Annotated in this window: 50 protein-coding genes, 2 tRNA genes and 1 pseudogene; 40 read left to right on the top strand and 13 right to left on the bottom strand. The window is 74.0% G+C overall.

Annotated elements, in window-relative coordinates:
* Positions 1-160 precede the first annotated feature (160 nt).
* Both C892_RS0121735 and C892_RS0121740 read right to left on the bottom strand, forming a co-directional pair.
* A complete protein-coding gene (locus tag C892_RS0121735; protein WP_017558905.1) occupies positions 161-694 on the bottom strand; it encodes an NUDIX domain-containing protein in 534 nt (177 codons plus the stop codon).
* A 321-nt stretch (positions 695-1,015) separates the two neighbouring features.
* On the bottom strand, positions 1,016-1,366 hold the full coding sequence (locus C892_RS0121740) for a hypothetical protein (RefSeq protein WP_152513447.1): 351 nt from the start codon (positions 1,364-1,366) through the stop codon (positions 1,016-1,018).
* A gap of 429 nt (positions 1,367-1,795) precedes the next feature.
* Between C892_RS0121740 and C892_RS0121745 the strand changes: the two genes are divergently transcribed.
* The 16 genes from C892_RS0121745 to C892_RS0121825 all read left to right on the top strand — a co-directional run bounded on the left by C892_RS0121745 (position 1,796) and on the right by C892_RS0121825 (position 17,655).
* The gene (locus C892_RS0121745; protein ID WP_017558907.1) at positions 1,796-2,536 is read left to right on the top strand and encodes a helix-turn-helix domain-containing protein; all 741 of its coding nucleotides are present in this window, start codon (positions 1,796-1,798) and stop codon (positions 2,534-2,536) included.
* Positions 2,533-3,027, top strand: a complete 495-nt coding sequence (locus C892_RS0121750) for an NUDIX domain-containing protein (protein ID WP_026124547.1) — start codon at positions 2,533-2,535, stop codon at positions 3,025-3,027. Before C892_RS0121745 ends, C892_RS0121750 begins: the two co-directional genes overlap by 4 nt.
* Before the next feature lie 461 nt (positions 3,028-3,488).
* Complete coding sequence (locus C892_RS0121755; RefSeq protein ID WP_017540526.1) at positions 3,489-4,484, top strand: GNAT family N-acetyltransferase; 996 nt, start codon at positions 3,489-3,491, stop codon at positions 4,482-4,484.
* Positions 4,485-4,730: 246 nt separating this feature from the next.
* A complete protein-coding gene (locus C892_RS0121760) occupies positions 4,731-6,377 on the top strand; it encodes a CTP synthase (protein ID WP_017558909.1) in 1,647 nt (548 codons plus the stop codon).
* Complete coding sequence (locus C892_RS0121765; protein WP_017540528.1) at positions 6,377-7,003, top strand: NUDIX domain-containing protein; 627 nt, start codon at positions 6,377-6,379, stop codon at positions 7,001-7,003. Before C892_RS0121760 ends, C892_RS0121765 begins: the two co-directional genes overlap by 1 nt.
* A 148-nt stretch (positions 7,004-7,151) precedes the next feature.
* Positions 7,152-8,129 (top strand): site-specific tyrosine recombinase XerD, encoded by a 978-nt coding sequence (locus tag C892_RS0121770; RefSeq protein ID WP_017540529.1) that lies wholly within the window; start codon positions 7,152-7,154, stop codon positions 8,127-8,129.
* Between the two features lie 198 nt (positions 8,130-8,327).
* Positions 8,328-9,287 (top strand): ParA family protein, encoded by a 960-nt coding sequence (locus C892_RS0121775; protein ID WP_017540530.1) that lies wholly within the window; start codon positions 8,328-8,330, stop codon positions 9,285-9,287.
* Positions 9,284-9,811 (top strand): hypothetical protein, encoded by a 528-nt coding sequence (locus C892_RS0121780; RefSeq protein WP_040685545.1) that lies wholly within the window; start codon positions 9,284-9,286, stop codon positions 9,809-9,811. The genes C892_RS0121775 and C892_RS0121780 overlap by 4 nt, the downstream gene beginning before the upstream one ends.
* Before the next feature lie 40 nt (positions 9,812-9,851).
* On the top strand, positions 9,852-10,703 hold the full coding sequence (locus C892_RS0121785) for a segregation and condensation protein A (protein ID WP_017558911.1): 852 nt from the start codon (positions 9,852-9,854) through the stop codon (positions 10,701-10,703).
* Complete coding sequence (scpB, locus tag C892_RS0121790; RefSeq protein WP_017558912.1) at positions 10,700-11,335, top strand: SMC-Scp complex subunit ScpB; 636 nt, start codon at positions 10,700-10,702, stop codon at positions 11,333-11,335. Before C892_RS0121785 ends, scpB begins: the two co-directional genes overlap by 4 nt.
* A gap of 799 nt (positions 11,336-12,134) precedes the next feature.
* Complete coding sequence (locus tag C892_RS32760; RefSeq protein ID WP_017540535.1) at positions 12,135-12,863, top strand: pseudouridine synthase; 729 nt, start codon at positions 12,135-12,137, stop codon at positions 12,861-12,863.
* Positions 12,864-13,095: 232 nt separating this feature from the next.
* Positions 13,096-13,458 (top strand): chorismate mutase, encoded by a 363-nt coding sequence (gene aroH / locus C892_RS0121805; protein ID WP_026124549.1) that lies wholly within the window; start codon positions 13,096-13,098, stop codon positions 13,456-13,458.
* A 107-nt stretch (positions 13,459-13,565) separates the two neighbouring features.
* The gene (locus C892_RS0121810; RefSeq protein ID WP_017558915.1) at positions 13,566-14,648 is read left to right on the top strand and encodes a prephenate dehydrogenase; all 1,083 of its coding nucleotides are present in this window, start codon (positions 13,566-13,568) and stop codon (positions 14,646-14,648) included.
* Between the two features lie 124 nt (positions 14,649-14,772).
* Positions 14,773-15,519 carry a (d)CMP kinase gene (gene cmk, locus C892_RS0121815; protein WP_017558916.1) on the top strand — a complete coding sequence of 249 codons (747 nt, stop codon included), beginning with the start codon at positions 14,773-14,775 and terminating at the stop codon, positions 15,517-15,519.
* Positions 15,520-15,627: 108 nt separating this feature from the next.
* Positions 15,628-17,052 (top strand): ribosome biogenesis GTPase Der, encoded by a 1,425-nt coding sequence (gene der, locus C892_RS0121820; protein ID WP_017558917.1) that lies wholly within the window; start codon positions 15,628-15,630, stop codon positions 17,050-17,052.
* Between the two features lie 84 nt (positions 17,053-17,136).
* Positions 17,137-17,655: a 2-thiouracil desulfurase family protein gene (locus tag C892_RS0121825; protein WP_017558918.1), complete on the top strand. Its 519-nt coding sequence runs from the start codon at positions 17,137-17,139 to the stop codon at positions 17,653-17,655.
* Positions 17,656-17,776: 121 nt separating this feature from the next.
* On the opposite strand, the gene C892_RS0121830 is transcribed toward C892_RS0121825, so the two are convergent.
* Positions 17,777-18,346, bottom strand: coding sequence for a Rossmann-fold NAD(P)-binding domain-containing protein (locus C892_RS0121830; protein ID WP_017558919.1), 570 nt, complete (start codon positions 18,344-18,346; stop codon positions 17,777-17,779).
* Between the two features lie 939 nt (positions 18,347-19,285).
* Between C892_RS0121830 and C892_RS0121835 the strand changes: the two genes are divergently transcribed.
* From C892_RS0121835 to C892_RS0121845, 3 genes and pseudogenes are all read left to right on the top strand, one after another.
* Positions 19,286-20,773 carry a SulP family inorganic anion transporter gene (locus C892_RS0121835; RefSeq protein ID WP_017558920.1) on the top strand — a complete coding sequence of 496 codons (1,488 nt, stop codon included), beginning with the start codon at positions 19,286-19,288 and terminating at the stop codon, positions 20,771-20,773.
* 134 nt (positions 20,774-20,907) lie between these two features.
* A pseudogene (locus C892_RS29385) lies at positions 20,908-21,726 on the top strand (SAM-dependent methyltransferase).
* A gap of 161 nt (positions 21,727-21,887) precedes the next feature.
* Positions 21,888-23,147, top strand: coding sequence for an NAD(P)/FAD-dependent oxidoreductase (locus C892_RS0121845; RefSeq protein WP_239647479.1), 1,260 nt, complete (start codon positions 21,888-21,890; stop codon positions 23,145-23,147).
* A gap of 232 nt (positions 23,148-23,379) precedes the next feature.
* Here C892_RS0121845 and C892_RS0121850 read toward each other — a convergent pair whose 3' ends face one another.
* Both C892_RS0121850 and C892_RS0121855 read right to left on the bottom strand, forming a co-directional pair.
* Positions 23,380-24,060 carry an MOSC domain-containing protein gene (locus C892_RS0121850; protein WP_017558924.1) on the bottom strand — a complete coding sequence of 227 codons (681 nt, stop codon included), beginning with the start codon at positions 24,058-24,060 and terminating at the stop codon, positions 23,380-23,382.
* A 1,184-nt stretch (positions 24,061-25,244) separates the two neighbouring features.
* Complete coding sequence (locus C892_RS0121855) at positions 25,245-25,640, bottom strand: nuclear transport factor 2 family protein (RefSeq protein WP_017558925.1); 396 nt, start codon at positions 25,638-25,640, stop codon at positions 25,245-25,247.
* A 272-nt stretch (positions 25,641-25,912) separates the two neighbouring features.
* Here C892_RS0121855 and C892_RS0121860 point away from each other — a divergent pair, with 272 nt between their 5' ends.
* The 4 genes from C892_RS0121860 (at position 25,913) to C892_RS0121875 (ending at position 29,742) form a co-directional block, all read left to right on the top strand.
* Positions 25,913-26,959, top strand: a complete 1,047-nt coding sequence (locus tag C892_RS0121860) for a LacI family DNA-binding transcriptional regulator (protein WP_017558926.1) — start codon at positions 25,913-25,915, stop codon at positions 26,957-26,959.
* Between the two features lie 654 nt (positions 26,960-27,613).
* Positions 27,614-28,345: a GntR family transcriptional regulator gene (locus C892_RS0121865; protein WP_017558927.1), complete on the top strand. Its 732-nt coding sequence runs from the start codon at positions 27,614-27,616 to the stop codon at positions 28,343-28,345.
* A gap of 217 nt (positions 28,346-28,562) precedes the next feature.
* Positions 28,563-29,591 carry a glutathione S-transferase family protein gene (locus C892_RS0121870; protein WP_017558928.1) on the top strand — a complete coding sequence of 343 codons (1,029 nt, stop codon included), beginning with the start codon at positions 28,563-28,565 and terminating at the stop codon, positions 29,589-29,591.
* Positions 29,592-29,668: 77 nt separating this feature from the next.
* A tRNA-Pro gene (locus C892_RS0121875) sits at positions 29,669-29,742 on the top strand.
* 251 nt (positions 29,743-29,993) lie between these two features.
* On the opposite strand, the gene C892_RS0121880 is transcribed toward C892_RS0121875, so the two are convergent.
* Positions 29,994-30,266, bottom strand: coding sequence for an antibiotic biosynthesis monooxygenase (locus C892_RS0121880; RefSeq protein ID WP_017558929.1), 273 nt, complete (start codon positions 30,264-30,266; stop codon positions 29,994-29,996).
* A 458-nt stretch (positions 30,267-30,724) separates the two neighbouring features.
* Between C892_RS0121880 and C892_RS0121890 the strand changes: the two genes are divergently transcribed.
* Both C892_RS0121890 and C892_RS0121895 read left to right on the top strand, forming a co-directional pair.
* Positions 30,725-31,105 (top strand): guanyl-specific ribonuclease, encoded by a 381-nt coding sequence (locus C892_RS0121890; protein ID WP_239647480.1) that lies wholly within the window; start codon positions 30,725-30,727, stop codon positions 31,103-31,105.
* A gap of 79 nt (positions 31,106-31,184) precedes the next feature.
* The gene (locus tag C892_RS0121895; RefSeq protein ID WP_017558931.1) at positions 31,185-31,571 is read left to right on the top strand and encodes a barstar family protein; all 387 of its coding nucleotides are present in this window, start codon (positions 31,185-31,187) and stop codon (positions 31,569-31,571) included.
* Positions 31,572-31,599: 28 nt separating this feature from the next.
* Here the strand turns inward: C892_RS0121895 and C892_RS0121900 are convergent, their stop codons facing one another.
* Positions 31,600-32,373, bottom strand: coding sequence for a helical backbone metal receptor (locus C892_RS0121900; protein WP_017558932.1), 774 nt, complete (start codon positions 32,371-32,373; stop codon positions 31,600-31,602).
* A 242-nt stretch (positions 32,374-32,615) separates the two neighbouring features.
* Here C892_RS0121900 and C892_RS0121905 point away from each other — a divergent pair, with 242 nt between their 5' ends.
* Positions 32,616-33,620, top strand: coding sequence for a CobW family GTP-binding protein (locus C892_RS0121905; protein WP_017558933.1), 1,005 nt, complete (start codon positions 32,616-32,618; stop codon positions 33,618-33,620).
* A gap of 143 nt (positions 33,621-33,763) precedes the next feature.
* Here C892_RS0121905 and C892_RS0121910 read toward each other — a convergent pair.
* Positions 33,764-33,837: transfer RNA gene (locus C892_RS0121910), tRNA-Pro, on the bottom strand.
* Between the two features lie 236 nt (positions 33,838-34,073).
* Here C892_RS0121910 and C892_RS0121915 point away from each other — a divergent pair.
* Positions 34,074-34,349: a hypothetical protein gene (locus C892_RS0121915; protein ID WP_239647481.1), complete on the top strand. Its 276-nt coding sequence runs from the start codon at positions 34,074-34,076 to the stop codon at positions 34,347-34,349.
* Positions 34,350-34,661: 312 nt separating this feature from the next.
* A complete protein-coding gene (locus C892_RS0121920) occupies positions 34,662-35,495 on the top strand; it encodes an aldo/keto reductase (protein ID WP_017541666.1) in 834 nt (277 codons plus the stop codon).
* A 256-nt stretch (positions 35,496-35,751) separates the two neighbouring features.
* Here C892_RS0121920 and C892_RS31905 read toward each other — a convergent pair whose 3' ends face one another.
* A complete protein-coding gene (locus C892_RS31905; RefSeq protein WP_017558934.1) occupies positions 35,752-35,910 on the bottom strand; it encodes a hypothetical protein in 159 nt (52 codons plus the stop codon).
* Positions 35,911-36,763: 853 nt separating this feature from the next.
* Between C892_RS31905 and C892_RS0121930 the strand changes: the two genes are divergently transcribed.
* Genes C892_RS0121930 through C892_RS0121940 form a run of 3 tightly spaced genes read left to right on the top strand, consistent with a single transcriptional unit; the run spans position 36,764 to position 38,827 of the window.
* Positions 36,764-37,516, top strand: a complete 753-nt coding sequence (locus tag C892_RS0121930; RefSeq protein ID WP_017558935.1) for an SDR family NAD(P)-dependent oxidoreductase — start codon at positions 36,764-36,766, stop codon at positions 37,514-37,516.
* The gene (locus tag C892_RS0121935) at positions 37,513-38,340 is read left to right on the top strand and encodes an enoyl-CoA hydratase family protein (RefSeq protein WP_017541669.1); all 828 of its coding nucleotides are present in this window, start codon (positions 37,513-37,515) and stop codon (positions 38,338-38,340) included. The genes C892_RS0121930 and C892_RS0121935 overlap by 4 nt, the downstream gene beginning before the upstream one ends.
* 4 nt (positions 38,341-38,344) lie before the next feature.
* Entirely contained in the window at positions 38,345-38,827 is a 483-nt protein-coding gene (locus tag C892_RS0121940) for a RidA family protein (protein ID WP_017558936.1), read from the top strand.
* Here the strand turns inward: C892_RS0121940 and C892_RS29395 are convergent.
* Positions 38,716-39,843: a PaaX family transcriptional regulator gene (locus C892_RS29395; protein ID WP_017558937.1), complete on the bottom strand. Its 1,128-nt coding sequence runs from the start codon at positions 39,841-39,843 to the stop codon at positions 38,716-38,718. The two genes, C892_RS0121940 and C892_RS29395, sit on opposite strands and share 112 nt — an antisense overlap.
* A gap of 102 nt (positions 39,844-39,945) precedes the next feature.
* Here C892_RS29395 and C892_RS0121950 point away from each other — a divergent pair, with 102 nt between their 5' ends.
* Genes C892_RS0121950 through C892_RS0121965 form a run of 4 tightly spaced genes read left to right on the top strand, consistent with a single transcriptional unit; the run spans position 39,946 to position 46,055 of the window.
* Positions 39,946-41,199 carry an acyl-CoA dehydrogenase family protein gene (locus C892_RS0121950; RefSeq protein WP_017558938.1) on the top strand — a complete coding sequence of 418 codons (1,254 nt, stop codon included), beginning with the start codon at positions 39,946-39,948 and terminating at the stop codon, positions 41,197-41,199.
* Between the two features lie 36 nt (positions 41,200-41,235).
* Positions 41,236-42,906: an AMP-binding protein gene (locus C892_RS0121955; protein WP_017558939.1), complete on the top strand. Its 1,671-nt coding sequence runs from the start codon at positions 41,236-41,238 to the stop codon at positions 42,904-42,906.
* 8 nt (positions 42,907-42,914) lie between these two features.
* Entirely contained in the window at positions 42,915-45,284 is a 2,370-nt protein-coding gene (locus C892_RS0121960) for a bifunctional salicylyl-CoA 5-hydroxylase/oxidoreductase (protein WP_017558940.1), read from the top strand.
* 30 nt (positions 45,285-45,314) lie between these two features.
* Entirely contained in the window at positions 45,315-46,055 is a 741-nt protein-coding gene (locus C892_RS0121965) for an alpha/beta hydrolase family protein (RefSeq protein ID WP_017558941.1), read from the top strand.
* 176 nt (positions 46,056-46,231) lie between these two features.
* On the opposite strand, the gene C892_RS0121970 is transcribed toward C892_RS0121965, so the two are convergent.
* From C892_RS0121970 to C892_RS0121980, 3 genes are all read right to left on the bottom strand, one after another.
* Positions 46,232-47,134, bottom strand: coding sequence for a sulfotransferase family protein (locus C892_RS0121970; RefSeq protein WP_017558942.1), 903 nt, complete (start codon positions 47,132-47,134; stop codon positions 46,232-46,234).
* An 82-nt stretch (positions 47,135-47,216) separates the two neighbouring features.
* Complete coding sequence (locus C892_RS0121975; RefSeq protein WP_026124551.1) at positions 47,217-48,581, bottom strand: MFS transporter; 1,365 nt, start codon at positions 48,579-48,581, stop codon at positions 47,217-47,219.
* A 120-nt stretch (positions 48,582-48,701) separates the two neighbouring features.
* A complete protein-coding gene (locus C892_RS0121980; RefSeq protein WP_017541678.1) occupies positions 48,702-49,493 on the bottom strand; it encodes a DeoR/GlpR family DNA-binding transcription regulator in 792 nt (263 codons plus the stop codon).
* A 116-nt stretch (positions 49,494-49,609) separates the two neighbouring features.
* On the opposite strand from C892_RS0121980, the gene C892_RS0121985 reads away from it, so the two are divergent.
* The 5 genes from C892_RS0121985 to C892_RS0122005 all read left to right on the top strand — a co-directional run bounded on the left by C892_RS0121985 (position 49,610) and on the right by C892_RS0122005 (position 55,655).
* The gene (locus C892_RS0121985; protein WP_017558944.1) at positions 49,610-50,299 is read left to right on the top strand and encodes an HAD family hydrolase; all 690 of its coding nucleotides are present in this window, start codon (positions 49,610-49,612) and stop codon (positions 50,297-50,299) included.
* Positions 50,296-52,071, top strand: a complete 1,776-nt coding sequence (locus C892_RS0121990; RefSeq protein WP_017558945.1) for a dihydroxyacetone kinase family protein — start codon at positions 50,296-50,298, stop codon at positions 52,069-52,071. The genes C892_RS0121985 and C892_RS0121990 overlap by 4 nt, the downstream gene beginning before the upstream one ends.
* 526 nt (positions 52,072-52,597) lie before the next feature.
* Entirely contained in the window at positions 52,598-53,122 is a 525-nt protein-coding gene (locus C892_RS0121995; RefSeq protein WP_017558946.1) for an RpiB/LacA/LacB family sugar-phosphate isomerase, read from the top strand.
* Positions 53,123-53,151: 29 nt separating this feature from the next.
* Positions 53,152-54,210 carry a 2-hydroxyacid dehydrogenase gene (locus C892_RS0122000; RefSeq protein WP_017558947.1) on the top strand — a complete coding sequence of 353 codons (1,059 nt, stop codon included), beginning with the start codon at positions 53,152-53,154 and terminating at the stop codon, positions 54,208-54,210.
* Entirely contained in the window at positions 54,207-55,655 is a 1,449-nt protein-coding gene (locus C892_RS0122005; protein ID WP_017558948.1) for an FGGY-family carbohydrate kinase, read from the top strand. Before C892_RS0122000 ends, C892_RS0122005 begins: the two co-directional genes overlap by 4 nt.
* Positions 55,656-56,107: the final 452 nt, after the last annotated feature.

Genomic DNA, 56,107 nt, shown 5'->3' on the forward strand with positions numbered 1-56,107 from the left:
AGGATAACCCCTGGTCAGAGAGACTCTACGCAACCAAGGACAGCTCACGAGAGCCCCACGCACGTGGGGATGGGCCGGAGGTCACGGATGCCCGGAGGATCACCCGCATGCGAGCCCCAGGCCCGTGGGGCTGGACCGCGTCGACACTGCGCCGCCGCGGTCACCGCAGGGTGAGCGCCCGGTAGAGGGCGACGACGGTGGAGGCGCCCACGATCTCGCCGCGGTCGATCATCGCTATCGCATCGTCCAGAGCGAACCAGGCAACGCGCTGGGCTTCGTTGATGTCGGGGGCGGTGTCGGTATGCACGGGTTCCCGGCCGAGGTAGATGATCTGGGGCTGGTCGACCGACCCGATGGCGGGCTGGAACGTCACCAGGTGCTCCATGCCGCGGGGGAGCCACCCGGTCTCCTCCTCGACCTCCCGGGCGGCCGCGGCGGCGATGTCCTCGGCGTGGTCGACGTAGCCGCCGGGCAGCTCCCACACCCACCGGTCCACGATGAACCGGTGCCGCCACATCAGCAGGACCTGGCTGCGCTCGTTCATGACCAGGGTCATCGCAGCGGGCGGGAGCTTGGCGACGTACTGGGTGAACTTCACGCCGTCGGGGAGTTCGACGTCGACCGTCGTGAGGCGGATGTGGCGATTCTCGTCGACGAGCTTCTCGCCGTGGATGGTCCATCGGGTGTCAGTCACAGCGACACCCTAGGAGGCGCGGCCCGGCCCGGCCGCACGACGAAGGCCCCCGCACGGGCGGGGGCCTGGTGTCCTGGGGGCCTCAACTGCCTCTCGGGCGGGAGGATTCGTTTCCATGGTTCCGGCTTGTCCCAGCGTAAGCCCCACGCCCGTGGGGATGGACCGCGCTGGGAATCCCGGCGCGTGCATCCTGACCTGCGAGCCCCACGCCCGTGAGGATGGATCACTGGATGGGACGCGCACCGCTCTCCCCGGCCGGGCGGTCACTGGGGGTGGGGGTGCCTGCGCCGGTGCGCAGTAGGTGCGGCGTGTAGGCCGGGTTCACGGGGCCGCCTCCTCCCGTGCGGTTCGGGCGGCCAGCAGTGCCTCCAGCTCGGCCGGGGTGTCCACCGGCGGTGGGGCGGGTGCTCCCGGCGCGCGGGGCTGGGCCCAGACCCAGCGGATGCGCCAGGTGGGCATGACCTCGTCCGCGCCGATCACCCACGCGTGCCCGTGCTTCTCGCGGAGTCGGTCGAGGTGGTCGTGGACGGCCAAGGCGGCCTCCAGCTCGCCGACGGTGCGTCCGACGACCTCCTGGGTGTGCCCGGGGGCCTCGGGGTGGGAGCGTCGGGCGCGCTTCCAGACCGCGCCGCCGGAGGGGCTGCGCAACTGCCCGAGGCGCCACTCGCTCACTGGGGGCCTGCCTGCAGGGGCACGGGCCGCCCGTACCGGGGGCCTGGGGCGGCCATCTGCGCGCGGAGCCCGTCGGCGGTCTCGGCCATGAGGGTGGGCGTCAGATCGGTGCGCTCGGGCGGGGGGGGGGTTGGCCATCCACATTCCCGGGGTCCCGTCGGGGCGCTCCGCCCGCCACACCCGCCAGCGGGGGAAGTCGCGCCGCAGCCTCTCGTCTTCATCCGAGGAGAGGGCGGGGGCAGTCTGCTTCATGTCGTCAGCTTCCGTAGAGCTGGGGGCCGCGCCCCGGGGCCCGTGCAGGCCGCCGGGGCCTTTGCACGCCATGATCCGGACCAGGCCACGGACACCGCACCGACACTGCGAGACATCTACCGACATCTAGCGGCCAAGCCTCTGACGCAAGAAGTCCGAAAGTGCCACGATGGGCCCATGCCGGTGAACGAAAGACTGCGCCGAGCGTTCCACCGGTCCGGCCTCGACATCGGAGGGCTCGCCGAAGCGTCGGGCGTCTCCACCAAATCGGTGGAGCGGTGGATCGCCGGATCGACCCCCCACCCGCGCACCCGCTACCGGGTCGCCGCGATCCTGCAGGAGGACGAGTCCTACCTGTGGCCCGGCGCCGTTGACGGCGCCTCCCTGGCCGGGGCCGAGCTGGTCGCCACCTACCCCCGCCGCTCGGACGTGCCGCGCCATCTGTGGACCGAGCTGCTGCGCGCCGCCGAGCGCGACGTGTGCCTGCTCGCCTACGCTGGCCTGTGGCTGACCGAGGAGCACGCCGACTGGATGCCGACCTTGGCGGCCAAGGCCCGGGCGGGGGCGCGGGTGCGGCTGCTGCTGGGCGCCCCCGATGGGGCGCAGCTCGCAGCGCGCGACTCCGAGTATCAGATCGGGGGAGGGGTGGCCGGGCGGGCGGCGGCGGTGACGGCCTACTACCAGCAGCAGATGCCGCCGGAGGTGGAGATCCGCCTGCACGACACCCCGCTGTACAACAGCATCTACCGGTTCGACGACGAGCTGCTGGTCAACGCGCACGTGTACGGCATCCTCGCCGCGCACACCCCGGTGATGCACTTCCGCAGGATGGACGGCGCGTACTTCCATACCTACGTGGAGAGCTACGAGCGGGTGTGGGCCTCGGCCCGCCCGCTGGCCGGGAGGGAGCAGACGTGAGCAAGGCGACCAGGCGCGTCGACCACTGGCAGGACCCCCAGGCCCCGAAGCCGACGTCGCGCAAGACCTCGGCGTCGGCGTTCGTGCAGGACGAGGCCGGGCGGGTGCTGCTGCTCAAGCGAGTGGACAACGAGTTGTGGACCATCCCCACCGGTGCGGTGAAAAAGGGCGAGTCCGTGGGGCAGGCCGCCGTGCGCGAGTGCCGGGAGGAGACCGGGCTCGACATCGAGATCGTGGGCCTGGTCGGGGTGTTCTCCACGCCGGATCACGTGATCGCCTATTGGCACGGCGACCGACTCGACGAGGTGCGCCAGCCCATCAACATTTGCGTACGCGGCCGTGTGGTCGGCGGTCAGGTCACCCCCGAGCCGGAGGAGGCGATGGAGGTGCGGTGGGTGGCCCCGGGGGAGATCGAGGGCTACCTGGTGGCGCCGGCGCTGCGGTTGCGCATCGAACACGGGCTGTTGGGCGGGGAGCCTTACATCGCGTGAGGCGACCGCGGACACGACGAAGGCCCCCGCGGGGCGGGGCCTGGTGTCCTGGGGGCCTCAACCACCTCTCGGGCGGGAGGATCCGTTTCCACGGTTCCGGCTTGTCCCGGCACGAGCCTCACGCGCGCGGGGACGGGCCCGCCTCTCCGGGGCGGTGTTCGCGCTGTGAAAGGAGTGGGAAATCCCCCTGTTGCGCGGGTGCCGCCGGATCCGGTCGTCGTGGTGTCGAGTACGGTGGCGTCTGACGGGAAATATCCGAAACGGGATTGCATCGAATCGGATAGGTAACGGTATTCGGCGTTCTGCCCGGTACGTCCGCGGTCGGGCGCTAGACTCGTCGCGGTCGGCGGACGACGGTCCGTCACCACCCGATGCACGTTCCGTAAGGACACGGGCCGCGTCCGGGAGGTCTCACTGTGCGAGGCCCCGCGGAGGCGGCCGGCGGTCAGGGAGGGTGGAGGATGAGCGGCTATGTCGCGCGCGTGCGCCGCGGCGACCTGCCCGGGCGCGGGAGCGCGTACGAGGCGCTGGCCGAGTCGGCCGCGCTGCGCTGGGCCGCGGTCGACCCCCTGCTGCCCGCGCCGCCGCGTCCGCGCCGCGCCGGGGACACCCTGCTGACCGTCAGCGACGAGGCGGGCCGCACCGTGGCCGCCGGCACCATGCGCTACTCCTGGTACCAGCCGGGCGAGGTGGGCCGCACCTGGGGGATGCCCGACCAGCACTGGCTCACCCCGGTGGTCGGCGGCCCCGAGCCCGAGCGGGCCCTGGACTCGCTGCTGACCAGCTGGAAGGAGCAGCTGGAGGCCCAGCCCGGCGGGACCGGAGGGGAGTCCTCGGCCCTGCTGACCTGGCCCTCCCGCGACGTGTGCGGCATCGCCCCGCTGCAGCGGCACGGCCTGCAGCCCTACAGCGTGCTCTCGGTCCGCCCGCGCGGGCGCGGGGTGCCGCCGTCGCTGCCGCCGCGCGACGTGGCGATACGGATGGCCGACCGGCAGGACCTGACCCCGGCGGTGGCGCTGCTGATGGAGCAGCACCGCTACGAGGAGCGCTTCGGCGGAGTGTTCGTGCAGCCGGAGACGCCCGAGCAGACCCGCGGTGTGCTGACGGCGGCGCTGAACCGCCGCCCCTCCTGGATCTGGGTGGCCGAGCGCCGGGGCCGGCTGGTGGGCCTGGTGTGGGCCACGCCCCCGCAGCGGGCGCGGTGGACCGGCCCGCTGGTGGCGGCGGCCTCGGCGGCGCACATCGGCTACGGCATCGTCACCGAGGGGGAGCGCGGCCGGGGCATCGGCACGGCGCTGGTGGAGCAGGCGCACCAGGCCCTGGACAGCAGCGGGGCCGAGGTGGCGCTGCTGGACCACTCCCTGATGAACCCGCTGTCCACCCCCTTCTGGGCCCGGGTGGGCTACCGCCCGCTGTGGACCACCTGGGAGGCGCGTCCGGCCGTGGCCATGCGCTGATTCCGCCCCGGCGGGCCCCGCGCAGGCGGCGTGCGGATCGGCCCGGTGGCCGGCGCCACCCCGCTGACGGGCGCGGATGCGCCCCGCCGGGACGCGACCGTGCCGTCGGGCGGGTCGGGGCCTGTTATCCTGGTGGCCCGTGGAGTCCGAGGCCCGGAGCGGAAGACCGCCGGGACCGCGAGGGCGCCGCACGGTCGCCCGTCCTCGTTCGGGCGCTCCGCAGCCATTCGACCACGGGAGCAACACTTGGCATCCGCCGCGAGCACTAAACACCTCTTCGTCACCGGCGGCGTCGCCTCAAGCCTCGGCAAGGGCCTGACCGCGTCCAGTCTCGGCCGGCTGCTGAAGTCGCGCGGTCTGCGGGTCACCATGCAGAAGCTGGACCCCTACCTCAACGTCGACCCCGGGACGATGAACCCCTTCCAGCACGGAGAGGTGTTCGTCACCGACGACGGGGCGGAGACCGACCTCGACATCGGCCATTACGAGCGCTTCCTCGACACCGAGCTGTCGGGGACGGCCAACGTCACCACCGGCCAGATCTACTCCAGCGTGATCGCCAAGGAGCGCCAGGGCGCCTACCTGGGCGACACCGTCCAGGTGATCCCGCACATCACCAACGAGATCAAGGCGCGCATCTACGCGATGGAGTCCGCCGGCGTCGACGTGGTGATCACCGAGATCGGCGGCACCGTCGGCGACATCGAGTCGCTGCCGTTCCTGGAGGCGGTGCGCCAGATCCGCCACGAGATCGGCCGGGACAACTGCTTCTTCCTGCACGTGTCCCTGGTGCCCTACCTGGCGCCCTCCGGTGAGCTCAAGACCAAGCCCACCCAGCACTCGGTGGCGGCGCTGCGCAACATCGGCATCCAGCCCGACGGGCTGGTGTGCCGGTCGGACCGCCCCATCCCCGACGCCATGAAGTCCAAGATCAGCCTCATGTGCGACGTGGACGAGGGCGGCGTGATCTCCTGCCCCGACGCCCCCTCCATCTACGACATCCCCAAGGTCGTGCACCGCGAGGGCCTGGACGCCTACGTGGTCCGCCGCCTGGGCCTGGCCTTCCGGGACGTGGACTGGAGCGAGTGGGACGACCTGCTGGGCCGGGTGCACAACCCCGCCAACGAGGTCACCATCGCCCTGGTCGGCAAGTACATCGACCTGCCCGACGCCTACCTGTCGGTCACCGAGGCGCTGCGCGCCGGCGGCTTCGGCGAGGACACCCGGGTCAACATCCGCTGGGTGGCCAGCGACGACTGCCAGACCCCCGAGGGCGCCCGCCGGGAGCTGGAGGGCGTGGACGGGGTCCTGGTGCCGGGCGGCTTCGGCGTGCGCGGCATCGAGGGCAAGCTGGGCGCGATCCGCCACGCCCGGGAGAACCGCATTCCGCTGCTGGGCATCTGCCTGGGCCTGCAGTGCATGGTGGTCGAGTACGCGCGCACCGTCGCCGGGATCGAGGGCGCCAACAGCGCCGAGTTCGACGACAAGGCCGGCGAGCAGGTCATCGCGACCATGGCCGACCAGGCCGACGTGATCTCCGGCGAGCGCGACATGGGCGGCACCATGCGGCTGGGCCTGTACCCGGCCGACCTGGCCGAGGGGTCGCTGGTGCGCCAGGTGTACGGCAAGGCGCGGGTCTCCGAGCGCCACCGGCACCGCTTCGAGGTCAACAACGCCTACCGGGGCCGGCTGGAGGAGGCCGGCCTGGTCTTCTCGGGCCTGTCGCCCGACGGCCGCCTGGTGGAGTACGCCGAGCTGCCGCAGGAGGAGCACCCCTTCTTCGTGGCCACCCAGGCCCACCCGGAGCTGCGCTCCCGGCCGACCCGCCCGCACCCGCTGTTCTCCGGCCTGGTGGCGGCCGCCCTCAAGCGCTCGGCCGAGGCGCGCGCCTGATGGCCGCCTCCTGGGGCGACAAGCTCGCCGACCTGCCCGAGGACCGCGCGACCGTGGCGCGCGAGGTGCCCTTCCGGGGCGCCAAGACGCGGGTGCACGTGGACCGGCTGGTGCTGCCCGGCGCCGACGGCCCCGAGGAGGTCGCCCGCGAGTACCTGGTGCACCCGGGTGCGGCGGCGGCGCTGGCCCTGGACGAGGCCGGCCGGGTGCTGCTGGTGCACCAGTACCGGCACGCGGTGGGCGAGCGGCTGTGGGAGCTGCCGGCGGGGGTGCGCGACGAGGAGGGCGAGGCCCCGGTCCGCACCGCCGCGCGCGAGCTGGAGGAGGAGGCCGGGCACCGCGCCGAGCGCTGGTTCGAGCTGGCCGACTTCTACCCCTCGCCGGGCTTCTCCACCGAGCGCATCCAGGTGTTCCTGGGGCGCGGCGTGAGCCCGGTCCCCGCGGCCGAGCAGACGTTCCAGCGGGTGCACGAGGAGGCCGACCTGCGGCCCGAGTGGGTGCCGCTGGAGGAGGCGGTGCGCGCGGTGGCCGAGGGCCGGGTGCGCAACGGCGCCTCGGTGGTGGGCCTGCTGGCGGCGGCCGCCGCCGAGCGCGACGGGTTCGCCTCGCTGCGCCCGGCGCTGTAGCCGGAGCCGCCCCGGGCGGCGCGTCGACGACGCACGACGCCGGTGCCGCGGCCCCGTACGGGGCCGCGGCACCGGCGTTCGCGTGCCCTTCGGGCCTGAGGCGCGTCCCTATGGCATCATCTGTCCCGGAAACGCGGGGAGCCGGGTGATGACGACGAGCGCCGAGCACGGGACCAGGGCGGACCGGAGTGAAGCCGCCGCTGCGGTGGGCACCTATCTCGACCACCTGGCCGTCGAGCGCGGGCTGGCGGCCAACACCCTCGCCTCCTACAGGCGCGACCTGCGACGGTACGTGCTCCACCTGGATGCGCGGGGCCTGGGGTCGCTGGCCGAGGTGGGGGCCGAGGACGTGTCGGCGTTCCTGCGCGCGCTGCGCGAGGGGGACGAGGACCATCCCCCGCTCGGCGGGAATTCGGCGGGCCGGGCCGTGGTGGCGGTCCGGGGCCTGCACCGCTTCGCTTTCCGGGAGGGGCTGGCCCCCGCCGACCCCGCCGCGGAGGTGAGCCCTCCCCGACCCATGCGGCGGCTGCCCAAGGCGGTCCCGCTGGAGGACATCGAGGCCCTGCTGGCGGCGGCCGGGGGAGAGGGCGACCCGCGCGCGCTGCGCGACCGCGCCCTGCTCGAACTGCTCTACGGCACGGGCGCCCGCATCTCCGAGGCGGTCGGGCTGGACGTGGACGACGTGACCGGTCCGGCCCCGCCCGGTGTCGAGGACGGCGGGGTCGTGCGCTTCCGGGGTAAGGGCGGCAAGGAGCGCATGGTGCCGGTGGGCCGGTTCGCCCGGGAGGCGGTCCAGGCCTACCTGGTGCGGGGCCGGCCCGCGCTGGCCGCATCGGGCCGGGGCGCCTCGGCCCTGTTCCTCAACGCGCGCGGCGGGCGGCTGACCCGGCAGGGCGCCTGGGCGGTGCTCCGGGCGGCCGCCGAGCGCGCGGGGCTGCGCGACGTCTCCCCGCACACCCTGCGGCACTCCTTCGCCACCCACCTCATCGATGGGGGCGCGGACGTGCGCGTGGTGCAGGAGCTGCTGGGGCACGCCTCGGTCAGCACCACTCAGGTGTACACGCTCGTGACCGTCGACCGGCTGCGCGAAGTGTACGCGGCCGGGCATCCCAGGGCCCGCCGCTGACGGGATTCCGTGTCCGACAAGTGCGGCACACGGGGGTCCTGGGCGCGTAGAGTGTCGCGTTGAATCACCCCGTGCGGACGTTCTAGAGTCGCCGCACGACGGTAGGCCGCTGTCGACATGGCGAGTTGTTTCCGACGGCCGGCCGCGAGGCGGGCCCACCGGGCCCGGGCAGCCGGTCCGTAGGGAGGTCAAAGGGTTGTGAGCTGGTCGCGATACGACGATGCGGAGGCGGGAGCCCCCATCGACGACGAGATGCAGGGCGCGGCGGCGAGCAGCCCGTGGGGGGAACCGCGCAGCACGGGGGACGAACTGCAGACCAAGAGAGCGAAGCCGAGCTTTCCGGATCCGGAGCCGCTGGACCGCCACGGTCCGGCCCGGATCGTGGCACTGTGCAACCAGAAGGGCGGGGTCGGCAAGACCACGACCACCATCAACCTCGGGGCGGCGATCGCCGAGTTCGGGCGGCGGGTGCTGCTCGTCGACTTCGACCCGCAGGGCGCGCTGTCGGTCGGCCTGGGCCGACTGGACCCGCGCGAGCTGGACCTGACCGTCTACAACCTGCTGATGCAGCGCGACGTCACGGTCGAGGACGTGCTGCTCAAGACGGACGTGGACGGGCTGGACCTGATCCCGAGCAACATCGACCTGTCGGCCGCCGAGGTGCAGCTGGTCGGCGAGGTCGCCCGTGAGCAGATGCTGGCGCGTGCGCTGAGACCGGTGATGGACGACTACGACGTCGTGCTCATCGACTGCCAGCCGTCGCTGGGCCTGCTCACCGTCAACGCGCTCACCGCCGCCGACGGCGTGGTGGTGCCGCTGGAGTGCGAGTTCTTCGCGCTGCGCGGTGTGGCGCTGCTGATGGACACCATCGAGAAGGTGCAGGAGCGCCTGAACGAGGACCTGGTCATCGACGGGTTCCTGGGCACCATGTACGACCCGCGCACGCTGCACGCGCGCGAGGTGCTCTCCACCATCGTGGAGGGCTTCGGGGACAAGGTGTACGGCACGGTGATCAACCGGACCGTCCGCTTCCCCGACGCCACGGTGGCCGGGGAGCCGATCACCCGCTTCGACACCTCGTCGGCGGGTGCGTCCGCCTATCGTGATCTCGCGAAGGAGGTGCTGGCCCGGTGGGCAAACAGCGATCACGCCGTGTGACGCTGCCCGGTGCGGACGAACTGTTCTTCCGGTCGTCCGAGCCGCCCGCCCCAGAGCCTGCACCCGACCGCGCGGGGGGACCCCCCGCACCGGCGACGGGGGCCGACGAAACGGTCTCCGGGGGTTCTGCGCGGCATTCGTCGACTCCGCAGAGTAGCGACCCGGTGGCGGATAGTGTCGACGCGGGTCCTGTCGGCGTGGGCGGCGCCGGTGCCGGGAGCGCCGAGACGGATGGAGCGGACCGGGACGGCGGCGGGCAGGCGGCCGCCGAGGCCGCGGGCGCGCCCGCGGCGCCGAAGAAGGCGCCCCGGCCCAGCGGGCGGCAGCGCCACGACGAGAAGATCACCGTGTACATCTCGGCGCCGGAGCTGCTCGCGCTGGAGCAGGCCCGGCTGACGCTGCGGGCCGAGCACGGCCTGGCCGCCGACCGCGGGCGCATCGTGCGCGAGGCCGTGGCGGTGCTGCTCGCCGACTTCGACGAGAACGGCGGCGAGAGCGTGCTCGTGCGGCGGCTGACCGGCTGAGACGGGACGGGCACCGCCGCGGCGGTGCCACTCTAGAGGGATGACCGAAGAGCGCACCGAGGAGGAGGCCGCCGGCGACGGCGGCTTCCTGGTGCACCTGGACAACTTCGAGGGGCCGTTCGACCTCCTCCTCGGGCTGATCTCCAAGCACAAGCTGGACATCACCGAGGTCGCCCTGTCCAAGGTCACCGACGAGTTCATCGCCTACATCAGGGCGCACGAGGACTCCTTCGACCTGGACCAGGCGAGCCACTTCCTGCTGGTGGCGGCCACGCTGCTGGACCTGAAGGCGGCGCGGCTGCTGCCCCGGGGGGATGTGGAGGACGAAGAGGACCTGGCGCTCCTGGAGGCGCGGGACCTGCTGTTCGCCCGGCTGCTGCAGTACCGGGCCTACAAGCAGGTCGCCGCGCTGCTCGAAGAGCGCTTCTCCGCCCAGGGGCGCCGGTTCGCGCGCGCGGTGGCGCTGGAGCCGCGCTTCGCCGAGGCGCGGCCGGACGTCATGCTCAAGCTGGGCCCGCAGGAGTTCGCCGCGCTGGCGGCCCGGGTGTTCACCCCGAAGGAGCCGCCGAGCGTCCCGGTGACCCACATCCACCAGCCCAAGACCTCGGTGCGCGAGCAGGGGGCCCAGGTGGTGGAGGCGCTGCGCGCGGCCGGGGAACTGACGTTCGCCGAGCTGACGGCCGAGTGCGAGGGTACCTTCGAGGTGGTCGCCCGCTTCCTTGCGCTGCTGGAGCTGTACCGGGCGGCCAATGTGGGCTTCGACCAGCCCGAGCCGCTGGGCGAGCTGCTGGTGCGCTGGACCGGTGACACCGTCGGCGAGGTGGACGTGAGCGACGAGTACGAGGACGCCGCCCCCGGGGACGGGGCGGACGGCGGAGGGGAGCGCGGGTGACCGCGGGACAGGACACCGCTGAGGCGGCCGGGGCACAGGCGGCCGAGGAGGGAACGGCCGGGGCACGGGCGCGGGAGGCCGACCCGCTGCTGCGGCGCGACCTCGAGGCGGTGCTCATGGTGGTGGACCAGCCGGTGCCCGCCTTCGACCTGGCGCGCGGGCTCGGTCGGACGCTGGACGATGTGGCCGGCGCCCTTGAGGAGCTCTCCCGGGAGTACACCGACCAGGGACGCGGGTTCGACCTGCGTCAAGTCGCCGAGGGATGGCGGATCTACACCCGTCCGGAATGCGCAGAGGTCGTCGAGCGGTTCTTGAAGGAGGGCCAGGAGGTCCGGCTGACGCAGGCGGCGCTGGAGACGCTCGCGGTGGTCGCCTACCGGCAGCCGGTCTCCCGGGGAAGGGTCTCCGCGGTCCGCGGTGTGAACTGCGACGGGGTTATGCGTACCCTCGTACTGCGAGGGCTCATCGAGGAAGCGGGCCAGGACCCCGAGTCCGGGGCGCACCTGTACCGCACGACCAGTTACTTCCTCGAACGTCTGGGCCTGCTGAGCCTCGACGATCTTCCGGATCTGGCCCCGTTCCTGCCTGACGACATCGAAGGTATTGACGAAACCGGTGAACACACCACGTAAGAACGACAGGTCCCGCGGTGGCCGGGACTCCTCCGGAGCGCGCGGTGAGCGCGGCCGGGCACCGCGCGGTGAGCGCGGCGACGACAAGTACGAACGTTCCCAGCGCCGCGAAGGCCGGCGCACTGAGCACCGGTCCGAGCCCCGGTCCGGGCGTGAGGGTCGCGGTGGCGACCGGCGCGACGACCGGGGCGCCGAGAGGCGTGAGGGCCGCCGCCCTGAAGGCCGTGAAGGCCGTGAGGGCCGCCGCTTCGACGAGCGGTCCGAACGGTCTCAGCGGTCTGAGCGCTCTGAGCGCTCCGGGCGCGGAGGACGTCCTGGAACGGGCCGGGCGGACCGGCGCGAGGGCGGACGCGGGGCCTACGGCGGCTCCGACCGCGGTGGGCCCGAGCGCAAGGAGCGCTCCGGCCGCCCGGAGCGTGCGGGCCGTCCTGAGCGTTCGGGTCGCCAGGACTCGGCGCGCCAGGAGCGCGGCGGCCGCCAGGACCGATCGGGCCGCCCCGGCCGTCCTGAGCGTTCCGGGCGCCCCGAAGGCGGGGGCCGCCCCGAGCGCGGAGGACGCCCCGAACGTGCCGGACGCTCCGACCGCACGGACCGCGGCGACCGCACCGGGCGCCCGGGAGGAAAGGGAGGCCCCGCGCGCGGCGACGGCGGCCGTGCGCCGCAGAAGCCCCGCTCGTCGGGGGGCTCAGAGCGTGATCTCTCCCACCAGGCCCGTGCCCGTCTGAAGGCGCTCCGCTCCGAGTTCGACCCGGCCGACGAGGACCGCGTCCCCGACGAGGAGCGCGACTCCTACGAGGGCGTGCCCGGCGGCATCCGGCTGCAGAAGGCCCTGGCCCAGGCCGGGGTGGCCAGCCGCAGGGCCAGCGAGGAGCTGATCGCCGAGGGCAGGGTCAGCGTCGACGGCCAGGTGGTGCGCCGATTCGGGGCCCGCGTGGACCCCGAGTCCTCGGAGATCCGCGTCGACGGCATGCTCGTCAACACCGCGCCCGACCGGCTGTACTTCGCCCTGAACAAGCCGCGGGGCGTGGTCAGCACCATGTGGGACCCCGAGGGGCGTCCGACGCTGTCCGACTACGCCGGGCAGACCGAGGAGCGCCTGTTCCACGTGGGGCGGCTGGACACCGAGACCGAGGGCCTGATCCTGCTCACCAACGACGGCGAGCTGGCCAACCGGCTCACCCACCCCCGCTACAAGGTCGTCAAGACCTACGTGGCGAAGGTGCCGGGCCCGGTGCCGCGCGAGGTCGTGCGCGCCGTCCGCAAGGGCGTGGAGCTGGAGGACGGGCCCGTGCAGGTGGACTCCTTCCGGGTGGTGGAGAACCACGAGCCCAAGGCGCTGGTGGAGATCCGCCTGCACGAGGGGCGCAAGCACATCGTGCGGCGCCTGATGGAGGCGGTCGACTCCCCGGTGAGCGATCTGGCCCGCACCCAGGTGGGGCCGGTCGGACTGGGCACCCTCAAGACGGGCACCATGCGCGCCCTGACCGCGCGCGAGGTGAGCGAGCTGTACACGGCCGCGGGCATGTGACCCCCGCCCGTCCGTAGCCGCGGACCCGGGAGCGCCGCGGGGTGGACTCCACCCCGCGGCGCTCGCATGTCGCACGCCTCAACGCCGGGGAACTCGGGATCTCCCGCTCACCTGGTGGGACGTCGGTTACCCGCAGGGGCGCCCGATGGTGCACAGTTGGGTCGGGCAGACGCGGTTCCGGGGCCGAGGGGCCCAGGCGCCGCCTGAGGAGCAGGAGAGGGACGAGGCCACAGTGGCAGTGCGAGCGATCCGTGGTGCGGTTCAGGTCGACGCCGACGAGCGGGAGCTCGTCATCGAGGCGACCGCCGAGCTGGTGTCGGAGGTGATGCGCCGCAACGGCCTGTCGCCCGGCGACGTGATCAGCGTGCTCTTCACCGCCACCACCGACCTCACCTCCGAGTTCCCCGCGCTGGCCGCGCGCAAGGTGGGCTTCTCCGACGTGCCCCTGATGTGCGCGAGCGAGATCGCCGTCCCGCACGGCATGCCGCGGGTGGTCCGGCTCATGGCGCACGTGGAGACCGGCCGCCCCCGCTCCGAGCTGCACCACGTCTACCTGCGCGGCGCCCAGGCCCTGCGCCTGGACATCGCCCAGTGACCCGCGCCCGCGCGGCCGCCGCGGCCCCGGGCGCGCGCCGCCCGGTAGGCTGAGTGTGCGGCCCTGACCTGCGGGCCCACCGAACGACGGAGGGGAAGCGCACACCCATGATCGACCGCGTCGTGGTCATCGGGACCGGGCTGATCGGCACCTCGGTCGCGCTGGCCCTGCGCGGGCGGGGCGTGCGGGTCCACCTGGACGACCCCGACCCGCGCACCCTGCGCATCGCCCGCGACATGGGCGCCGGCGAGGAGCTGGGGGCCGACCCCGGGCCGCCCGCCGACGTCGCCGTGGTCGCCGCGCCCCCGGCCGCCGTGCCCGCCGCCCTGCTGCAGGCCCAGCGCCGGAACCTGGCCCAGGTCTACACCGATGCCGCCAGCGTCAAGGCGCGGGTGGCCGGGGAGGCGGAGCGGGCCGGCTGCGACATGGCGTCCTTCGTGCCCGGCCACCCCATGGGGGGCCGGGAGAAGAGCGGTCCCGGCGCCGCCCGCTCCCACCTGTTCGAGGGCCGCTCCTGGGCGCTGTGCCCGACCCCCGCGGCCTCCGCCAAGGCGGTGGAGGCCGTCACCGAGCTGGCCCGGCTGTGCGGGGCCGACCCGGTCGTGATGGACGCCGCCGCGCACGACCGCGCGGTGGCGCTGGTCTCGCACGCCCCCCACCTGGCCTCCTCGGCGGTGGCCGCGCGGCTGGTGGGCGCCGACCCCCAGGCGCTGCGGCTGGCCGGGCAGGGCGTGCGCGACGTCACCCGGATCGCCGGAGGGGACCCGGGGCTGTGGACCGAGATCCTCGGCGGCAACCCGGAGCCGGTGGCCCAGGTGCTGGAGGCCGTGGCCGGCGACCTGTCGGCGGCGGCGCGCCGACTGCGCCAGGAGGGCGGCGCCGGCCTGGAGGGCGTGCGCGACCTGCTGCGGCGCGGGGTGGAGGGCCGCGACCGGATCCCCGGCAAGCACGGGGAGCCCTCGCCGGCCGTCCCCCGCTACACCGAGGTGCCGGTGGTGCTCCCGGACGAGCCCGGTGCCTTGGGCCGCCTGTTCTCGGAGGTGGGCGAGGCCGGCGTCAACATCGAGGACGTGCGCATGGACCATTCGCCGGGCCAGCCGCTGGGGCTGGCGCAGCTGTCTGTGCTTCCCGAGACGGCCGAAGGCCTGGTCGCGGCGCTCCGCGAGCGCGGCTGGTCCGTGCACGTCTGAGGCGCCGCGGCGCGCCCAGGGGAGCGGCCCGGCGGGCCCGGCGACCGGGCGGAACAGGGGGACCGCGGCTGTAACCTGTTTCGTTGAGATGAGATGGAACCGAACCCCTGGGGAGAGAACCGACGTGAGCGCGCAGGGCAACGCCGGAGCGGGCGCCGAGGGTGCGGCCGGGCCGGGCATGGTGATCGCCATCGACGGCCCGTCGGGGTCGGGCAAGTCCAGCACCTCCAAGGGCGTGGCCGCCGCGCGCGGCTTCGAGTATCTCGACACAGGGGCGATGTACCGCGCCCTGACCTGGTGGATGATGCACCACCGGGTCGACGTTTCCGACGCGGAGGCCGTCGCCGCCGCCGCGTCGCGGCCGGACATCACCATGGGCACCGATCCGTCGGCCCCCACCGTCCAGGTGGACGGCGCGGACGTGGCCCAGGCGATCAGGACGCAGGAGGTCACCTCCAGCGTCAGCGCCGTCAGCGCCGTGCCGGCGGTGCGTGAGCGGCTCGTGGCCATGCAGCGCGACACGATCGCGCGGGCACGGCGCGAGTCGGGCGGAATCGTCGTCGAGGGGCGCGACATCACCACAGTGGTGGCCCCCGACGCCGCCGTGAAGATCTACCTGACGGCCAGCGCGGAGGCGCGTGCGGAGCGCCGCAGCAAGGAGGTGCGCACCGACGACGTCGAGGCCACCAGGCGCGCGCTGGCCCTGCGCGACCGGTTGGACTCCTCGCGGGAGTCCTCGCCGCTCACGCAGACCGAGGACGCCCTGGAGCTGGAGACCAGCGGGCTGGGCCTGCAGGAGGTCATCGACATCGTCGTCGGCCTGGCCGACGAGGCGGAGCAGGGCGCGCAGGCGCAGGCCGCCGCACAGTAGCGGAGGCGCCCGGCCCCGGGGCCGGGCGCACCGCATGCACGACGACCACCCCCGCGGCACGCGTCCCGGGCGCGCGGGGAGACGGAACCGGGAGAGTTCGGAGAACCCATGAGCGAGAACAGCCGTGCCACGGACGAGGCGGCCGCCGCGGCCGCCGAGGGCGAACAGGCGGAGGTCCTGCCGGTCGTCGCCGTCGTCGGACGGCCCAACGTCGGAAAGTCGTCCCTGGTCAACAGGGTGCTGGGGCGCCGTGAGGCGGTCGTGGAGGACGTTCCGGGCGTGACCCGGGACCGGGTGGCCTACGACGCCTCCTGGCTGGGGCGGCCCTTCACCCTCGTCGACACCGGTGGGTGGGAGACCGACGCCGAGGGCATGGCCGCCAGCGTCGCCCGGCAGGCCGAGTACGCGGCCCAGGCCGCCGACGTGGTGCTCTTCGTGGTGGACGCCACGGTCGGGGTCACCGACGCCGACGCGGCGGTCACCCGGGTGCTGCGCACCACCCGCAAGCCGGTGGTGCTGGCCGCCAACAAGGTGGACGGCCCGGCCCAGGAGGCTGAGGCCATGGAGCTGTGGAACCTCGGCGTGGGCGAGCCGATCGCGGTGTCGGCGCTGCACGGGCGCGGCACCGGCGACCTGCTGGACGCGGTCGCCGCGCACTTCCCCGGCGAGCACGAGCCGGCCGAGCCCGCCCCGGAGGAGGGGCCGCGCCGCATCGCCCTGCTGGGCCGCCCCAATGTCGGCAAGTCCAGCCTGCTCAACCGGCTGGCGGGGGAGGACCGGGTGGTGGTCGACCCGATGGCCGGCACCACCCGCGACGCCGTCGACGAGCTGATCGAGCTGGGCGGGACCACCTGGAAGTTCATCGACACCGCGGGCATCCGGCGCCGCTTCCGCCGGCTGCAGGGCGCCGACTACTACGCCACCATGCGCACGTCCGCGGCGCTGGACCGCGCCGAGGTCGCGGTGGTGCTGATGGACGTCTCCGAGCCGCTGGCCGAGCAGGACATCCGCGTGGTCGAGCAGGTCATGGAGTCGGGCCGGGCCATGGTGCTGGCCTTCAACAAGTGGGACACCCTCGACGAGGACCGCCGCTACTACCTGGAGAAGGAGATCGACCGGCAGCTGTCGCGGGTCTCCTGGGCGCCCCGGGTGAACATCTCGGCCAAGACCGGGCGGCACATGGAGAAGCTGGTGCCGGCGATCGAGACCGGCCTGGCCTCGTGGGACGCGCGGATCCCGACCGGGCGGCTGAACAGCTGGCTCAAGGAGCTGGTCGCGGCGACGCCGCCGCCGGTGCGGGGCGGCCGCCAGCCCAAGATCCTCTTCGCCACCCAGGCCGACGTCCGGCCGCCGCACTTCGTGCTGTTCACCACCGGCTTCCTCGAGGACAACTACCGGCGGTTCATCGAGCGCCGCCTGCGCGAGGACTTCGGGTTCGAGGGCAGCCCGGTCAAGGTCAGCATGCGCATTCGTGAGAAGAAGGGCGGGGGCAAGGCCTCCAAGGGCAGCGTCCGTCCCGACTGGCGGCGCTGAGCGCGCGGGGGCGGCGGATCGGCCGCCCCCGCGCGCGTCCCCGGATCCGATCGCGCCGCAGAGCGCGGGAAATCGAGGTCGGCCGTGTACAAGGTGCTGGTGAGCGCCTGCCTGATGGGGCGCAAGGTGCGCTACGACGGCGGGGCGAAGACGTCGGAGCATCCGGTGCTGGAGCGCTGGCGGGCCGAGCGGCGCCTCGTCCCGCATTGCCCGGAGATCGCGGGCGGGCTCCCCGTTCCGCGCCCTCCGGCGGAGATCGCCGGTGCGGCGGGGGCCGAGGCGGTGCTGGACGGCGCGGCCGCGATCGTCACCCCGGAGGGGGCGGACGTCACCGACCACTTCGTGGCCGGAGCGCGCGCTGCGCTGGAGACCGCCTGGAGCCAGGGGGTGCGCCTGGCGGTGTTGAAGGACGGCAGCCCCAGCTGTGGAAGCCGGGCCGTCTACGACGGCTCCTTCTCGGGCGCGAAGGTTCCCGGCCAAGGGGTGACGTCCTATCTGCTCTCGGACAGCGGCATCCCTGTGTTCACCGAGGACGAGCTCGACGCCGCCGAGGCCTTCCTGAAGGATCTGGAGGCAAGAGAGCCGGAGGTCCCCTTCCTCTGAGCGCCGTCGCTTCGCAGAGCGCTCCGGCGGGCGTGTTGCCGCGCCGACCCGCCGGGACCTCGTCGGCGGGATGACACCACGCGCGTAGCGTCCCGTTCCCTGCCCGGAGCTCGGCAGTGGGTCAGCGGGAGTCGTCGGCGTGGTAGCGCGCCCATTGGTCCAGGCTCCTGGCCGGCGAGCCGGTGACGCGCTCGACCGTGTCGGTGACCGCCCCAGGCGCCTTCGACATTCGCGCATAGGCGTCGAGCAACTGCTCCGCCGCGGCCCGCTCCCAGCCCTCGGATGCCATCTCCTCGATGACCTCTCCTCGCGAGGGGACCAGGAGCCGGATCGGCCGGCCGACGGCCCGCCCGATGATCGCCACCTGCTCCTCGGTCGTCAGCGGCCGGGGGCCGGAGAGCACATGCCGGGCCCCGTCGTGGCCGTCCCCGATGAGGGCGCGGACGGCCACCTCCGCGGCATCGCGTTCGTCCAACAGCGCGCGGGAGGCGCGGGGGAAGGCATCGCGCACCGTTCCGTGCCGACGGATCTCCGGGGCCCAGCCGAGCAGTGAGGAGGCCGGCCCTCCCGCCCGCACGGCGGTCCACGGGACCCCGGCGCCCTCGACCTCCCTTTCGACGGCCGCGTGCCTGCGGTTGACGGGATCGGTCTGGACGGCGGGGTCGGGTCGGCCGTCGGAGCAGTCCTTCACGCCTGCGGAGGAAAGGTGGACGATCCGGGGCGCGCCGGGCCCGAGTGCGCCGGCAGGAGACCCCGGTGATTCAGCGGGCACGTCCCCCTGGTGCGCGCCCTCTCCGTTGTTGATCTCGGGGAAGTCGGCCTTGTACCGGCCGGTACAAGGCCGACTTCCCCGAGATCAACAACGCGGCCTGCCCGAGGGACCCGTTGACGGCCCTGACGGCGCTGCGCGTGATCCGTTACCGGACCATCCCGGACCCGCCGCCCGGCAAGCAGGCCCGGGGAAGCACCCGCCTCTCCCCGCCGCCGCCGACCACCCCGACCCCAGCCGGCCCGCCGCCCGGCCGGAGGCCGTGAGCGGGGCACCTGCCGGGCCGTCGTTGCCGCTGTTCGCGTCCGTTACCGGCGTCGGCGGGTGCCTGATGGGGCCTCGACGTCCGCCGGGTCCTCGACCGCCCTGTCGTTGCGGTATCAGCGGGTCGCGCCCGCCGGTGTCCGGCGGCGTCGGTCACCGAGGGTTGACCGGGCGGCAACGCCTCGGTCACGGGGCGGGGGCACACTCGGGTAGGGGGCCGTGGTCGGGGCCGGTCTCGCGATCGGCGGCCGCCCGCGCGGCGGGTGGGGTGCCATTGTGAGGGGTGTCGCATGCGCACAGGGTGACGTCAACCCTCACGCGACGGTAATCTCTTCGGTGTCGGGTTGATCTCCGTCAGGGCGGTTCCTTCCTGTCGGCCCGGGTCTCGGTACGAGCCCTCCGCCACCGCCCTCTCCGTCCTCCGCCCGTACCCGGGCGGACCGGCTCCGCGGCACCGGCGCCGCGCGGCGCCCCGCGGCCGGAACGGCCGCGCCGGGCCCACCCGACCACCGCTTCCACGGGGCACGCCCCCGTGTGCTCCGAGTTGACCGCACCGCGGCCCCGGTCGTGCCGGGCCGCCCTGCCGAGATGGGCTGCATGACCGCGCACACCTCCGCGAAGCGCTGGAGACCGACCGTCCCCTCCCTCCCCGTGCTGCGCACCGAGGTCCTGTCGGGCCTCGTCGTCGCACTGGCGCTGATCCCCGAGGCGATCTCGTTCTCGATCATCGCCGGCGTCGACCCGCGGGTCGGCCTGTTCGCCTCCTTCACCATGGCCGTGTCGATCGCCTTCCTGGGCGGGCGTCCGGCCATGATCTCCGCCGCCACCGGTGCCATGGCGCTCGTGGTCGCCCCGCTCGCCCGCGAGCACGGCGTCGACTACCTGCTGGCCGCCACGATCCTGGCCGGTGTGTTCCAGGTGGTCCTCGGCCTGCTCGGGGTCGCCAAGCTGATGCGGTTCGTCCCGCCGAGCGTGATGACCGGCTTCGTCAACGCGCTGGCCATCCTGATCTTCATGGCCCAGGTCCCGCACTTCTGGGGCGAGGGCTGGGGCGTGTACGCCCTGGTCGCCGGCGGCCTGGCCGTCATCTTCCTGCTGCCGCGCCTGACCAGGGCCGTCCCCGCGCCGCTGGTGGCCATCGTGGTCCTGACCGTGATCACGGTCGCCTCCGGGCTGAAGGTGCCCACCGTCGGCGACATGGGCGAACTGCCCGGCAGCTTCCCGGTGCCGTTCCTGCCGGACGTGCCGGTGAACATGGAGACGCTCCGCATCATCGCCCCCTACGCGCTGACGCTGGCGCTGGTGGGCCTGATGGAGTCGCTCATGACGGCCAAGCTGGTGGACGACATCACCGACACCCGCTCCGGCAAGGGGCGTGAGGCGCGCGGCCAGGGCTGGGCCAACATCATCACCGGCTTCTTCGGCGGTATGGCGGGCTGCGCCATGATCGGCCAGACCATGATCAACGTGAAGTCGGGGGCCCGCACCCGGCTGTCGACCTTCCTGGCCGGCGTGTTCCTGCTGCTGCTCGTGGTGGTGCTCGGCGACATCGTCGCGATCATCCCGATGGCGGCCCTGGTCGCGGTCATGGTGTTCGTGTCCATCGCCACGCTGGACTGGCACAGCATCTCCCCGCGCACGCTGCGCCGCATGCCCTGGAGCGAGACCGCGGTCATGGTGATCACCGTCGTCGTGGTCGTGGCCACGCACAACCTGGCCATCGGCGTGATCGTCGGGGTACTCGCCTCGACCGTGATCTTCGCGCGGGGGGTGGCCCGCCTGTCGGCGGTCACCAGCGTCCTCGACCCGGAGGGCGGGGTGCGCGTCTACTCGGTCCGGGGCGACCTGTTCTTCGCCTCCAGCAACGAGCTGGTGGGGGAGTTCGACTACCACGAGGAGGGCGTCGGCAAGGTCGTCATCGACCTCTCGCGGGCCCACATGTGGGACTCCTCGGCGGTCGCCGCCCTGGACCACGCCACCGACAAGTTCGAGAAGAACGGTGTCGACGTGGAGGTCGTCGGTCTGAACGTGCCGAGCGAGGAACTGCACAAGGAGCTGAGCGGCACGCTCTCAGGCGGCCACTGATCCGACCCGGTCCCGGTGCGGTCGAGGGGCCGGACCGCCTGCGCTGCGGGCGGTCCGGCCCCTCGTCGCGATTGCGGGACGGCCCCGCTGCGGACAGAATGGCGCCCGGTCCCACGATCAGGAGCGCTGCAGCGATGACGGACACACCCCCCGCCCCCGGCGCCGGAGCGATCGACACGAGCGTTCCGCACAGTGCGCGCATCTGGAACTACTGGCTGGGCGGCAAGGACAACTACCCGGTCGATCGCGAGGCGGGGGACCGGTTCCTGGAGGTCTTCCCCGGAATGGCCCAGGGGGCCCAAGAGTCGCGCTCCTTCCTCAAGAGGACCGTGCGCCACCTGGTCGAAGAGGCCGGGATGCGCCAGTTCCTGGACATCGGGACGGGGCTGCCCACCGTGGACAACACCCACGAGGTCGCGCAGGCGTGCGCGCCGGAGTGCCGGGTGGTGTACGTCGACAACGATCCCCTGGTGCTCACCCATGCCCGCGCGCTGATGGTCGGCACCCCCGAGGGGGCGACCGACTACGTCCACGCCGACCTCCGCGAGCCCGAGGCGGTCCTGGAAGCGGCGGCCGCGACCCTGGACCTCGACCGCCCCGTGGCGCTGATGCTGATGGGGGTCCTCGGGCACATCGCCGACCCGGGTGAGGCCCAGGACATCGTGCGGCGCCTCATGGCCGGCCTTCCGCGCGGCAGCCACCTGACGGTCAACGACGGCACCAACGTGGTCAGCGCCGCCAACGCCGAGGCGCACGAGCAGTAAAACCGGAGCGGAGCGGTCCCCTACGTCCAGCGCAGTCCTGCCGAGATCGCGTCCTTCTTCGACGGCCTGGAGGTCGTCGACCCCGGCGTGGTCATGGTGACGCGCTGGCGCCCCGAGCCGGGGGAGGGACCGTTCGGGGGAGAGCCTCCCCAGGTCGACGGCTTCGGCGGGGTGGCGCGCAAGGCCTGAGCGCCTTGGCCTGAAGGCCCGGCTCCGGACCGCTCGGAGCCCGGTCCCTGTGCGGGCGCCGTCCGCCGGTGAATCGGGCGTTCGGGAATCTACTCCGTAAAGGTGGCAACCGCGGCGATCTCACCGAAGGCCCACGCGCGGGGACGGACCACCCACTACAGTTGCCTGCCACACAGCGCGGTCCCGCCGACCCGGCCCGCGCCGACGCCCTCACCCCCCGAAGGACGATCGAGGCCATGGACGACTACGACGTCATCATCATCGGCGCGCGCTGCGCGGGATCCCCGACGGCGATGCTGCTCGCCCGGGCCGGCGCGCGGGTCCTGCTGCTGGACCGGGCGACCTTCCCCAGCGACACCGTCTCCACGCACTACGTCCACCATGCCGGAGTCGCGCGCCTGGCCTCGTGGGGGCTGCTGGAGGAGGTGCTGGCCACCGGGTGCCCGCCCATCGAGCGGGTCGCGTTCCATGCGGCCGGGGCCGTCCTCGACGGTCGGCCGCCCGAGGTCGACGGTGTGCGCACCGGCTACGCCCCGCGCCGGACGGAGCTCGACGCCGTCCTGGTGGAGGCGGCCTCGCGGGCGGGGGCGGATGTGCGCCAGGGGGCGTCCCTGCGGGCCCCGCTCTACCAGGGGGACCGTGTCGCCGGAGTGACCTTCGCTGAGGGCGGCCGCGAGTACAGTGCCCGCGCGCGCGTGGTCATCGGCGCGGACGGCAAGCACTCCACCCTGGCGCGCGTGGTGGGCGCCCGCCCCTACCGGGACGAGGGTGCGCAGGGCTGCATGTACTACGCCTACTGGAGCGGACTGCCCGACGAGGGGTTCCGTGTCCATGCGGGGGCGGGGTGCACCGTCATCGTCATCCCCACCAACGACGGGAACACCGTGGTCGCGGTGGGATGGCCCCGTGAGGCGTTCGGTCGCGTCAAGTCCGATGTCGAGGCCCACTACACCGAGGCGCTGCACCAGACCGTCCCTGATCTGCACGCGGCCCTGGCCCAGGGCAGGCGGGAGAGCCGCATCGTCGGCGACGGCGATCTGGCCAACCGCTACCGGACCTCCTCGGGCCCGGGGTGGGCGCTGGTGGGCGACGCCGGGCACGTGAAGGACCCGCTGTGCGCTCTGGGGATCACCGATGCGTTCGTCCAGGCCGACCTCCTCAGCCGGCGGCTCACCGGAGCGCTGGGCGAGGGGCCGGCGGCGATCGACCGCGCGACGGCCGGGTACGCCGCCGAGCGCGACCAGGCCACCTCCGTCTCCTTCCGGACGTGCAGCGCCTTGGCCAAGGGGGAGATGCCTGAGGGGCTTCCCGAAGCGATGAAGGACGCCTCGGGAGATCCGCAGAGGGTGACCGAGTTCTTCGGCCTGCAGGCGGGCCTGCTCTCGTTCGAGGACTTCCTGGCCGGAGCCTCTAGGAGCTGAGAGGAGGGGCGCTCAGGTCGTACGGAACGGGCAGGTGGTGCGGGTAGTGCCTCTGCCGTGCCGACCATGCAGGCCATCCAGTCCGAGTTGGCCGTGACGGCCATGATGACCGGTGAGGGCGCTCCACCGGGGCCCGACGGGGGTCTACCGTCGGACCGCCCCGCCCCGGTGGACCGTCCTTCGCGGTCCCCGGCCGACAGGGCGTCGACGCCTCAGCGGGGCCGCCGCGCGCTCACAGGCCGGTCGCGTCCTCCGCGCCGTCCCTTCGCCTGCTGCGGGTCCTGGCCTGCTCCAGGACCGCCGTCCACGCGGCGGCGGCGCCCGGCAGGGCGGTGATCCGCTCCAGCAGGTCGGCGTCGGCCCCGCGTCCGGCCGCCAGGCCCGCGGCCGCCGTGATCCCGTGGACGGGACGGTGCACCACCTCCACCGGGTCGGCTGCGCTCACCTCGCCCTCGCTCAGAACGCGCAGGTACACCCCGAACCGGCCCTCCTCGGTGAAGGTCTTGACCCACGTGGGCTCGTCGACCCACGCCTGGAACACCCGGCACGGCGTGCGGGGCAGGGTGACCTCCAGGAGGGCGCTCCCGGCGCGCCACCGCTCCCCGATCACGGCCCCGGTCACGTCCACGCCGCGGGTGGTGAGGTTCTCGCCGAACACCCCGTCGTGCAGCCCGCGTCCCAGGCGCTCCTGCCAGTGGTCGAGGTCTTCGCGCGCGTACGCGTAGACGGCCTTGTCGGGACCGCCGTGGTGTTCCCGGTCGGCCTGCTCGTCCCCGTCGAGCCCCAGGCGCCGTACGGCCACCGGCCCTGCGGCGGGCCGCTTGTCGATCGCCGTGCGCTTCATCCGGCCCGCCCAGTCGGCCCGGAAGACCGTCCCCCGGTTGACCGACGCGATGATCCCCTCGCTGTGCATGGCGGCAGCCTAGTGCGACCGGTGGGCCCTGGTGGCCGGATTCCCGGCGAGAGGGGGAGGAGGGGGATGCGGCGGCGCCGACCTCTCCGGGGCCGGGCGCGGTGTCCTGTGCTCGGATCGGCGGACCCGGCTGTCCGAGGTCCGCCCCCGTCGTTTCGGCCGGGGAGGGGCGGGAGGGCGGGGACGCCCTGGGGAACGGCGCCCCCGCCCGGGGTACACCCCGCAAGGGCGGCGACTGCGGGAGCGGTGTCACCGCCCCCGCAGCAGCGCCGGCCAAGAGGGCCCGTGGCCGTGCCGCTCGTCCGCTTAGCCGGACGACGTCCGGCAGCGGACGCCGCGCCCGACGGCGAGGCCGCGGCTACGGCCGTGCGCATGCTTCCGGAGAGGCCTCGGGGGACCGGAAGGCCGGGCCGCCGGGCCTAAGGGGGGAGTCGGCCGTCGGTGGCTGCGGCCACCGAGAGGTCCCGGTGGGAAGCACAGATGCATGCTGTCACGCGGAGGGGGCCCACGTGGAGGATTTCTGTGAATTGCCGGGGAGGGGGGGACGAAGATCCGCTCTTCACGGAACGACCGGCCCGAAACGGACTGGCGGTACACCGGTCGTGTCCGCTGGCGTGGTGGAACTCTCCGGGCCCCGGCCGCCCCCGGGGGCACTGCCTGCCGCCCGCACCGACACCCTCGTTGATCTCGGGAAAGTCGGGGTAATACCGGCGAGTATTACGCCGACTTTCCCGAGATCAACGGCGCGGAGGGGGCGCGCACCCGGGGCGGGGTCGCCGATCACGCTGCAGCGGTCGCACCGCACACAAGGACGCGGCCGAGAGTTCCACCACGCCAGCGGACACGACCGGGACACCGCCTGAAGGGGACGGAGCGGGCCCGACGCACGGTCAAGGGGAACAGGGCGTGGCGGTCCCTTCCTCCGATTCTCTGTCGGCTTCTCCGCCGGCGGGAAGCCGGGAAGCGTTCGGCGGGTCGCCTCCGGGGCGCCGTCGTGCCCTGGAGGGGTGATGGGGCCGACCGGATCGGTACTGGGGGCCGGCCGCCCCGGTGCGGGGTCGGGGGTGCAGGGAACGCTCCGCCTTCCGCACGCACACGGAACGCGGACGGCCTTCCGGGCCTTCAGCGGCGGACCGGCCGTGGACGTCCACCGCCGTATCCGGTGGAACTCCAGAAAACCCCTTCTAAGCCTGGGCCGCCGCCTCCTCGCGGATCCGGTCGAACTGCGCCCCCATCGCCTCGGCCAGCGCGTTGGCCCCCGACAGCGGGCGCACCATCACCGTCAGCTCGTCGATCAGGCCGTCGTCGCCGATGTGCACGAAGTCGCACCCCTGGAGCCGCCGGTCGCCGATGCCGGCCGTGAACTCGAAGGCGTGGTCGCGCCCGTCCGCGCTGGAGAACTCGCGCACGTAGCGGAAGTCCTCGAACACGCGGGCCACCCCGCGCAGGATCGCCGCGGTGATCGGCCGGCCCCGGTACGGAGCGAACACCACCGGGCTGGTGAACACCACGTCCTCGGCGAGCATCGCCTCGACCGCGGCCATGTCGTCGGCCTCCACCGCCGCGCGGAAGGGGTGCATGCGCCACCTCGAGTCAAATAGTTGAATAGGTGACGACGATGATAGGTCGGGGTGGGCGTGCCGTCCAGGGGGTGTGTCGAAAAAACGTTTCAAAACAAAGGCGGACCCCTATGTCGATACTTTCAGGAGGCGCGCCCGTTCTGTGTGGCGGCCCTCCGAGTGATGCGGCGTCCCCGTGATTGACACGTTTCAATATCCACTGGAATGATCGAACGGCACACTCATGACCCTCGACCGTGGCGTCGTGACGGTGTCGTCCTGGAAGGGCAGCGGTGGAACCGAGCGAACGCGCCGACCGGCCTGTCGGCATCAACGACGTCGCGGCGCGCGCGGGCGTCTCCGCCGGGACCGTCTCCAACGTGCTCAACCGGCCCGAGCGCGTCTCGGAGGCGACCCGCATCCGGGTGGAGCGCGCCATCGAGGAGCTCGACTACGTCCGCAACTCCTCCGGGCGCAACCTCCGCTCGGGCCGCAGCGATTCGGTCGGCCTGGTCGTCCTGGACGTCACCAACCCCTTCTTCACCGAGGTGGCCCAAGGGGTCGAGGACGTCGCGGCCGAAGACGGCCTGGCGGTGGTGCTGCTGAACTCGGCCGAGCGCCGCGACCGCCAGCGGCGCTCGGCACGGCTGCTGGCCGAGCAGCGGGCCGCCGGGGCGGTGGTCATGCCGGTCGACGGCGACACCGAGGACCTGCTGTGGCTGCGCAAGCAAGGGGTGTGCGGGGTCCTGCTGGACCGCGGCGACGTGGGCCCTGAGACGGCGTGCAGCGTCTCGGTGGACAACCGCGCGGGCGGGGCCGCGGCCGCGCGGCACCTGATCGGCCTCGGGCACGAGCGGGTGACCTTCCTCAGCGGCCCCGAGGGCCTGGAGCAGTGCCGCACCCGCCTTCAGGGACTGCGCGAGGGCCTGGCCGAGGTGGGCATCGACCCCGAGTCCGCGGTGCGGGTGGTGCACACGGCCCAGCTCAACGCCGAGTCCGGGGAGAAGGCCGTGGAGGAGGTCCTGGCCGGAGGGCCGGGGCGCCGTCCGACGGCGGTCTTCTGCGCCAACGACCAGCTCGCACTCGGGGTCCTCAAGGGGCTGGGGGAGCGGGGCCTGAGCGCCCCGGTGGACCTGTCGGTCGTCGGGTACGACGACGTGGCGACGGCCTCCCTCGTGCACCCGGGGCTGACGACGGTGGCCCAGCCCAAGTACGAGCTCGGCTGCTCGGCGATGCGCCTGCTGCTGAGCGAGCTGAACGACCCCGGGCACCGCCACGAGCGGCTCCGCTTCACCCCTGAACTGGTGGTGCGCGGCTCGACCGCAGTCAACCGCGGCTGAGGGCCCGGCACGGCGCCTCGGAGCCGCGACGGATCGGCCCCCTGGCCCGGTCGGCCCCTGGTTCGGTGAAAGGGACGCCCGTGTGTCTGTGCGTCCGACCTCGTACTCCTCCAAGGGCCGGGTGCGCCGGCGCGGTCGCGGAGGGCGCGGAGGGTGCGGCCGGGGAAGAACTGGGTCGCCGCCCCGGTCCCGGGCCGATCGCAGGACGGCGGCCACACACGGAACCGATGGAGATCTCGGTAACGCAGAGACCGACGGCGAAAAGGGGGCAGCGCCCCGTTGCCGCGACTGATCGGCCGATCGGCGACGCCGGTCGAGGGTGCCCTGCGCACCTGCCCCCGAGGCGCCTTGGTGCCGGTGCGCGCCCTCGGTCATGGGGGATGGAGTCCTCCCTGAGCCGACCCGCCCATGGGCGGCGGCGCTTTGCGAAACCCTCTGAAAACCGCTTCGATGGGACGCCCCCTGGGCTTTCAATGGAGGCGCGACGGGATTCCCTAGGGCGCTCTGCGCATTCGATACAGGTGGGGCGTCTCGGGCGTGCCGGGCACGGGTGTGCGGTCCGACCTGCTGGGAGCACAGGACACGGCACGCAGGTTCCCGGGGGCGCGGCTGTCGGGACGTGAGCATCGCGACGAGGGAGAGAGGCAATCGTCCATGGCTGAACAGGGCAAGGTGGCCCCCGCTAGACGGCGGGGACTGGCCGGTGAGGTCGCCGACCGCATTCGTGAGGCGATCTTCAACGGCGCCTATGCCCCGGGCGCCCAGTTGCGCGAGGTCGAGCTGTCGACCGCGCTGGACGTGAGCCGAGGGCCGGTCCGCGAAGCCCTGCTCCGGCTCGAACGCGAAGGGCTCGTCCACAGCGCCTGGCATCGCGGGGTGACCGTCACCGAGCTCGAACCCCGGGACGTCGCCGAGTTGGACAGCCTGCGCGACGCCCTCGACGGCCTTGCGGTGCGCAGGGTCGTGGCCGAGGCCGGGGAGGAGGAGCTGGCCGCGGTCGAGCAGGCAGCCGAAGGGATGGCGCGGGCCGGGGACGAGCACGCCATGGTGCGGTGCGACATCGCCTTCCACGACGCGGTCTACGCCGCGTCCGGGCATAGGCGCCTCCAGGAGGCCTGGCAGGCGATCCGCTCCCAGGTGTACCTGTTCCTGCTGACCCGGATCGGCCGGGACACCGACGGTTATCTGGCCCACGTTCCCGGGGAGCACCGCGAGCTGGCCGCGGCGCTGCGTGCGCGCGATGCCGAGCGCGCGCTGGAGCTCTTCGCCGAGCACCGACGGCTCGCCTTCGACGTGGTGACCGGCCGGGGAGTCGAGAGCGTCGAGGGGGCCGAAGGCATGGAGGGCACGGAGAACGCGGAGGCCTCCCCCACGGCCCGGAGCTGAAGGCCGGGGGCGGCGCCCTCGGTCCCGGGCCCCGCGACGCCGGACCGGATCGGCCCCTCGACGTCTCACGGTGCCACGACTCCGTTCCGCCCTGTCGCCGTCCCGCCCCGCCTCCCTGTCCCGTCCTGTCGGCGGCGCCCGCCGCGCCGCCCCCGCGATCCGGCCCGTCCTGCCTAGGATCGCCCTAGGAGAGCACACCGGCCGTCGAGGAGGCGGTATGCGGGCGAACAGGGTTCCCATCGAGGAGATCGAGCGCGAGCCGGCGGCCTTCGCCGAGCGGGTCACCGCCGACGGGCGCTTCGGGAGGGCCGCCGAGCCCGGGCGGTACCGCCTGGTGGTCAGCAGGGCCTGCCCCTGGGCGCACCGGGTGGTGATGGTCCGCAGGCTCATGGGGCTGGAGCAGGCGGTGTCGCTGGCGGTGGCCGACCCGGTCCAGGAGGTCATCGACGGCGACCCCCACTGGGTCTTCACCGAGGAGACCGGCAGCCCGGGCGGCAGGGACCCGGTGCTGGGCATCCACGCCCTGCGCGAGGCCTACCGGGCCGGCGACCCCGGCTACGACGGCGGGGTCAGCGTGCCCGCCCTGGTCGACGTGGAGACCGGGCGGGTCGTCTCCAACGACTACGACCGGCTGTCGACCGACATGGCGACCGAATGGGGCGGCCTGGCCAGGGCGGGGGCACCGGACCTGTACCCGGAAGGGCTGCGGGAGGAGATCGAGGACATCGGCGAGCGGGTCTACCGCGACGTCAACAACGGCGTCTACCGTGCCGGGTTCGCCCCCGACCAGGCCCGCTACGACGCCGCGGTGGCCCGCCTGTTCGAGCGCCTGGACGAGATGGAGGAGCGGCTGAGCGCGCGGCGCTACCTCGTGGGGGACCACATCACCCTGGCCGACGTGCGCCTGTGGTCGACCCTGCTCCGGTTCGACGCGGTCTACCACGGCCTGTTCAAGTGCAACGTGCGCAAGATCAGCGAGTACCGGGCGCTGTGGGGGTACGCGCGCGACCTCTTCCAGACGCCCGGTTTCGGTGACACCGCGAACCTCGACCACATCAGGGCGCACTACTACCGGGTGATGACGGGCATCAACCCGACCGGGGTCGTCGCGGCCGGCCCGGACCCGCGGGGATGGCTGACCCCGCACCACCGCGAGGAGCTCGGCGGCACCCCGTTCGGCGACGGCACCCCGCCCGGCCCGGTCCCGGAGGGGGAGCAGGTCCCGCCCCTCGGCCGACGCTGCTGACGCGGCGCCGGATGTGCCGCCGGGCCGCAAAGTGCGATAAGCTTCCCAACGCCTCGAGGGCAGCACCCGAGGGGCACCGGGACGTGGCGCAGTTTGGTAGCGCACTTGACTGGGGGTCAAGGGGTCGTGGGTTCAAATCCCGCCGTCCCGACACAGGTCCGAAGGGGGATCCGAGGTCATCGGGTCCCCTTTTCCGCGTTCGGGGCGGTCGAAGGCCCTTGTGCTCCCGGCCCCTTCAGGAGCTCTCCACCGGACCGGCGGTCCGCCCGTGTACCGGCGACCGGCGCCGGTGGAGCGGGCGTTCTGATCGCGTCGTCGGTCGGCAGCGAAGCCTTTCCGACGCGGGCCCTCGGAGCCGACGGCGGCTCCCGACGGCCGAAGCCGCAGCTCACCGCGCGGCGGTCAGGCGTCGGGTTCGGCCGCGGGGGTGACGTGGACGGGCGGCGCCTGGATGCCGAGTTCCCGGGCGATGGCGGGGACCTCGGGGTCGGCGAGGAACCCCTCGTAGTCCTCTGCGTCCCAGTCGAAGACGGACCACACCCGGTGGGCGTCCTCGGGATCGAGATAGGCCCGGGCGGACCGGCAGCCGTGCTCCCGCCGCTTCTGTGCGCCGACGGTCGCGAAGACCTCCAGGAACCGGTCGGGGTCGGCGACCCTGGCGATGGTGACGATCATTGCCTGCTCCTCGGGTCGGCGGGCGGCGTCCCGCCGGTAGGTCGGCATCGTAGAACCTGGATTCCGGTCGAAGCCAATCGCCGTCGGCGGCCGTCCGGAGGCGGTTCTTGTGGACGGTTCCCGCGGTGTCCTCGCTCTCGTCGTTCCCGTCGTTCGTTTCCGGGTCCTGCGACGGACGGCGTCGTCAGAGCGCGGCCCATGGGCGCCCTTCGACACGGAGAGTCGGCCTGGGGCACGTGGCCGGAGATGCGGAGCGGCCGCCCCGGTGGCGCCAGGAGGCATCGGCACGGCGGCGGGGGGCGAACCCCGCCGTCCCAGAACAGACCCTCCGCGCCTCCGGACAGCGTGCGGAGTACGTGGAGGCGAGCCGTCGTCCGGGTGACCCTTCGCCGACGCGGCGGGGAACTTCCTCGGACGGCCGTTGACCTCGTCCGCAGGGAGACCGCCCAATGGTGGGCATGCGAACTTTCCCGCTGATTTCGCGTATCTGCGGCGCCGCCGTCCTCGGCGCGGCGCTCCTCTTCGGCGGTGCCACCGCCCCTGCCCTGGCCGGCGTCGGACACGTCTGCTCCACGGCCCTGCCCCCGGAGGCCCACGACACCCTGGACCTGATCGAGGCCGGCGGCCCCTACCCGTACCCGCAGGACGGAGGGACCTTCTACAACCGGGAAGGCCTCCTCCCGGACCAGGAGACCGGCTACTACCACGAGTACACCGTGGAGACGCCGGGCTCGCGCGACCGCGGCGCCCGCCGCATCGTCACCGGCGAGTCGTACCAGGAGGACTACTACACCGCCGACCACTACGCCTCGTTCCGCCTGGTCGACTACGGCTGCTGACCCCCCGGGGCGGCGCCTCCGGCCGCCCCTGTCCCAGGAACCCCGTTCCGAGGAAGGAAAGGACGGGTACCCTCCGCTCATGACGGCGACCTACGTGATCGAGGGCCGCGAGGTGACCTGCCTCGACCGCTTCTGGCAGGTGATCGGCGAAGCCGTGAACGGCCCGGGCGGCTACTTCGGCGCCAACCTGGACGCGTTCGCCGACTGCCTGAGCGGGGGGTACGGCACCCCTGACGACGGGGACTTCATCATCGAATGGCGCGACCACGAGGCGTCCCGCCGCGCCCTGGGCTACGACGAGACCGTCCGCAGCCTCGACGAGCGCCTGGTCAGGGCCCACCCCTCCAACCGGGCCGCCATCGAGGCCGAACGCGACCGGGCGGCCGCAGGCGAGGGGCCGACCGTCTTCGACCGGATCGTCGAGATCATCGAGGAGCGGGCCCCGGGCAGGCTCCTGCTGGACTAGCGTTGAGCGGCCCCACCGGCCCACCCGGTCAGCGGCCCGTGAGCCCCAACTCCTCCCGGAGGCGGTGCGGTGCGTCGGCGAGGGACGGGCCGTACCAGGTGAGCAGGCGGCCGGTCACCAGCCGGGCCCGCGGGCCGAACTCCTCGGGGCCGTCGCCGGCCGCGAACGGGTAGGGCTCGTCCGGCAGCACGACCAGGTCGGCCTCCGCGCTCCGGATCCCGTCGAGCGTCAGGCGCGGATAGCGGTCGGCGTGGTCGCCGAAGGCGTTGGACACCCCCAGGTGCCGCAGCACGTCCGACGCGAAGTTGTCCCGGCCGACCGCCATCCAGGGGTCGCGCCAGATGCAGACCACCGCGCGCGTCCGCGGCGCGGGGGGAGCGCCGCCGAAGGCGTCCGCGGCGGCCTCCAGCCATCCGGGGGCCGGGACGCCCAGGGCCGTCTCGAAGAGGCGGCGCAGCGAGGACAGCGCCTCATCGACGCTCTCGACGACGGTCACCCAGACGGGGACGCCCGCCTCGCGCAGGCGCCGCACGTCCAGCTCCCGGTTCTCCTCCTTGTTGGCGATCACCAGGTCCGGCGCCATCTCCTTGATGCGGCGCACGTCGGGGTTCTTGGTGCCGCGCACGCGCTCGACGCGCAGGTCCGGCGGGTGCGCGCACCATTGCGTGGCCCCGACCAGAACCTCGGGGACGGTCGCCGCGACGGCCTCGGTCAGCGAGGGGACGAGGCAGACCACCCGCCGGAGGGGCCGGCGCAGCGGAACGGGCGCCCCCATGTCGTCGGGGGCTTCGCGAACGGTCACATTCCCTCCGGGGCTCGCGGATCCGTGGGCCGGCAGGCGCGGCCGGGCCACCGGAGGGCATCGTCCACGAGTCGGCGGCCCCGCACAAGGCGGTCCGCCCGGGGGCGGCCCCCGCGCACCGGCGAGGCCCAGATCACGCCGCGAGGGGAGCGGTCACGGGATCCTCCCGGCCGGAGACGGTGGAGAATCTGGCACCGAGCCACCCAACCGAGCCACCCCACGGACGCGAGAGGCCTGACAGCATGCGGCAGCTCCCCATCATCGCGCTGACCGGACACCTCGGCGCGGGCAAGACCACCCTCCTCAACCGGCTGCTCCGCGCGCCCGGGGCGAGGATCGGCGTCGTCGTCAACGACTTCGGCTCCATCAACGTCGACGCGGGGCTGGTGACGGGGCAGGTCGACGACGCCGAGGCGATCAGCGGGGGCTGCGTGTGCTGCCTGCCCGACGCCGGGGGCCTGGACGCCGCGCTGGAGAAGCTGGCCCGGCCGCGGCTGCGCCTGGACGCGGTGATCGTCGAGGCGAGCGGGGCGGCGGACCCGACCGCCCTGGCCCGGCTCATCCGGTTCAGCGAGGTCGGCGGGGTCCGGGCCGGGGGAGTGGTGGACGTGGTCGACGCCGCCGAGCACTTCACGACCGTGGACACCGGCGTCCTGCCGCCCGAGCGCTACGCGTCGGCGACCCTGGTGGTCGTCAACAAGATCGACCGCATCGCCGAGGCCGAGCGGGAGGCGGTCCTGGCGCGGATCACCGGGCGGGTGAAGGAGCGCAACCCCCAGGCGCACGTCATCGCCGCCGAGCGCGGGCGCATCGACCCGGCCCTGGTCTTCGACGCGGCGGCCGAGGAGGCCGCCCAGCCCGAGCTCCCCTTCGCCGAGGCCGGGGAGGACGGCGCGCCGCACGTGCACGCCGACGCCGTGACCGTCGCCGCGGACGGGCCGGTCGACCCGGGCGCCGTCGTCGACCTGGTCGAGGATCCGCCCGAGGGCGTCTACCGCCTCAAGGGCGCGGTCACGGCGGCGACGGGCGGCCGGAGGCGCCGCTTCGCGGTCAACGTGGTCGGCAGGCAGGTCCACGTCGCCGCCCACCCCGCGCGGGGCGGCACGGACGGCCTCGTCGCCATCGGCATGCACCTGGACACGGCCGAGGTGCGGCGCCGGTTGAAGGAGGCGCTGAGCCCTGCTCCGGAGGGCACGGAAGGGGACGGCCTGCGCCGCCTGGACCGGTACCGCCGCCTGAGCGAGTGACCCCTGCCCGCCGCAGGCCGCCGGGACCGCCTGCGGTGCGGTTCCGGCGGCGGTCCGATGCCCGGAGGCCGTGCCGCCGGAACCGGATCACCCGTGGAACGCCGAAGGGGACCCGCCGAGCGCGGATCCCCTTCGGTTCACTGTCGGGACGGCGGGATTTGAACCCACGACCCCTTGACCCCCAGTCAAGTGCGCTGCCAAACTGCGCTACGTCCCGTGTCCTGTCGCAGGGGCGGTGTTCCGTTCCCCGTCGACGCGTAAGACTCTATCGCACTCGCGCCCGTGGTCGTGACAGGTTTCCCGGCGCGCAGGCCTTCTGGGGACTTTGGTCGCTCTGCGTGTATGTGCTGGTGACATCGGGCGATCGGTGGTGCACCATGAAGCATGGAGCGAAGACAGGCTGAACAGGCAGAACAGCGGTTTCCGCCCGATGTTGCCGATGTGGTCGGCCGCATGGCCGGGCTCGTCCCCGGGCAGGCCAGGGCGGTGGCCGTCGTGGTGCGCAGCTACCGGTCCGCGGAGCTGGAGACCCAGGGGCAGCGGGAGACCGCCGACGCGGCCGCCCGCACCGCCGTCGCCGAGGAGATCGAGGAGCGCTGGCCGGGCGCCCCGTACGTGGTCCGCCACGGCCCCGCCGAGGACTTCGCGGGAGCCGTGCCCGAAGCGGCGCACGGCCACGAGGTCGTCATCGGCGTCGTCTACCGCGTCGGCGCCGTGTCCAAGGAGTGAACCGCCCCTGACTCGCGCAGGGGGCGCGGGCCAGGGCGGTGCCGCCGTGCCGGCCGGAGCGGTCAGGGAACGTCGGCGGCGGGCCCGGAGACGACCGGTCGCGAGGGGAGCGCGGGCGTTCCGGGGCGTTCGCGCACGTCCGGTTGCGGTCGACGGCGGCGTGCCGCATGCTCGGGCGCTGGGCCCGGTCCGACGAACCGGGTATAGGGGAAACGGGAGTGGCGCTGGGCACAGCGCGCCTCCCGCCGGAATGATCTTCCGCGGCCGGGGGTTGGCCGCGGAGGACGCGAACGACCGCTACGGGGGAGAGACATGTTCGAGGTGCCTGAGGTCACTCTCAACAACGGCGTACGCATGCCGCAGCTGGGCTTCGGGGTCTGGCAGGTGGGCGGCGCGGAGGTGACCGACGCCGTCGGCACCGCCCTGCAGGCCGGCTACCGCGCGGTCGACACCGCCGCCGCCTACGGCAATGAGGAGGGCGTCGGCGAGGCCGTCCGGCGCTCCGGCATCGCACGCGACGACCTGTTCATCACGTCCAAGCTCTGGAACAGCGACCAGGGGTACGACGCGACGCTGCGCGCCTTCGACGCCTCGCTGCAGCGGCTCGGCCTGGAACAGCTGGACCTGTACCTGATCCACTGGCCGCTTCCCGCGCGCGACGCCTACGTCAGCACGTGGAAGGCGCTGGAGCGCCTCTATGCGGACGGCCGTGTGCGCGCCATCGGCGTCTCCAACTTCAACGCCCCGCACCTGGAGCGGGTGATGGACGAGGGCGGCATCACGCCCATGGTCAACCAGATCGAGCTGCACCCCAGACTCGTCCAGGAGGACCTGCGCCGCTTCGACGCCGAGCACGGCATCGTCACCGAGGCGTGGAGCCCGCTGGGGCAGGGCAACCTGCTGGAGGAGCCGTCCATCGTGAAGATCGCGGAGGCCTACGGCAAGTCGCCAGCCCAGGTGATCATCCGGTGGCACCTGCAGCTGGGCAACGTGGTGATCCCGAAGTCGGTCACCCCGGAGCGGATCCGGTCCAACTTCGACGTCTTCGACTTCGAGCTGTCCAGCGGCGACATGGAGGCGATCACCGGGCTCAACGCCGACCAGCGGTTCGGCCCCGACCCGGACACCTTCGACGTGGCGGACTGACCGCTTCCTGCCGGAACCGGGAGGCCCGGCCCCAGGGGCCGGGCGCCGGGTTCGGCCGGATCGTTGACGGGGTTCCGCGCCCTGGTCGGCGGTCCTGGTCGGCGGGCTTCGGCTGCTGCCGGCACCCGCTCGGCCGAGGGGGCGCATACGTGGCACGGCGGCGGGCGGTTCCCCACCAGAGGGAACCGCCCGCCGCCGTTCGTATGCGCTTTTCGTCCATCCCGAGCGCGTGACCGCGCCGCCGAGCGGCTGACGGTCAGGCCAGCTCGCGCCGCTTGCGCGCCGCGACCAGCACGGCCTCGGGCCCCTTGCGCGCAACGCGCGCGGTGTAGACGGCGAAGCCCCCGAAGATGCTGACGGGGATCGCCATGATGACGGCCAGCAGGATCAGGCCGGCGATTCCGATTTCACCCATGAGGCCATCCTAAGCGTCCCGCCCGGCCCCCGGCCCCGGGAGGGGGCGCATGGACCCGCCCCTCCGTGCCGGCTCGGACGAGGCGGCCGAATGCGCCTGCACGGCTGTCCGCGCTCACCGGCCGTCCGGTCCGCGTTCGCTCGGGAGGCCGGATGGCTGCAGGATGGACGGCCGAATCGAGACCCTGGCCCCATCGAGAGTGGTGGTTTCACCACCCAATTGCACATTGGGTGGTGAAACCACCACTCTCGATGCACCGACCGCCCCTCCTGCGTCGAACCGCCCGGGCCTGCGGGACAGACGGTCCGCCCGAGGGGCGCAAACCCGGCGGCCGCCACGGGGCGCGTCCGGGCGGCCACCGGCTCGGGCCGCCGGTTCCTTGCCCCGAGGCGCCGCGGGAGCGGCCCGCCTCAGGCCACAGATCCTCCGACGATGCTCGGTAGATGTGGCGGTCGGGGAGGTCGGGAACACGCCCAGCGGGTGTGCGGCCGCTGATCCAGGACGCCCTGCGGATCGAGACGGTGGTCCGGATGGTGGGCGCGGGCCAGAGCGCTGCGCCGCCCGTGCCGCCCGAGCCACCCCGGGGGCCCGCGGCCGTACGTCCGCAGGAAGGGACCTGCGCGCTCGACACCGCGATCCTGCGCCACCGGCCGCTCGGTGCCCGGTCAGGAGGGCGGTGATCGCTGACGACCACTGACGACCACTGACCGAGGTGCACGACCCCGTCGACGGTCCGGCCGGACCGCGCTGCCGCGGGGGCGTTCGCGGCGTCCGGTGTCGAAGGGGCGCTCGGTCGCCGAAGAGGTGTGTCGTGTTCGTGACGGGAGTCATGATCGAGTGATACTTTTCCTTCATGGAGGCTGCCCCCCGACGCGCCCTGGTCTCCGGCGGGGCCGGAGGCATCGGCCGTGCCGTGTGCGCCGAACTCGTCCGCGCCGGTCTCGAGGTCGTCGCCCTCGGGCGGGACGAGCGGAGGCTGCGCGCGCTCGCCGACGAACTCCCGGTGCGCACCCTGGTGTGCGACGCCGCGGACGAGGACCGGGTGGCGGCCGCCGTCGCCGCCCTGCCCGGCCCCGTCGACGTGCTGGTCAACAACGCCGGGGCCGCCGAGTCCGCCCCGCTGCACCGCACGTCCCTGGACTCCTGGAGCGGCCACTTCGCCTCCAACGCCACCACCGCCTTCCTCCTCACCCGCGCCCTGCTGCCCGGGATGCGCGAGTGCGACCGCGGCCGGGTCGTGTTCATCGCCTCGACCGCCGCCGTGGCCGGTGCCCCCTACACCGCCGCCTACGCCGCCTCCAAGCACGCCGTCCTCGGGCTGTCCCGGGTCGTCGCCGCGGAGGTCGCCGGCACCGGGGTGACGAGCAACGCGGTCTGCCCCTCCTTCGTCCGCACCCCCATGACCGAGCGCTCCGCGGCCCGGATCGCCGAGAGGACCGGCCGCGACGCGCGCGCGGCCGAAGAGGCGCTCGCCCGCTCAAGCCCCTTGGGGCGCCTGGTGGAACCCGAGGAGGTCGCCGCGGCCGTGGCCTACTTCTCGTCCGACGCCGCCGGTTGCGTCAACGGCCAGTCCCTCGTTCTCGACGGAGGAGGAGTCCAGTCGTGAGCCCGTTCCGCGCTTCGGCGCCCTTCACAGCGTCCTGGAAGCACTTCGGCTTCGCCCTCGACGCCGGCGTCGCGACGGTCACCTTCGACCGCCCGGACCGCCTGAACGCCCTCACCTTCGAGGCCTATGCCGACCTGCGCGACCTGCTGCTGGAGCTGCCCCACAGGGACGACGTGCGCGCGCTGGTGCTGCGCGGGAGCGGCCGCGGGTTCTGCTCGGGCGGCGACGTCGACGAGATCATCGGCGCCACCCTGGAGATGGCCCCCGACGAGCTCCTGGCCTTCACCCGCATGACGGGCGAGACCGTGCGGGCGATGCGCGAGTGCCCGGTCCCGGTCGTGGCCGCCGTGCACGGCGTCGCCGCGGGCGCCGGCTCCGTGCTCGCCCTGGCCGCCGACTTCCGGGTGGTGGAGGCCACCGCCCGGTTCGCCTTCCTGTTCACCAAGGTCGGTCTTGCCGGGGGCGACATGGGCGCCGCCTACCTGCTTCCGCGGATCGCCGGGCTGGGGCACGCCACCCGGCTGCTGATGCTGGGCGACACGGTCGACGCCGCCGAGGCCGACCGGTGCGGACTGGTCAGCCAGGCGGTCGCCGAGGGGGAGGCGGCCCAGGCCGCGGAGCGCCTGGCGCGCCGTCTGGCCGACGGCCCCGCGTTCGCCTACGCCCAGACCAAGGCGCTGCTCTCCCGCGAGCTGGACATGGGCCTGTCCGGCTCGGTGGAGCTGGAGGCGGTCACCCAGGCCCTGCTGATGAAGAGCGAGGACTACCGGGAGTTCCACGCCGCCTTCACCGGCCGGCGGGACCCCCAGTGGAAGGGGAGGTAGCGCGATGGCCGAGAACGCGGACGAGCACGCGGACCGGGGGAGCGGCGGAGAGGCGGTGGTGCGCACCCGCCACCGGCTGGTCGACCCTCCGGAGCTGGCGCCCGCGGTGGGGTTCGCGCACGCCGTGGCGGCGGCCCCCGGGCGCACGGTCCACCTGGCCGGGCAGACCGCCCAGCTTCCCGACGGGACCATCGGGACCACGGACCTGCCCGGCCAGTTCGACCAGGCGCTGGCCAACCTGCTCACCGCGCTCCGGGCGGCGGGCGGCTCCCCGGGCGACCTGGTGTCCCTGGCCGTCTACACCACCGACGTCTCGGCCTACCGGGCCGACCTGGACCGGATCGGCCGCGTGTACCGCGGCCGCCTGGGCCGCCACTATCCGGCGATGGGGCTGTTCGGCGTCGCCGAGCTGTTCGACCCGGCGGCGCGGGTGGAGCTGGTCGGCACGGCGGTCGTCCCCGAGGACGGCGACGCCGCCCCGTCGTAGGGCGCGGAAGGGGACGGTCCAGGGCCGTACCCGTCGCGCGCCTCCTCTCCCCTGTGCTCGTCCGGTCCCGGGCCGGTAAGGCCGGGGAACGGCCCTGCGACCGACTCGACGTGGCGCAGCGCCGGTTCCCGGAGCAGGGCGTGCAGGTCGCCGAACAGTCGCGCCGCGCGCACGCCCGCCCACTCGGCGGGAAGGACCTCGGGCGGCAGCCCCGGATCGAGGAAGGGCATGCGCCGCCAGGCGTCCACCGCCCGGAGGTGGTCGGCGAACGCCGGCGCCGGGTCGGCGCCCTCCGCACCCTCACCGCGCCCTCTCTCCCCGTGCGCCACCGGGCCGTGCAGGACGGCCCTCCAGCGCGCCAGGACCGGTTCGTACTCGTCCAGGAAGCCCTGGTACATCTCCTGCAGCGCGTCCAGGTCCCACCAGTCGGCGACGGCGTCGGACAGCTCCCCGAAGCCGAGGCGGTGCCCGCTGAAGAGCTGGGCGTACTGACTGACCTCCAGCTCGTTGAGGGCGCGGCGCGCCTCGCCTGCCAGGTGCGCCGGGGCGATCCACACACCTGCCGCCGTGGTGCCGAATCCCAGCCAGGCCAAGCGCGCGCGCAGCAGGTGGCGCTTGCCGCGCTCGGCCTCGGGGATGGAGAAGACCACCAGGACCCACCCGTCGGCCAGGTCGGCCGGGCGCCGGTCGAAGATCCTGCGGTCGCCGTCGGCCAGGATGCGCACGCCCTCCTCTGAAAGCCGGTACCCGGCGGTGCCCCCGCGCCGCTCCGCCTCCAGCAGCCCGCGCCGCTTCAGGCGGGAGACCGCCGAGCGCACCGCGGGCGGGTCGACGTCGAGCCCGCCCATCAGGCCGATGAGGCCCGAGACCGAGACCCAGCCGCCGATGCGGCGGCCGTGGGCGCCGAAGAAGGACACGATCAGCGACCGGGGGCGGCGGTTGCGCCGCTCGCCGCCGGTGCCGTCGGCACCGCCCGTCCCGGTCGCGCCGTCTGCCGCGTTCGATGGGGTCGTCACACCGGCACGATACCGGCGGACCCCGCTTCATGTCGCCCCATTGACGGGCGTCACGAACTCTGTATATTCGAGAGTGGTCCACCGGTCACTCGGGGAGGGCACATGGCGTTCTCGCTCGGCCCGCACCACCGCGGCTTCGCCGAATGGGCGCGCACGGCGGCCGTGCGCGAGTTCGGCCGCGACGGACCCGAGGAGGCCGCCGAGGCCGCCGAGGGCGCGTCCGCCGCACCGCCCGGCCCGGAAGGGCGCGACCTGCTGCGCCGCCTGGCCCGCTCCGGGCTGCTGGGACGCCTCTTCCCTGGCGGCCCCGCCCCCGCGATCGAGATCTGCCTGCTCCGCGAGGCGGTCGCCGGGGTCAGCACCGCCGCCGAGACCGCCCTGGCCCTGCAGGGCCTGGGCGCCTACCCGGTCCTGCAGTCGGGTACCCCCGCGCAGGCCGAGCGCTGGATCCCGGCGGTCGCCTCCGGCGAGGCCACGGCGGCCTTCGCGCTCAGCGAGCCCGAGGCGGGGTCGGACGCGGCCGCCCTCCGCCTGGAGGCGCGCGCCGACCGGGCGGGCGGGGGCTGGACCCTGCACGGGGAGAAGACCTGGATCTCCAACGCCCCGCACGCCGACGTCCTCACCGTGTTCGCCCGCACCGGCCCCGGGGCGGGGGCCCACGGCGTCACGGCGTTCCTCGTCCCCGCCGACCGCCCCGGCCTGTCCGGCGAGCCCCTCGAGATGCTCGGCGAGCACGCCCTGGGACGGCTGTGCTTCGACGGCGTCCCCGTCGGCCCCGCCGACCTGCTGGGGCAGGAGGGCCACGGGTTCCGCGTGGCCATGCGCACGCTCGACCTGTTCCGACCCAGCGTGGGCGCGTTCGCGGTGGGCATGGCACAGGCGGCGCTGGAGGCGGCCCGCACCCACAGCGCCCACCGGCGGGCCTTCGGCGGGCCCCTGCGCGACCAGCAGACGGTCGCCCACACGCTGGCCGAGATGGCCACCCGCACCGAGGCGGCGCGCCTGCTCGTCTACTGGGCCGCCGACGCCCTGGACTCCGCCGGTGCCGGTGCCGGTGCCGGTGCACCCGGCGCCCCCGGTGCCGCCGGGCCCCTGCCCCCGGGGCCGGGCGCCACCGAGCGCTCGGCCATGGCCAAGCTCTACGCCACCGAGACGGCGCAGTTCGTCGTCGACGCGGCCGTCCAGATCCACGGCGCCCGCGCCCTTCGCCGCGGGCACCTGCTGGAGCACCTGTACCGCGAGGTCCGCGCGCCGCGCATCTACGAGGGCGCCTCCGAGGTGCAGCGCGGGATCATCGCGCGCGAGATGTTCCGCCGCGGGGACCCCTCCGAGGCGCGCCGCACCGACGGCGCCTGACCACCGCCGGGCCGGAACCGGAGGAGGAAGCACGCAATGGAGCCGACCCTTTCCCCGTCCGCCTACACCGACACCTTCGCCCGCGACCGCCTTCCCCCGGCCGAGGAATGGCCCGAACTCCGCTTCACCCTTCCCGAGCTGCACCGCACCGGCACCCTCAACTGCGCCGGGGAGCTGCTGGACGGCGGTGTCGGGCGCTACGGAGCCGACCGTCCGTGCGTACGGGGGGAGCACGACGGCGTGCGCCACGCCTGGACCTTCGGCGGGCTCCGCGCGCGCGTGGACCGCATCGCCCGTCTGCTCAGCGGCCCCCTGGGGGTGCGACCGGGCAACCGCGTGCTCCTGCGCGGCCCCAACTCGCCGTGGCTGGCGGCCTGCTGGCTCGCGGTCCTCAAGGCGGGCGGCGTCGTGGTCACCGTCCTGCCGGTGCTGCGCACCGAAGAGCTGGAGGCCATCCTCCGCTCGGCACGGGTCTCCCACGCGCTGTGCGACGCCCGGTTCGCCGACGAACTGGAAGAGGCGGCCGACCGTGCCGCCCCGCACCTGGAGGAACGCACCGGCATCACGCTCTACGGCGACGGCGGGCCGCAGGATCCGGCGGTGCTCGCAGAGCGCGCGGCCGAGGAGGGGGAGCCCCCGTTCGAGGCCGTGCCGACCGCGGCCGACGACGTCGCCCTCATCGCCTACACGTCCGGGACGACCGGGCGCCCCAAGGGGTGCGTCCACTTCCACCGCGACGTCACCGCCATCGCCGACACCTTCTCGGCCCACGTGCTCAAGCCGCGCCCGGACGACCTGTTCGCCGGGAGCCCGCCGTTCGCGTTCACCTTCGGACTGGGCGGCCTGCTCATCTTCCCGATGCGGGCGGGCGCCGAGACGCTGCTCCTGGAGAAGGCCGGCCCCGAACGGCTCGCGCGCGCGGTGCACGAGGAGCGCGTCAGCGTCCTGTTCACCGCGCCGACCGCCTACCGGGCCCTGCTCTCCGAGGCCTCCGGCGCCGAACCGCCCGACCTGTCCTCGCTGCGGCGCTGCGTCTCGGCCGGCGAGCACCTCCCCGAGGCGGTCTGGCACGCCTGGCACGAGGCGACGGGCCTCAAGCTGATCGACGGCATCGGCGCGACCGAGATGCTGCACATCTTCATCTCCGCCTCCGACGACGACATCCGCCCCGGCTCCACCGGCAGGCCGGTCCCCGGCTTCACCGCCGAGGTGCTCGGCGAGGACGGGCGGCCCGCACCCGACGGGGTCCCCGGACGGCTGGCCGTGCGCGGCCCGGTGGGCTGCCGCTACCTGGCCGACGACCGCCAGCGCCGCTACGTGCGGGACGGCTGGAACATCACCGGCGACACCTACGTCCGCGACGCCGAGGGCTACTTCTGGTACCGCTCGCGCTCGGACGACATCATCGTCTCGGCCGGGTACAACATCGCCGCGATCGAGGTCGAAGAGGTCCTGATGCGCTCGCCGCTGGTGCGCGAGGCGGCGGTGGTGGGGGTGCCCGACCCCGACCGGGGCCAGGTCGTCAAGGCGGTGGTGGTGCCCGCCGAGGGCACCCCGTCGGACCCCGCCACCGCCGAGGCCCTCAAGGCCTTCGTCAAAGAGCGCATCGCTCCCTACAAGACGCCGCGCCTGGTCGAGTTCACCGCGGCGCTCCCGCGCACCGAGACCGGCAAGCTCCAGCGCTTCAAGCTCCGCGAGAACGGGTGAGGGGGCCCATGCGCATCGCCTGCATCGGCGGCGGCCCGGGAGGGCTGTACTTCGCCGCCCTGATGAAGGGGCTCGACCCGCGCCACGAGGTGACCGTTTACGAGCGCACCGCCCCCGAGGACGCGTTCGGGTTCGGCGTCGTGCTCTCCGACGAGACGCTCGGCGGCATCGAGCACGCCGATCCGGAGGTGTACGCGGCGCTCTCGGCCGAGTTCGCGCGCTGGGACGACATCGACGTGCACTACCGGGGGAGCGTGACCACCTCGGGCGGGCACGGCTTCTCCGCCGTCGACCGGCGCCGCCTGCTGGGGATCCTGCGCGACCGCTGCGCCGCGCTCGGGGTGGACCTGCGCCTGCGCACCGAGGCGCCTCCGGCCGAGGACCTGGAACGCACCCATGACGTGGTCGTGGCCTGTGACGGCGCCGGCAGCGCCACCCGGACGGCGTTCGAAGGGGATTTCGGCACGACGCTGGAGCGGCGCCACTGCCGCTACATGTGGCTGGCCACCGACAAGGTGTTCGACGCCTTCAACTTCCACGTCCTGGAGACGCCCCACGGGGTGATGCAGGCGCACGCCTACCCCTACTCGGACACCGCCTCGACCTTCATCGTGGAGATGCACGAGCGTGTGTGGGAGGCGGCCGGGTTCGGTGCCCCGGGGCGGCCGGCCGGCGCGGACGGAACCGACCTTGAGGCGGTCGAGCGCTGCGCCGGGCTCTTCGCCGAGGCGCTGGAGGGGCACGCCCTGAGGCCCAACGCCTCGCGCTGGAGGTCCTTCACCACGGTCCGCAACCGCACCTGGCGGCGGGGAGCGCTGGTGCTGCTGGGCGACGCCGCCCATACGGCGCACTTCTCCATCGGTTCGGGGACCAAACTGGCCATGGAGGACGCCCTCGCCCTGGCCGCCTGCCTGCACGAGCACCCAGGGGTCAAGGAGGCCCTGGCCGCCTACGAGGACGAGCGCCGACCGGTCGCCGAGAGCGTCCAGCGCGCAGCGCAGGCCAGCCTGGAGTGGTTCGAGGACATCGGCATGCACACCGGACAGGAGCCGCTCCAGTTCGCGTTCAACCTGCTCACCCGGAGCCGCAGGGTGGGGCGCGAGAACCTGCGGCTGCGCGACCCGGACTTCGCGGACGCGGTGGACGACTGGTTCAGCGCGGCCAACGGCGGCGGCGAGGCCCGGCCGCCCATGTTCCACCCCTTCCGATTGCGCGGCCTGGAGCTGCCCAACCGGGTCGTCGTCTCGGCGATGGACATGTACTCCTCCACCGGCGGCACGCCCGGCGACTTCCACCTCGTCCACCTGGGGTCCAAGGCACTGGGCGGCGCGGGCCTGGTGATGACCGAGATGGTGTGCGTGTCGGCGCCGGGGCGCATCACCCCCGGGTGCGCGGGGCTCTACGCCCCCGAGCACACCGCGGCCTGGAAGCGCGTCACCGACTTCGTCCATGAGAACTCCTCCGCCGCCATCGGCGTGCAGCTGGGGCACTCGGGGCGCAAGGGCGCGACGCGCCTGATGTGGGAGGGCATCGACGAGCCGCTGGAGGAGGGGGCGTGGCCGGTCGTCGCGCCCTCCCCGCTGGCGTACCGCCCGGGCGTCAACCAGGTGCCCGCGGAACTGACCCGGGCGGGCATGGACGCGATCCGCGACGCCTTCGCCACCAGCGCGCGCGAGGCCGACCGGGCCGGGTTCGACCTGCTGGAACTGCACTGCGCGCACGGGTACCTGCTGTCGTCCTTCCTGTCGCCGCTCACCAACCGGCGCACCGACCGCTACGGCGGCGACCTGGCCGCGCGGCTGCGCTATCCGCTGGAGGTGTTCGCGGCGGTGCGCCAGGTGTGGCCGGAGCACAAGCCGATGACGGTGCGGATCTCGGCCACCGACTGGACCGACGGCGGCACCACGGCCGAGGACGCCGTGGAGATCGCGCGCGCCTTCGCCGACGCCGGGGCCGACGCCATCGACGTCTCCACCGGCCAGGTGACGCCGGACGAGCGTCCCGCCTACGGGCGCAGCTTCCAGGTGCCCTTCGCCGAGCGCATCCGCGCGCGCGTGGGCGTGCCGGTGGTCGCGGTCGGGGCCATCTCCTCCCACGACGACGTGAACTCGCTGCTGCTGGCCGGCCGGGCCGACCTGTGCGCGCTGGGGCGCACCCACCTGTACGACCCCCAGTGGACGCTGCACGCCGCGACCGAACAGGACTACACAGGCCCCGGCGCGCGCTGGCCGGTGCAGTTCCAGGCCGGGTCCCGGCGCCCGCCCACGGGCCGCACCGACGGCCCCCGTCCGCGCCTGGAACTGCTGCGCGAGCCCGCCTCCGGGCCCGCGCACCGCCGGTGGCGGCCCCAACACGCCGGAGGCCCGCGCACCGCTTGACCGGGCGTCCGGTGACGGAGGATGGGAGACATGGAGCGCGATGAGCGGGAACTGCGGTACGGAGACCACCCGAGCCGGCGGGTGCGCGTCCTAGGGCCGGAGTCGGGCGGGGACGGACCTGCGCCGGTGGCGGTCCTGCTGCACGGGGGGTTCTGGCGGGACCGGCACGGCATGGAGCTGATGGAGCCGATCGCCGAGGACCTGGTGCAGGCCGGGTGGCAGGTCTGGAACGTGGAGTACCGCCGCACCGGCGCCGACGGCGGCGGCTGGCCGCAGACCCTCGACGACGTGCGGGCCGCGCTCGTGCTGCTGTCCGAGGAGCTCTCCGAGCGCCCGGAGGGGGCCGTGCCCGGCAAAGTGGTCGCCGTGGGGCATTCGGCCGGCGGCCACCTGGCGCTGCTGGCCGCCCCCGGGTCGCCGCTGCGCGGGGTGGTCGGGCTGGCGCCCGTCACCGACATGGTCGACACCGCCGAACGGGGGCTGGGGGAGGGCGCGGCCGACGCGTTCCTGGGCGAGGAGGCGCCGCACTCGGCGTTCCACGAGTCCTCGCCCCTGCGGCAGGTGCCCGTGGGCGTCCCGCAGCTGATCGTGCACGGGGACGAGGACCAGCGCGTGCCGATCGAGCAGAGCAGGACCTATGTGCAGGAGGCGCGCCTGGCCGGGGACGAGGTCGACTTCGAGGAGGTCTCGGGGGCCGACCACTTCGTGATGATCGACCCGTCCCACCGCGCCTGGGCCGCCGCGCGCGCGTGGATGGAGTCGTGGTCGTGAAGGGGCGGTCGTCCGGGAGCGGCAGGGGCGGGGACGGTGCGGGGACGGTGCGGGGACGTTGTCACCCGGTGATGCGCTGCCCTGTTCCCTTCCGGCGTCGTCACCGGGAAGGCCGGACCGTTCCGGCCGTCGACCGGCGTGACGGCGTGGAGGGGGTCTGAGGTCCGGCGTGCCGTTCACGCCCGTGCCGAGCGGGACTTCTTCTCCCCGTAGCCCAGGCGGGACAGTTCGGTCTTGGCCACCGACCGGATCTCGGTGTGCTGGTCGGTCGTCAGGCGGGTGCGGGACGGCGGACCGGCCGACTCCTCACGGATCAGTTCCACGGCCGACACCCGCGCCCCGGTGAAGGCCCGCAGCTGTTCCGCCGTCTCGACCTCCTTGCCCGCCACATCCTCGTAGCGCAGCGTCATCAGCCGCTCCGCGTCCAACTCGCCCCGCAGGCGGGCCGACAGCCGCACCGCGCCCCGCCAGCGCATCGCGCACTTGGCGGTGTCGGAGAGCGAGGTGTAGCCGTCGCGCTCCTCTTCGTCCTCCACCCCGTAGAAGGGATGGGGCGGCTCGCCCTCCATGCGGACGGCGCCCGGGCGGAACCAGGCCATCGACCGCTCGTCGTCCAGCATCTCGGCCACCACGTCCCGGCCGTCCCTGATGATCTGCACGAAGGCGGCGTCGGGGAAGGCGGCGCTGAGCGCGGGCGCGCTGTAGAGCAGGTCCGGGCTGGCGTCGCCGTAGGCGGTGATCCCGCCGGCGTGGCGGCACGGGGACGCCGCCTCGCGCGCCGGGAAGCGGGTGCCCGGGCAGAACGGGCAGTTGGGCGGGGTCAGGCTCCACGCCTCGGCGAACGCGTCCCGCAGCAGGGCGGAGGTGCCCGAGGCGCGCTCCTCGGCCAGCGAGGGGCGCCGCGCCACCGTGTAGACGGCGTTCATGACGGCCGTGTGCCCGGCCCTCACCAGGAAGCCGGGCGCACGGCCGAGTGCACGGGCGAGCAGGTCGGTCCCCGAGTGGGGGGCGCCCAGCACGAACACCGGGCGCCTGACCTTCGTCCCGTTCGCGACGAGGATGTGCGGCGGCTGCTTCATGTAGGTCGATTTTTACACTCTTTGCCGGACTCTGCCGCGCACCTCGCCGCCGTTTCTCCGGTCCGATCGACGTCGCCGCTGGTCAGCGGGGGGAGGCCGATTCGGTCGGGGGTGTCTCCCGTGTCACATCCGTTGCCGTTCGGTCGCCGGTCCGTGCCCTGGCGGCGGTGTCGGCGGGCGCGGGCGGCTCCTTGAGGAACCAGGTCATCGCCGCCGCGATCAGGTAGAGCACCGCGAAGGAGATCACCACGCCGCCCGCGCCGAAGGGCACCAGCAGCAGGCTCACCAGTGCCGGCCCGACGAAGGTGGCGCCGCCGGCGCCGAAGTTCAGCAGCGCCATCGCGCCGCCCTTGTTCTCCGGGGCCAGCGAGGGCAGCAGCGCCGAGATGGGCACGAACCCGGCCAGGGTCGCACCGTACATGGCGCCCACGATCAGGGCCAGCCAGTAGTAGTCGGCGCCGAAGGCCATCGGGACGTAGTACAGCAGCAGGATGGTGGCCGAGCAGCCCAGCGCGCCGAACCAGAAGATCGTGTGGCGCCAGCCCAGGCGGTCGCTGACGAGGCCGAAGATGAGGTTGAAGAAGATGTTGGTGCCGTAGATGACCGACACCAGCAGCAGCCACCGGGCCTCGCCGAAGCCGATGTCCTCGGCGAAGATGGTCGGGAAGAGCACCAGCATGCCGAACTGGGGCGCGGTGTTGATGATGCGCACCACCGTTCCCATGCCCACGCGCGGGTTGCGCCAGGCGATCGACATGCTCGACATCAGGCTCTGCACGGGCTTGACGCCCTCGGGGGCCATGCGGGAGTACCCGGTGCGCTCGCGCACCCCCAGCAGGCACACGGCGCCGCCGAGCGCGATGACGCCCAGAGACAGCCACAGGGTTCCGTAGTGGCCCAGGACGGGGTTGGTCCCGCTGGCGACGAGCGAGCCCAGGGTGGGCAGGCCGCCGGTGAAGGCGAAGTAGAACCAGCCGACGGCCGCGCCGAGCCGCACCGTGGGCGCCACCGCGGTGATCCAGACCAGGAAGCCGAAGGCGAACATGGGGTAGCCGAAGCCCCGCAGGCCGTAGGCCGCCAGCATCATCGGGTAGTTCTGCGAGGCGGCCGCCAGCAGGAAGGCGACGTGGAAGACCAGCCAGATGCCCAGGCCGATCATCATCACGCGGCGCGGCCCCCACAGCTGGGACAGCGCCCCCGACAGCCAGGAGGCGATCATGACCGCCACGCCGTAGACGGTGACGGCGTAGGAGGCGTGGACGTCGTCTCCGGCGCCGTTGGCGGCCATGAAGGGGGTGATGAAGCCGGACTCGATGCCGTCGCCGATCATGAAGATCAGCAGGCCCAGGTAGCCCAGCGCCAGGGGGACGGGCACGCCGACCCGGTCGAGCCACCGGGAGAGCGCGCTCGGGGCGGGGGATGCCGCCGTCGGTGAAGTTGCGGTCATGTGTCCTCCAGGTGAGATCCGGAGCACATCATGGACCTTGTTAACTTAACGCGCAATATGTGAAAGCGAAATCCTTCCGCGGGGCGTCCCGAGGCCCGCCCGGCGCCCTGCGGTGCGCCCTCACAGGGGGGCGACGTCCACCGGCAGGTGCTGGCGGGCCTCCTCCACCAGGTCGGACGGGGCGCCCTCGTCCACCACCAGACGGTGGTAGTCGGCCAGCGGGGCCAGCCGGTGCAGCGCCGGCCGGGGCATCTTGCTGGAGTCCATCAGCAGCACCCGGGTGCGCGCGGCCGCCATCATCGCGCGCTTGACCATGATGATCTCGGGCTCCTGGTGGTAGGTGGTCTCGGCGGTCATCGACGAGGTCGACAGGAACGCCGCGTCCACGGTCAGCCGCTCCACCGCCTCGATGCAGGCCATGCCGTTGAAGGAGTCGTGGGTGGAGGAGTAGTCCCCGCCCAGGCAGATCAGCCGTACCTCCTCGGCGCCCTTGAGCACCTCGATGGCCTGCAGGTAGTTGGTGGCCACGGTCAGCGGCCCCACCTGTGGCAGCAGCCGCGCCACCTCCAGCGCGCTGGTGGAGTCGTCGAGCATCACCGACATGCCCGGCTCGACCAGCTCGACCGCACGGCGCGCGATCGCCGCCTTGGCCTCCACGTGCACCTGGCGCCGGTACTCCTCGTTGCTCTCGAACACCGTCGAGGGCAGCGCCGACACCCCGCCGCGGAACTTGCGCAGCAGGCCGCGCCGGGCCAGCTCGTCCAGGTCGCGGTGGACCGTCATGAGGCTGACCCCGGTCAGCTCCACCAGCTCGGCGGCCGACGCCGACCCCCGGCTGATGACGTAGTCCGTGATCCGCTGCTGGCGGATGTTGCGGGAGCGGGTGCTGCCGCTCGGCGTCTCCTTGTTCATGGGATCCAGGATCGCGCATCGGGGCGGGACCGCGTGCGATGCGGCGCCGGATCGGTGGTGACAAATAACAGAAGGCGTGTTAATTTCCCGTTGAGTTTGTGAGAGGGGTTGCTGACATGGCCTTCGCCGCCGTGGTGTTCGACATGGACGGTGTCATCGTGGAGAGCGAACACCTGTGGGAGGAGAACTGGACGGCCTACGCCGCCCGGCACGGCGTGCGGTGGACGCCTGAGGACACCGCCGCCTGCCAGGGCAAGAGCGCCCCCGAGTGGGCGGCCTACCTGGCCCGGGCCTGCGGCGTCCCCGACCGGGCGCCCGAGGCCGAGACGGCCGTGGTGGACGGCCTGGTCGCGGCGGTCGCCGAAGGGCGCGCCCCGCTGCTGGAGGGCGCCGCCGCCATGGTGCGCGACGCCGCCGCCCGGGTCCCGGTGGCCCTGGCCTCCTCGGCCGCCCGCCCGGTGATCGACGCCGCGCTGGAGGCCCACGGCCTGGCCGACGCCTTCACCGCCACCGTCTCCAGCGCCGAGGTGGCCCGGGGCAAGCCCAGCCCCGACGTGTACCGGGAGGCCGCCTCCCGGCTCGGCCGCACCGGCGCCGAGTGCCTGGGCGTGGAGGACTCCAGCAACGGCATCCGCGCCGCGGCCGCCGCGGGGCTGACCGTCATCGCGGTCCCCAACCCCGCCTACCCGCCCAAGCCCGACGCCCTGGACCTGGCCGCCGAGGTCGCCGACGGCGCGGTCGCCGCCCGCGGCCTGCTGCTGGCCCGCCTGGACGGCGAGCGCGAGACCGAGGGGGTGCACCGATGACGGTCCTGGGACGGGCCGCGACCTTCAAGCGCGACTGGCTCGACGGCTTCGCCACCGCCTACGGGCGCACCGTCCGCAAGGTCCCCGGCGCCTACGGGGTGGTGGCCCGCGAACGCCCCCGCACGGGCAAGGTCGCCGTGGTCATCGGCGGCGGCTGCGGCCACTACCCGGCGTTCGCCGGGCTCGTCGGCCCCGGCCTGGCCGACGGCGCCGTGGTGGGCGACGTGTTCACCAGCCCCAGCGCCGAGCAGGTCTACCGCACCGCGCGCGAGGCCGACGACGGCGGCGGGGTGCTGTTCGGCTACGGCAACTACCAGGGGGACGTGCTCCACTTCGGCCTGGCCGCGCGCCGCCTGGCCGCCGAGGGGATCGACTCGCGCACGGTCCTGGTCACCGACGACGTCGCCAGCGGCCCCGCCGAGCAGGCCGGGCGCCGGCGCGGCGTCGCCGGGGACTTCTTCGTCTTCAAGGTCGCCGGAGCCGCGGCCGAGCGGGGCGACGACCTGGCCGGGGTGCACGCCGCCGCCGAGCGTGCCAACGCCGCCACCCGCACCTTCGGCGTCGCCTTCGGCGGCTGCACCCTCCCAGGGGCGGACGGGCCGCTGTTCACCGTGGACGACGGTGCGATGGAGCTGGGCCTGGGCATCCACGGCGAACCCGGGGTGCGCACGGTCGGGCGCCTGGGCGCCGAGGAACTGGCCGACGAACTCGTCGACGGCCTCCTGCCCGAGCTTCCCTCCCAAGGGCGCGTGGCCGTGCTGCTCAACGGCCTGGGGCGGACCAAGTACGAGGAGATGTTCACCGTCTGCACCCGGGTGCACGAGCGCCTGGCGGGCGCCGGACTCCTCCCCGTGCACACCGAGGCGGGCGAGTTCGTCACCTCCCTGGACATGGCGGGCCTGTCGCTGTCGGTCATGGTGCTCGACGATGAACTGGCCGAGCTGTACGCCGCGCCCTGCGACACCCCCGGCTACCGCAGCGCCGGCGCGCGCCTGGAGCCGGTCGAACCGGTCCGCACCGTCGATGCCGGACTGGAGCGCCCCGACGACCAGGCCGCCGCGGGTCCGGTCGACCGCGCGCTGAGCGCGGCGATGGTCCGCCTCGAAGAGGCCGAGGACGAGCTGGGACGCCTGGACGCCGTCGCCGCCGACGGGGACCACGGCCTGGGCATGACCCGGGGCATCCGGGCGGCCGTGGCCGCCGCGCGCGCGGCCGAGGCGGACGGGGAGCCGGTCTCCGGTGCCCTGCTGGCGGCGGGGACCGCGTTCGCCGACGCGGCGGGCGGCGCCTCCGGGGCACTGTACGGGGTCCTGCTCGCCGAGACCGGCGCCGGCCTGGAGGGGAAGGACACCGCCCGCATCACCCCGGGCGCGCTGGCCGACGCCGTCGACCGGGCCGTGGCGGCCTTCACCGAGCTGGGCGGCGCCCGCCCGGGCGACAAGACCATGCTCGATGCGATCGACCCGTTCCGCGGGATCCTGCGCAAGGGCGCCGAGGCGTCCCCTCCCGGTGCGGGCGCGGCCGAGGCCGCCGCCTGCTGGGCCGCGGCCGCCGAGGAGGCCCGGGAGGCCGCGCTCGCGACCGCCGGCCTCACCCCCGCCAAGGGCAGGGCGGCCCGCCTGGCCGCCCGCAGCCACGGCCACCCGGACCCCGGGGCCACCTCCTTCGCCCACCTGGTGACCGCCGTGTCCGAGGTGGCGCTGAAAGCGGCGGCCGCACGGGCCGACGGGCCCGCGACGACCGGGGCGCAGGGCGAGGGGAGCCGGGGGTGACCCGCCCGCTCGACCCGGCCCCGGCCGACGCCGCCGACGGGAAGGGGCGCGCGGCCCCGTTCCGCCGGGGCGCGGCGAGGGCCGTTCCGGGTCGGCGCACCCTGGCCCGCTCCGGTCCGGTGGGCGATGGCGTCCGCCGGGAGGGAACGGCGTCCGGTGGTCCACGCCTGCCCGGCGGGTGGGCGGTCCGCCGGCCGGGGGGCCGTGAGTCGGCAGGGGGCCGTGAGGCGGGTCGACGCGGCTCCGTGCGCGGTCCCCTCTTCCCCGTCTTGATCCCAGCGGTGGGAAGCGACACCACTCCGGCGGCCACCGCCCCGAGCACGGCGCGTGCCCCTTTCGGTCGGCCTTCGGCCGCCCGGCGAAACGGGGCCACGCCCCTGACCGGCCCCGCCCCTCCGGCGGACGCGCCCCGGCATCCGTCCCGGCACCCGCCCCTGGAGCGGCGGGCGCCGCGACCCGAACGACCGACCAGCAGCACGAGACGTCTTCCCCCTGCTCCGGCCGGGGACCGCCTTGGAGGTGACCGATGACCGCGGAAACGCACACGGGAGCACCGGCCGACGCGGCCGGCGGCGACGGCGGGGCGCGCCCCCTGCGCGTGGTCGTCGCCGCCGACAACGCCGGCGTCGAGCTCAAGGACCGCCTGCGCGACCTCATGCGCGCCGACCCCAGGGTCGCGAGCGTCGAGGACGTCGGCGTCACCGACGCCTCCGACGACCTGGCCTACCCGGTCCCGGCCCTCGAAGGGGCCGAGCGCATCGCCCGCGGGGAGGCCGACCGCGGGGTGTTCGTCTGCGGGACCGGCATCGGCGTGGCGATCTCCGCCAACAAGGTGCCCGGCATCCGCGCGACCGTCGCCCACGACTCCTACTCGGCCGAGCGGTCCATCAAGTCCAACAACTGCCAGGTCATCACCTTCGGGGCGCGTGTGATCGGCCCGCACGCGGCTGAGAAGATCCTCACCGAATGGCTCGGCCACACCTTCGACGAGAACTCGCCGAGCGCGGAGAAGGTCGCCCGCATCGACTCCTACGAAGCCGGCCGCGCCTGAGTCGGCCGCACGGCAAGAGAGGCACCACCTTGCGCATACTCGCTGCTGGAGACGAATTCGTCCGCACCGACCTGCTCGCCGATGCGGTCCGCGCCGAGCTCGGCACCGCCCCCGGTGCCCCGGGCGCCCCCGAGGTCTCCCGTCTCGACCTGCCCTGGCCGGTCGAGCCCTTCGGGCCCGTGGGCGGCGTGCACGAGGCGAGCGGCACCGAGGAGCAGGTCATCGACGCCCTCAAGGGGGCCGAGGTGGCCGTGACCCAGATGGCCCCCTTCACCGAGAAGGTCTTCGCCTCCGCGCCCGGCCTGCGCCTGGTGTCGGTCTGCCGGGGCGGGCCCGTCAACGTCGACCTCAAGGCGGCCACCGCCGCCGGGGTCGCCGTCACCTACGCCCCCGGGCGCAACGCCGCCGCTGCGGCCGAGTTCGCCGTCGGCATGATCCTGGCCGCCCTGCGCCGCATCCCCGGCTCCTCGGCCGAGCTGCTGCGCGACGGCACCTGGCGCGGCGACCTCTACGCCTACGACAACGCCGGCGTGGAGCTGGAGAACAGCACCGTGGGCCTGGTGGGCTACGGCGCGATCGGCGCCCGCGTGGCCCGGGTGCTGGTCGCCTTCGGTGCGCGCGTCCTGGTCAGCGACCCCTACGCCGACCCCGGGCAGGTGCGGGCCGACGGCGCCGAGCCCGCCGACCTGGACGACCTGCTGCGCCGCAGCACCGCGGTGAGCCTGCACGCCCGGCTCACCGACGAGACGCACCACCTGATCGACGCCGAGCGGCTGGCGCTGATGCCGCACGGCGCCGTGCTGGTCAACACCGCGCGCGGCGGGCTGCTCGACTACGCGCCGCTGCCCGGGGCGCTGCGCTCGGGCCGCCTGGGCGCCCTGGCCCTGGACGTCTACGACGTCGAACCGCCGCCCGCCGACTGGGCCCTGCGCGACGCGCCGAACGTGATCGCCACCCCGCACCTGGCCGGGTGCAGCCGCCAGACCGCCGAGCGCGCGGCCCGCATCGTCGCCGCCGAGGTCGGGCGCTACAGCCGCGGCGAGGCCCAGGCCCACCTGGCCAACCCCGACGTCCGGGACCGGCCATGATCATCGGGGTGGACATCGGGACGTCGCTGACCAAGGCGGTGGCCTTCGACCGGCACGGCGCCTCCGTCGCCCAGGCCGGCGCCGCCAGCGGCCTGGACCGCCTGCCCGGCGGCCGGGTCGAGCAGGACCTGGAGGAAGTCCTGGGCACGGTGGCCCGGGTGGTGCGCGAGGTCGCCTCCGGGCTCCCGGCCCCCGTCACCGCCCTGGCGCTGACCGGGCAGGGCGACGGGCTGTGGCTGCGCGACGAGCGCGGCCGCGCCGTCCGCCCCGCCGTGTCCTGGCTGGACGGGCGGGCCTCGGCGCTGGTCGCCAAGTGGCACCGGGACGGCACCGCCCGCCGGGTCTTCGCCCGCACCGGCTCGGGGGTCTTCCCCGGCTGCGCGGCGGCGCTGCTGGCCCACCTGGACGCCGAGGAGCCCGAGTCGCTGGAGGCCGCGGCCGTCGCCGGGTACTGCGTGGACGCGGTGGCCCAGCGCCTGACCGGGACGGTGGCCGTGGACGTCTCCGACGCCTCGCTGCCGTTCCTGGACCCGCGCACCCGCCGCTACGACGACGAGGCCCTGGAGGCCTGCGGGCTGGGGCACCGCCGCGGGCTGCTCGCCGAGCCCGCGGCTCCGGGGACCGTGCTGCACCTGGACGCCGCCGGAGCCGCACTGCTGGGCCTGCCCGAAGGCCTGCCGGTCACGGCGGGGCCGTTCGACATGCCCGCCTGCGCCATGGGCGCCGGGGTCCGCGAGCCGGGCGACGGGGTGCTCATCGCGGGCACGACGCTCGCCTGCCAGGTGCTCCGGTCAGGGCCCGCGTTCGACCCCGACGGCGAGCCCGCGGGCATGATGCTGGCCCTTCCCGACCGCGACCGGTACCTGCGGGCCATGGCGGCCATGGTCGGCACCGCCGGACTGGACTGGGCGTGCGAGCTGGTGGGGGTCGGGGTCGAGGACGCCGACGCGCTGCTGGCCGAGTCCGGCAGGGGCGCCGGGGGAGTGCGGGCGCTGCCGTTCCTGGCCGAGTCGGGGGAGCGTGCACCGTTCGTCGACTCGGCGGCGCGTGCCCGCTTCACCGGTCTGAGCCTGCAGAACACCCGGGCGGACGTGATCCGGGCGCTCTGCGAGTCGGTGGCGTTCGCCGCCCGGCACTGCCTGGAGGCCGCGGGGCTCGACGGGAACCTGTACGCCTGCGGGGGCGGGGTGCGCTCCCCTGAGTGGACGCGCATCTTCGCCGACGTGCTGGGGCGCCCCATCACCATCCCCGACGACCCGGGGGTGGGTGCGCGCGGGGCGGTGATCGCGTGCGCCCGCGCGCTGGGCGAGCCGGTGGACGAGGAGCGCTGGTGGTCGGCGGCCCGAACGGTCGAGCCGACCGAGGAGGGCACGGAGTTCTACCAGAACGCCTACACCGAGTACCGGTCCTCCCTCGACCTGGCACGCACCGCCTGGGCCGCTTAGCCGGCTGAAGGACAGGCCCCTCTCCCGGCGGGAGGGGCTTGTCCCTTTGCGGCGCTCAGGCCGGACGCCCACCGGGGGCCGGACGCCGCTCCCGCCGGAGTGGTCTCACTTTCGCGGTCGTGGCCGACTTCCGCCGGTCAGGGCGCAGGGAGAAGGCGCCACCCATAGGACGCGGCCTACGCGCCAGCTGTACTGCCCGCTGAGGTCGGTTACACCGACCCCGGTCGAGACGAACGAAGAGGACTTCCGGTGTCGGTGTGGATGTCTGACGTGCCACCGCCCCGGAAGGCCCTCGATGCCCCGCACTACCCACCACATCGCCAAACCGGCCCCCAACGGGCGCCTTCCGTTTCACGGGCCCGGGGACTGCTCCGGGATGTCCGCTCCGGGGCCCGCTCGTCGTTCGCAGGGCTCGGTCCGTACTGTGGTCGCCCCGGGTCCGGTCGGCCGGT

The sequence above is a fragment of the Nocardiopsis baichengensis YIM 90130 genome (assembly GCF_000341205.1).
GTDB classification, from domain to species: Bacteria; Actinomycetota; Actinomycetes; order Streptosporangiales; family Streptosporangiaceae; genus Nocardiopsis_A; species Nocardiopsis_A halophila.

What these genes read in the sequence shown, in the direction of transcription:
- C892_RS0121920 (WP_017541666.1), top strand. Translation starts at nt 34,662, where the DNA reads ATGTTCGAGGTGCCTGAGGTCACTCTCAACAACGGCGTACGCATGCCG.
- C892_RS0121765 (WP_017540528.1), top strand. Translation starts at nt 6,377, where the DNA reads ATGGCCGCCTCCTGGGGCGACAAGCTCGCCGACCTGCCCGAGGACCGC.
- C892_RS0121785 (WP_017558911.1), top strand. Translation starts at nt 9,852, where the DNA reads ATGACCGAAGAGCGCACCGAGGAGGAGGCCGCCGGCGACGGCGGCTTC.
- C892_RS0121835 (WP_017558920.1), top strand. Translation starts at nt 19,286, where the DNA reads ATGACCGCGCACACCTCCGCGAAGCGCTGGAGACCGACCGTCCCCTCC.
- C892_RS0121960 (WP_017558940.1), top strand. Translation starts at nt 42,915, where the DNA reads ATGCGCATCGCCTGCATCGGCGGCGGCCCGGGAGGGCTGTACTTCGCC.
- C892_RS0121980 (WP_017541678.1), bottom strand. Translation starts at nt 49,493, where the DNA reads ATGAACAAGGAGACGCCGAGCGGCAGCACCCGCTCCCGCAACATCCGC.
- C892_RS0121810 (WP_017558915.1), top strand. Translation starts at nt 13,566, where the DNA reads ATGATCGACCGCGTCGTGGTCATCGGGACCGGGCTGATCGGCACCTCG.
- C892_RS0121895 (WP_017558931.1), top strand. Translation starts at nt 31,185, where the DNA reads ATGACGGCGACCTACGTGATCGAGGGCCGCGAGGTGACCTGCCTCGAC.
- C892_RS0122005 (WP_017558948.1), top strand. Translation starts at nt 54,207, where the DNA reads ATGATCATCGGGGTGGACATCGGGACGTCGCTGACCAAGGCGGTGGCC.
- C892_RS0121915 (WP_239647481.1), top strand. Translation starts at nt 34,074, where the DNA reads ATGGCCGGGCTCGTCCCCGGGCAGGCCAGGGCGGTGGCCGTCGTGGTG.
- C892_RS0121965 (WP_017558941.1), top strand. Translation starts at nt 45,315, where the DNA reads ATGGAGCGCGATGAGCGGGAACTGCGGTACGGAGACCACCCGAGCCGG.
- C892_RS0121955 (WP_017558939.1), top strand. Translation starts at nt 41,236, where the DNA reads ATGGAGCCGACCCTTTCCCCGTCCGCCTACACCGACACCTTCGCCCGC.
- C892_RS0121755 (WP_017540526.1), top strand. Translation starts at nt 3,489, where the DNA reads ATGAGCGGCTATGTCGCGCGCGTGCGCCGCGGCGACCTGCCCGGGCGC.
- C892_RS0121990 (WP_017558945.1), top strand. Translation starts at nt 50,296, where the DNA reads ATGACGGTCCTGGGACGGGCCGCGACCTTCAAGCGCGACTGGCTCGAC.
- C892_RS0121870 (WP_017558928.1), top strand. Translation starts at nt 28,563, where the DNA reads ATGCGGGCGAACAGGGTTCCCATCGAGGAGATCGAGCGCGAGCCGGCG.
- C892_RS0121930 (WP_017558935.1), top strand. Translation starts at nt 36,764, where the DNA reads ATGGAGGCTGCCCCCCGACGCGCCCTGGTCTCCGGCGGGGCCGGAGGC.
- C892_RS0121745 (WP_017558907.1), top strand. Translation starts at nt 1,796, where the DNA reads ATGCCGGTGAACGAAAGACTGCGCCGAGCGTTCCACCGGTCCGGCCTC.
- C892_RS0121995 (WP_017558946.1), top strand. Translation starts at nt 52,598, where the DNA reads ATGACCGCGGAAACGCACACGGGAGCACCGGCCGACGCGGCCGGCGGC.
- C892_RS0121975 (WP_026124551.1), bottom strand. Translation starts at nt 48,581, where the DNA reads ATGACCGCAACTTCACCGACGGCGGCATCCCCCGCCCCGAGCGCGCTC.
- C892_RS0121940 (WP_017558936.1), top strand. Translation starts at nt 38,345, where the DNA reads ATGGCCGAGAACGCGGACGAGCACGCGGACCGGGGGAGCGGCGGAGAG.
- C892_RS31905 (WP_017558934.1), bottom strand. Translation starts at nt 35,910, where the DNA reads ATGGGTGAAATCGGAATCGCCGGCCTGATCCTGCTGGCCGTCATCATG.
- C892_RS0121950 (WP_017558938.1), top strand. Translation starts at nt 39,946, where the DNA reads ATGGCGTTCTCGCTCGGCCCGCACCACCGCGGCTTCGCCGAATGGGCG.
- der (WP_017558917.1), top strand. Translation starts at nt 15,628, where the DNA reads ATGAGCGAGAACAGCCGTGCCACGGACGAGGCGGCCGCCGCGGCCGCC.
- C892_RS0121890 (WP_239647480.1), top strand. Translation starts at nt 30,725, where the DNA reads ATGCGAACTTTCCCGCTGATTTCGCGTATCTGCGGCGCCGCCGTCCTC.
- C892_RS0121850 (WP_017558924.1), bottom strand. Translation starts at nt 24,060, where the DNA reads ATGCACAGCGAGGGGATCATCGCGTCGGTCAACCGGGGGACGGTCTTC.
- C892_RS0121970 (WP_017558942.1), bottom strand. Translation starts at nt 47,134, where the DNA reads ATGAAGCAGCCGCCGCACATCCTCGTCGCGAACGGGACGAAGGTCAGG.
- C892_RS0121985 (WP_017558944.1), top strand. Translation starts at nt 49,610, where the DNA reads ATGGCCTTCGCCGCCGTGGTGTTCGACATGGACGGTGTCATCGTGGAG.
- C892_RS0121880 (WP_017558929.1), bottom strand. Translation starts at nt 30,266, where the DNA reads ATGATCGTCACCATCGCCAGGGTCGCCGACCCCGACCGGTTCCTGGAG.
- C892_RS0121855 (WP_017558925.1), bottom strand. Translation starts at nt 25,640, where the DNA reads ATGCACCCCTTCCGCGCGGCGGTGGAGGCCGACGACATGGCCGCGGTC.
- C892_RS0121865 (WP_017558927.1), top strand. Translation starts at nt 27,614, where the DNA reads ATGGCTGAACAGGGCAAGGTGGCCCCCGCTAGACGGCGGGGACTGGCC.
- C892_RS0121905 (WP_017558933.1), top strand. Translation starts at nt 32,616, where the DNA reads ATGCGGCAGCTCCCCATCATCGCGCTGACCGGACACCTCGGCGCGGGC.
- C892_RS0121770 (WP_017540529.1), top strand. Translation starts at nt 7,152, where the DNA reads ATGACGACGAGCGCCGAGCACGGGACCAGGGCGGACCGGAGTGAAGCC.